Annotated in this window: 45 protein-coding genes, 5 tRNA genes and 2 pseudogenes (1 of these 52 running past the window's edge); 38 read left to right on the top strand and 14 right to left on the bottom strand. The window is 55.7% G+C overall.

Translation table 11 applies throughout. The features are described from left to right. The 3 genes in view from ACEVJL_RS13865 to ACEVJL_RS13855 are tightly spaced (at most 6 nt apart) and all read right to left on the bottom strand, a layout consistent with a single transcriptional unit that may run on beyond the window. Window positions 1-1,217, bottom strand: partial view of a glycine betaine ABC transporter substrate-binding protein gene (locus ACEVJL_RS13865; protein ID WP_374738180.1) — the 5' portion only. 322 nt of this gene lie to the left of the window's left edge; the window shows 1,217 of its 1,539 coding nt (coding positions 1-1,217); it begins with the start codon at window positions 1,215-1,217; its stop codon lies off the left edge, out of view. Next, window positions 1,214-1,843 carry an ABC transporter permease gene (locus tag ACEVJL_RS13860; protein ID WP_110440101.1) on the bottom strand — a complete coding sequence of 210 codons (630 nt, stop codon included), beginning with the start codon at window positions 1,841-1,843 and terminating at the stop codon, window positions 1,214-1,216. Before ACEVJL_RS13860 ends, ACEVJL_RS13865 begins: the two co-directional genes overlap by 4 nt. A gap of 6 nt (window positions 1,844-1,849) precedes the next feature. Next, on the bottom strand, window positions 1,850-2,962 hold the full coding sequence (locus ACEVJL_RS13855; protein WP_110440102.1) for a betaine/proline/choline family ABC transporter ATP-binding protein: 1,113 nt from the start codon (window positions 2,960-2,962) through the stop codon (window positions 1,850-1,852). 310 nt (window positions 2,963-3,272) lie between these two features. Between ACEVJL_RS13855 and ACEVJL_RS13850 the strand changes: the two genes are divergently transcribed. Next, window positions 3,273-4,532, top strand: a complete 1,260-nt coding sequence (locus ACEVJL_RS13850; protein WP_008981831.1) for a glycosyltransferase family 2 protein — start codon at window positions 3,273-3,275, stop codon at window positions 4,530-4,532. A 58-nt stretch (window positions 4,533-4,590) separates the two neighbouring features. Here ACEVJL_RS13850 and ACEVJL_RS13845 read toward each other — a convergent pair whose 3' ends face one another. After that, complete coding sequence (locus ACEVJL_RS13845) at window positions 4,591-5,946, bottom strand: oxygen-binding di-iron domain-containing protein (protein WP_374738179.1); 1,356 nt, start codon at window positions 5,944-5,946, stop codon at window positions 4,591-4,593. A gap of 153 nt (window positions 5,947-6,099) precedes the next feature. Here ACEVJL_RS13845 and ACEVJL_RS13840 point away from each other — a divergent pair, with 153 nt between their 5' ends. The 13 genes and pseudogenes from ACEVJL_RS13840 (at window position 6,100) to ACEVJL_RS13780 (ending at window position 23,963) form a co-directional block, all read left to right on the top strand. Next, the gene (locus ACEVJL_RS13840) at window positions 6,100-6,237 is read left to right on the top strand and encodes a hypothetical protein (protein WP_374738178.1); all 138 of its coding nucleotides are present in this window, start codon (window positions 6,100-6,102) and stop codon (window positions 6,235-6,237) included. Between the two features lie 120 nt (window positions 6,238-6,357). Further along, window positions 6,358-7,563, top strand: a complete 1,206-nt coding sequence (locus ACEVJL_RS13835; RefSeq protein ID WP_008981833.1) for an AGE family epimerase/isomerase — start codon at window positions 6,358-6,360, stop codon at window positions 7,561-7,563. An 89-nt stretch (window positions 7,564-7,652) separates the two neighbouring features. Continuing rightward, window positions 7,653-8,579, top strand: coding sequence for a dihydrodipicolinate synthase family protein (locus ACEVJL_RS13830; RefSeq protein ID WP_008981834.1), 927 nt, complete (start codon window positions 7,653-7,655; stop codon window positions 8,577-8,579). A gap of 124 nt (window positions 8,580-8,703) precedes the next feature. After that, on the top strand, window positions 8,704-10,215 hold the full coding sequence (locus ACEVJL_RS13825; RefSeq protein ID WP_008981835.1) for a sodium:solute symporter family protein: 1,512 nt from the start codon (window positions 8,704-8,706) through the stop codon (window positions 10,213-10,215). Window positions 10,216-10,286: 71 nt separating this feature from the next. Beyond that, the gene (locus ACEVJL_RS13820) at window positions 10,287-10,739 is read left to right on the top strand and encodes a NanQ anomerase/TabA/YiaL family protein (protein WP_235397658.1); all 453 of its coding nucleotides are present in this window, start codon (window positions 10,287-10,289) and stop codon (window positions 10,737-10,739) included. Between the two features lie 397 nt (window positions 10,740-11,136). Next, window positions 11,137-15,015, top strand: a complete 3,879-nt coding sequence (gene rpoB / locus ACEVJL_RS13815; protein WP_374738177.1) for a DNA-directed RNA polymerase subunit beta — start codon at window positions 11,137-11,139, stop codon at window positions 15,013-15,015. Window positions 15,016-15,036: 21 nt separating this feature from the next. Further along, window positions 15,037-18,711, top strand: coding sequence for a DNA-directed RNA polymerase subunit beta' (rpoC, locus tag ACEVJL_RS13810; RefSeq protein ID WP_374738176.1), 3,675 nt, complete (start codon window positions 15,037-15,039; stop codon window positions 18,709-18,711). A gap of 556 nt (window positions 18,712-19,267) precedes the next feature. Beyond that, a pseudogene (locus ACEVJL_RS13805) lies at window positions 19,268-19,765 on the top strand (O-acetyl-ADP-ribose deacetylase); the annotation flags it as partial. Between the two features lie 256 nt (window positions 19,766-20,021). Further along, on the top strand, window positions 20,022-20,579 hold the full coding sequence (locus ACEVJL_RS13800) for a TetR/AcrR family transcriptional regulator (RefSeq protein ID WP_110440105.1): 558 nt from the start codon (window positions 20,022-20,024) through the stop codon (window positions 20,577-20,579). A 66-nt stretch (window positions 20,580-20,645) separates the two neighbouring features. Next, entirely contained in the window at window positions 20,646-21,128 is a 483-nt protein-coding gene (locus ACEVJL_RS13795; RefSeq protein ID WP_374738175.1) for a hypothetical protein, read from the top strand. Continuing rightward, window positions 21,067-22,719, top strand: a complete 1,653-nt coding sequence (locus ACEVJL_RS13790) for an ABC transporter permease (RefSeq protein WP_374738174.1) — start codon at window positions 21,067-21,069, stop codon at window positions 22,717-22,719. Before ACEVJL_RS13795 ends, ACEVJL_RS13790 begins: the two co-directional genes overlap by 62 nt. Before the next feature lie 28 nt (window positions 22,720-22,747). After that, complete coding sequence (locus tag ACEVJL_RS13785) at window positions 22,748-23,302, top strand: hypothetical protein (RefSeq protein ID WP_374738173.1); 555 nt, start codon at window positions 22,748-22,750, stop codon at window positions 23,300-23,302. Between the two features lies 1 nt (window position 23,303). Beyond that, complete coding sequence (locus ACEVJL_RS13780; RefSeq protein WP_110440114.1) at window positions 23,304-23,963, top strand: ABC transporter ATP-binding protein; 660 nt, start codon at window positions 23,304-23,306, stop codon at window positions 23,961-23,963. A 130-nt stretch (window positions 23,964-24,093) separates the two neighbouring features. On the opposite strand, the gene ACEVJL_RS13775 is transcribed toward ACEVJL_RS13780, so the two are convergent. From ACEVJL_RS13775 to ACEVJL_RS13750, 6 genes are all read right to left on the bottom strand, one after another. Continuing rightward, window positions 24,094-26,706, bottom strand: coding sequence for a cation-translocating P-type ATPase (locus ACEVJL_RS13775; protein WP_374738172.1), 2,613 nt, complete (start codon window positions 26,704-26,706; stop codon window positions 24,094-24,096). A 300-nt stretch (window positions 26,707-27,006) separates the two neighbouring features. Continuing rightward, complete coding sequence (locus ACEVJL_RS13770) at window positions 27,007-27,759, bottom strand: anti-sigma-I factor RsgI family protein (protein WP_374738171.1); 753 nt, start codon at window positions 27,757-27,759, stop codon at window positions 27,007-27,009. Then, window positions 27,740-28,234, bottom strand: coding sequence for an RNA polymerase sigma factor (locus ACEVJL_RS13765; RefSeq protein ID WP_110440117.1), 495 nt, complete (start codon window positions 28,232-28,234; stop codon window positions 27,740-27,742). Before ACEVJL_RS13765 ends, ACEVJL_RS13770 begins: the two co-directional genes overlap by 20 nt. 20 nt (window positions 28,235-28,254) lie before the next feature. Beyond that, complete coding sequence (locus ACEVJL_RS13760) at window positions 28,255-28,533, bottom strand: hypothetical protein (protein WP_235398622.1); 279 nt, start codon at window positions 28,531-28,533, stop codon at window positions 28,255-28,257. A gap of 91 nt (window positions 28,534-28,624) precedes the next feature. Continuing rightward, window positions 28,625-30,724: an ATP-dependent helicase gene (locus ACEVJL_RS13755; protein ID WP_374738170.1), complete on the bottom strand. Its 2,100-nt coding sequence runs from the start codon at window positions 30,722-30,724 to the stop codon at window positions 28,625-28,627. Window positions 30,725-30,775: 51 nt separating this feature from the next. Further along, window positions 30,776-31,810 carry an alcohol dehydrogenase gene (locus ACEVJL_RS13750; RefSeq protein WP_325208007.1) on the bottom strand — a complete coding sequence of 345 codons (1,035 nt, stop codon included), beginning with the start codon at window positions 31,808-31,810 and terminating at the stop codon, window positions 30,776-30,778. 177 nt (window positions 31,811-31,987) lie between these two features. On the opposite strand from ACEVJL_RS13750, the gene ACEVJL_RS13745 reads away from it, so the two are divergent. Beyond that, entirely contained in the window at window positions 31,988-32,311 is a 324-nt protein-coding gene (locus ACEVJL_RS13745; protein WP_040649947.1) for a PadR family transcriptional regulator, read from the top strand. Further along, window positions 32,308-33,660: a DUF2812 domain-containing protein gene (locus tag ACEVJL_RS13740; protein WP_374738169.1), complete on the top strand. Its 1,353-nt coding sequence runs from the start codon at window positions 32,308-32,310 to the stop codon at window positions 33,658-33,660. The genes ACEVJL_RS13745 and ACEVJL_RS13740 overlap by 4 nt, the downstream gene beginning before the upstream one ends. Window positions 33,661-33,703: 43 nt before the next feature. On the opposite strand, the gene spoVAE is transcribed toward ACEVJL_RS13740, so the two are convergent. Then, on the bottom strand, window positions 33,704-34,060 hold the full coding sequence (gene spoVAE, locus ACEVJL_RS13735; RefSeq protein WP_151076138.1) for a stage V sporulation protein AE: 357 nt from the start codon (window positions 34,058-34,060) through the stop codon (window positions 33,704-33,706). A 13-nt stretch (window positions 34,061-34,073) separates the two neighbouring features. Further along, entirely contained in the window at window positions 34,074-35,102 is a 1,029-nt protein-coding gene (gene spoVAD / locus ACEVJL_RS13730) for a stage V sporulation protein AD (RefSeq protein WP_110440123.1), read from the bottom strand. A gap of 135 nt (window positions 35,103-35,237) precedes the next feature. On the opposite strand from spoVAD, the gene ACEVJL_RS13725 reads away from it, so the two are divergent. The 3 genes from ACEVJL_RS13725 (at window position 35,238) to guaB (ending at window position 38,167) form a co-directional block, all read left to right on the top strand. Beyond that, a complete protein-coding gene (locus ACEVJL_RS13725) occupies window positions 35,238-35,852 on the top strand; it encodes a hypothetical protein (RefSeq protein WP_110440124.1) in 615 nt (204 codons plus the stop codon). Next, window positions 35,849-36,592, top strand: coding sequence for an acyl-[acyl-carrier-protein] thioesterase (locus ACEVJL_RS13720; RefSeq protein WP_374738168.1), 744 nt, complete (start codon window positions 35,849-35,851; stop codon window positions 36,590-36,592). The genes ACEVJL_RS13725 and ACEVJL_RS13720 overlap by 4 nt, the downstream gene beginning before the upstream one ends. A gap of 99 nt (window positions 36,593-36,691) precedes the next feature. Continuing rightward, complete coding sequence (gene guaB / locus ACEVJL_RS13715) at window positions 36,692-38,167, top strand: IMP dehydrogenase (RefSeq protein ID WP_302668461.1); 1,476 nt, start codon at window positions 36,692-36,694, stop codon at window positions 38,165-38,167. A gap of 95 nt (window positions 38,168-38,262) precedes the next feature. Here guaB and pfkA read toward each other — a convergent pair whose 3' ends face one another. Further along, window positions 38,263-39,273, bottom strand: coding sequence for a 6-phosphofructokinase (gene pfkA / locus ACEVJL_RS13710; RefSeq protein WP_008981859.1), 1,011 nt, complete (start codon window positions 39,271-39,273; stop codon window positions 38,263-38,265). A 311-nt stretch (window positions 39,274-39,584) separates the two neighbouring features. On the opposite strand from pfkA, the gene ACEVJL_RS13705 reads away from it, so the two are divergent. The 18 genes and pseudogenes from ACEVJL_RS13705 to glsA all read left to right on the top strand — a co-directional run bounded on the left by ACEVJL_RS13705 (window position 39,585) and on the right by glsA (window position 54,314). Beyond that, a tRNA-Val gene (locus ACEVJL_RS13705) sits at window positions 39,585-39,660 on the top strand. 20 nt (window positions 39,661-39,680) lie between these two features. Beyond that, a tRNA-Asp gene (locus ACEVJL_RS13700) sits at window positions 39,681-39,757 on the top strand. A 3-nt stretch (window positions 39,758-39,760) separates the two neighbouring features. After that, window positions 39,761-39,836: transfer RNA gene (locus tag ACEVJL_RS13695), tRNA-Phe, on the top strand. Between the two features lie 43 nt (window positions 39,837-39,879). Then, a tRNA-Gly gene (locus ACEVJL_RS13690) sits at window positions 39,880-39,955 on the top strand. Between the two features lie 27 nt (window positions 39,956-39,982). Further along, window positions 39,983-40,057 (top strand) — tRNA-Cys (locus ACEVJL_RS13685). Window positions 40,058-40,396: 339 nt separating this feature from the next. Continuing rightward, window positions 40,397-41,065, top strand: coding sequence for a hypothetical protein (locus ACEVJL_RS13680; protein WP_374738167.1), 669 nt, complete (start codon window positions 40,397-40,399; stop codon window positions 41,063-41,065). Between the two features lie 22 nt (window positions 41,066-41,087). Further along, window positions 41,088-41,585 carry a hypothetical protein gene (locus ACEVJL_RS13675; protein WP_374738166.1) on the top strand — a complete coding sequence of 166 codons (498 nt, stop codon included), beginning with the start codon at window positions 41,088-41,090 and terminating at the stop codon, window positions 41,583-41,585. Between the two features lie 295 nt (window positions 41,586-41,880). Then, window positions 41,881-43,461 (top strand): recombinase family protein, encoded by a 1,581-nt coding sequence (locus ACEVJL_RS13670; protein WP_302667848.1) that lies wholly within the window; start codon window positions 41,881-41,883, stop codon window positions 43,459-43,461. After that, a complete protein-coding gene (locus ACEVJL_RS13665) occupies window positions 43,458-44,210 on the top strand; it encodes a recombinase family protein (protein ID WP_374738165.1) in 753 nt (250 codons plus the stop codon). The genes ACEVJL_RS13670 and ACEVJL_RS13665 overlap by 4 nt, the downstream gene beginning before the upstream one ends. Then, window positions 44,210-45,835 carry a recombinase family protein gene (locus tag ACEVJL_RS13660; RefSeq protein WP_374738164.1) on the top strand — a complete coding sequence of 542 codons (1,626 nt, stop codon included), beginning with the start codon at window positions 44,210-44,212 and terminating at the stop codon, window positions 45,833-45,835. The genes ACEVJL_RS13665 and ACEVJL_RS13660 overlap by 1 nt, the downstream gene beginning before the upstream one ends. A 23-nt stretch (window positions 45,836-45,858) precedes the next feature. Then, entirely contained in the window at window positions 45,859-46,605 is a 747-nt protein-coding gene (locus tag ACEVJL_RS13655; protein WP_302667845.1) for a metallophosphoesterase family protein, read from the top strand. An 84-nt stretch (window positions 46,606-46,689) separates the two neighbouring features. Further along, window positions 46,690-47,082 (top strand): annotated as a pseudogene (locus ACEVJL_RS13650) (DUF1016 N-terminal domain-containing protein); the annotation flags it as partial. Between the two features lie 88 nt (window positions 47,083-47,170). After that, the gene (locus tag ACEVJL_RS13645) at window positions 47,171-47,641 is read left to right on the top strand and encodes a low molecular weight protein-tyrosine-phosphatase (RefSeq protein ID WP_186879002.1); all 471 of its coding nucleotides are present in this window, start codon (window positions 47,171-47,173) and stop codon (window positions 47,639-47,641) included. Between the two features lie 245 nt (window positions 47,642-47,886). Next, window positions 47,887-48,585: a helix-turn-helix domain-containing protein gene (locus ACEVJL_RS13640; RefSeq protein ID WP_302667844.1), complete on the top strand. Its 699-nt coding sequence runs from the start codon at window positions 47,887-47,889 to the stop codon at window positions 48,583-48,585. 314 nt (window positions 48,586-48,899) lie between these two features. Then, window positions 48,900-50,333, top strand: a complete 1,434-nt coding sequence (gene pepD, locus ACEVJL_RS13635) for a beta-Ala-His dipeptidase (protein ID WP_374738163.1) — start codon at window positions 48,900-48,902, stop codon at window positions 50,331-50,333. A 76-nt stretch (window positions 50,334-50,409) separates the two neighbouring features. Further along, window positions 50,410-51,960 carry an AbgT family transporter gene (locus tag ACEVJL_RS13630; RefSeq protein ID WP_374738162.1) on the top strand — a complete coding sequence of 517 codons (1,551 nt, stop codon included), beginning with the start codon at window positions 50,410-50,412 and terminating at the stop codon, window positions 51,958-51,960. A gap of 48 nt (window positions 51,961-52,008) precedes the next feature. Continuing rightward, complete coding sequence (locus ACEVJL_RS13625; RefSeq protein WP_374738161.1) at window positions 52,009-53,280, top strand: MFS transporter; 1,272 nt, start codon at window positions 52,009-52,011, stop codon at window positions 53,278-53,280. Window positions 53,281-53,396: 116 nt separating this feature from the next. Further along, a complete protein-coding gene (glsA, locus tag ACEVJL_RS13620; RefSeq protein WP_302667493.1) occupies window positions 53,397-54,314 on the top strand; it encodes a glutaminase A in 918 nt (305 codons plus the stop codon). 159 nt (window positions 54,315-54,473) lie between these two features. Here glsA and ACEVJL_RS13615 read toward each other — a convergent pair whose 3' ends face one another. Further along, window positions 54,474-55,637 carry an IS3 family transposase gene (locus ACEVJL_RS13615; protein ID WP_302667492.1) on the bottom strand — a complete coding sequence of 388 codons (1,164 nt, stop codon included), beginning with the start codon at window positions 55,635-55,637 and terminating at the stop codon, window positions 54,474-54,476. Between the two features lie 138 nt (window positions 55,638-55,775). Between ACEVJL_RS13615 and ACEVJL_RS13610 the strand changes: the two genes are divergently transcribed. Beyond that, window positions 55,776-57,320 (top strand): hypothetical protein, encoded by a 1,545-nt coding sequence (locus tag ACEVJL_RS13610; RefSeq protein WP_302667491.1) that lies wholly within the window; start codon window positions 55,776-55,778, stop codon window positions 57,318-57,320. Window positions 57,321-57,671: the final 351 nt, after the last annotated feature.

Below are 57,671 nucleotides of genomic sequence, written 5' to 3'. Positions count from 1 at the left end.
TTGAGCATGATGTCCACCGGGGTGGCCTTGGCAAAGTTCAGGCCATAGAACTGAACGAAGGGATCATACTTCATACTGCCCGCACTGGTGAAGAAGTCAGACTCGGCGCCGAAGCGCAGCTCGCCGGCAACAGGAACCAGATCGCTGATTTTTGTGGGATGATAGGTGTCCATCACATCCTGGGTCACGCCGATGGCGTAGGTGTTGTTCACACCGATTTTTCCTATGAGGCGGGCATCATACTCCGTATTCATCTTCTCGTTGACAAAGTCATAGAGTGTCTGCCCATCGGGGATATCGGTGGTGTCCAGACCCATGATGGTGGTCAACAGGGTGCCGTCCCAGGTGTACATCAGGTCACAGCTGTGGTCCTGGCCTGTCATAGCATTGAAGTTGTTGACAGCCGTCATCTGATCCTTGATGGTGACGGTGAGGTCGTAGCGGTCCTCCACCAGCTGCTTGATCATGCTATTGACCAGCTGGACCTCGGAGAACTGCCCCTCGTAGAGGACCAGACCGTCCTCCTGCTGGGGAAGGAAGGTCCACACGGTAAGAGCCACACAGGCCACCGCAGTCACCGCAGCCACGGCCCGGGTGAACAGCTTGCCGGCAGGGGAGGGGGCGCGGTCGGAGCGGCGGTTCATGCGATGCTCCACCAGGGCCATGACAAGATCCAGAATGAGGGCCATAGCCATGAGCACACCGGTGCCACTGAGAATGGCCTTCATATCATTTTGCCGGATGCCGGTGTTGATGATGTTGCCCAGGCCTCCGCCGCCCACCATGGCGGCAAAGACCGCCGTGCCGATGGCGTTGACAGCGGCGATGCGCACGCCGGTAAAGATGATGGGGGCGGCCAGGGGAATCTCCACCCGCCGCAGCTGGTACATGCGGGTCATGCCCATGCCGGTGGCCGCCTCTTTCAGAGCGGAGGGTACCTGGTTGAGGCCCAACACCGTGTTGCGCACGATGGGGAGCAGGGAGTAGAGGGCCAGGCCCACAATGACGGTGGGCTTTCCGGCGCCCATAAATACCATGATGATACCCAGCAGAGCCAGGGCTGGGGTAGTTTGAATGAGGTCTACCACCCGGAGAATGATCTTGCCCGCCCGGGGATAAAAGTAGGAGAGGACGCCCAGGGGGACGCCGGCGATGAGGGCAAAGAGCAGGGCCACAATGACCATGGACAGGTGCTCAAAGATCACTTGGAAGGTCACAGGTCCCCACCCCCTTTCCGCATGCCACGGGGCACGGCCCGGCGCTGAAGGGCGTCCACCAGAGAGCCCAACACAAAGGCCAGGATGGCGGCGGGAACGGCGCCCAGAAGGATGAGGCCGTTGTCATTGGCGCTGACGCCTGCGTAGATAAAGGTGCCAAGGCCTCCTTGTCCGATCATGGCGGCCAGCACCGCCCAGCTGACGGTGTAGACGGTGGACATACGCAGTCCGCCGATGATGGTGGGCAGAGCCAGAGGCAGTTCCACCCGGACGAGACACTGGATGGGGCTCATACCGCAGCCCTTGGCTGCCTCAATATACTGCCCCTCCACTGAGGAGAGACCGGCGTACGTATTTTTGAGGATGGGAAAGGTTGCGTAGATGGACAGGGCGATGAGCACGGTGATAGGCTGCATGCCCAGAACCAGAAACAGCAGGCCCACAAATACGACGCCGGGGATGGTGTTGAAGATGGAGAGGATGGGTAAAATCAGCTTGGACAGGTTTTTCGGCAGGCGGGAAAGCAGAATGCCAAGCAGCACGCCCAGCACAAAGCCTACCGCTACCGAGACAAAGGTAAAACCCAGATGTTCCAGCAGAGCCTTTGGTAAGTCGTGGAATGTCACTCTGCCTCACCCCCAAAGCTGCTCTGCCATGGCGGAGGCCATGCTGGTTTTGGTGATGATGCCGGCCACTTGTTCTCCGTCTCCCAGCACCACGAGGTAGGGGGCGCCGCTGGAGATGAGCTGGTCAAAGCAGTCCTTGGCGTTATCCTGGGCGTGGACGGTGGGAGTGTTGCAGCGGATGAGGGGCTGAATGGTCTTGACCACGTGGCCGGTGAGACGGATGTCGGCGATGGAGACTGTGCCCTGATACTTGCCCTGATCGTCTACTACCAGCAGGGTGTCTACATTGTGGCGCTGCATCTTGCTGACGCACTCGTTGATGCCGCGGTTGGCGGAGACGGCATAAACGCCGGTGCGCATAAAGTCGGCGGCAGTGAGGTCGTTGGGGGAGTTGGTCTGGATGAACTTGCCCAAAAAGTCCTGGATCTGCCCGGTAGCCGGGTGGGCCAGCATCTCCTCGGGAGGAGCCATCTGTACGATCTTGCCGTGGTCCATAAAGACGATCACGTCGGCCAGATCCAGGGCTTCCTCCATGTCGTGGGTGACAAAGACGATGGTCTTGTGCAGCTTCTGCTGAAGGTTGCGTACCTCCTGCTGCAGGGAGCGGCGGGTCATGGGATCCAGGGCGGAGAAGGGCTCATCCATCAGGACGATGGGGGGAGAGGCAGCCAGTGCCCGGAGAATGCCGATGCGCTGCTGCTGACCGCCGGACATCTCGCTGGGGTATTTATGGGCGTACTGCTCATAGGGAAGATTGACCATCTCCAGCAGCTGCCGGGCGATGCGGTCGCACTCCTCTTTACTGTATTTCAGCAGAGTGGGAACCACGCAGATGTTTTGGGCCACCGTCATATTGGGGAACAGGCCGATCTGCTGGATGACATAGCCGATATGCCGGCGCAGATCCACCTTGTCCTTGGTGGCGATGTCTTCGCCATCCAGATAGATCTTTCCGCTGGTGGGCTCGATAAGGCGGTTGATCATTTTCAGCGTGGTGGTTTTGCCGCAGCCGGACGGGCCGATGAGCACGGTCATTTGACCGTCCGGGATCTGAAAGCACAGATCGTGCAGAATCTGCTGGGAACCGTAGGCCAGGGAGACATGTTCAAACTGAAGCAAATAGGTACCTCCTTTGCGCTAGCGCGGCAGAACCGGAACACGCAAAGGTGGTCATGCAGCGCTACAATGGGTGAAAAGGAACAACAAAAAGTGGATAAAAATAAAAAGTATTATGTAAATATTATAAAGGGAGCGGGGGAAAAAGGCAAACAAACATTCTGTTAATTTTTCTCCCCTCTGGAATAGAGGGGAGAAAGTAAGGGGAAAAGGGGCTTTTAAAGAGATCTTTTAAAAATCTTAATGATTTATATGGTGTGGGCTTAACATTTCACTGTTACACTGGGACCATCAAGCAAAGGAGGATTGGACCATGGAGTTTACCGCACGATTGATGCTGGCTTTTGCCAGTGTATTGGGTCTGGCAATGACCGTTTGGGGCGGTTATTATTTTGTGACAGCTCTGATGTCCTGGCGGCGCCCCATGGATTACGGCAGGCACCCGGCCCGGACCCGGTTTGCTGTTTTGATCGCTGCCCGCAATGAGGAGCTGGTCATCGGCTCTCTGGTCAACAGCCTGCTGACCCAGAACTATCCCCCGGAACTGTATGATGTATACGTGATCCCCAATAACTGTACCGATAACACCGCTCAGGCGGCTGCCAATTTCGGCGCCAAGGTATTGGAGTGCACCGTTCCCGTCAAGAGTAAGGGCGAGGTCATGCGCTTTGCCTATCAGCAGCTGGCTGGTCGTGGCTACGACGCTTTCTGCGTGTTCGACGCGGACAACGTGGCCCATCCTGATTTCTTGAAGGAAATGAACAATGCCTACTGCGCCGGAGCCCGGGCAGCTCAGGGCTACCGGGACAGCAAGAATCCTTACGACACCGCTTTTTCCGGCTGTTACTCCATTTACTACTGGATGATGAGCCGCTTCCACAACAACGGCAAGGCTGGACTGGGACTGTCCGCCATGCTGGGCGGCACCGGCTTTATGGTGTCCGCCGCTGCGCTGGAGAAGATGGGCGGCTGGCGTACCCAGACCATCAGTGAGGATCTGGAGATGTCCGTTCAGCTGGCTATGGCCGAGGTAAAGATCTGGTGGGTCCCTCTGGCAATCACCTATGACGAGCAGCCTTTGAGCTATGAGATCTCGGTGAAGCAGCGCCGCCGCTGGACCAGCGGCACCATTCAGATCGCCCATCAGTATCTGCCTGTGATCATGGAGCGCATGATGCGCAAGCCGGACAGCGTGGTGTTTGATATGGGTGCTACCATGCTGGTGCCTGCCTACCAGGTGGCCGCTCTGGGCAGCTCGGTGCTCTCCGCTCTGGCGGTTGGCTGTTCCCGGCCCTACTTCTCTTTGTCCCTGGCTCTGGGAGCCTTCGCCCTGAATCTGGTGATCAGCGCGCTGGGCGCTACGGCGGCGGCTGTGCTGGTGGTGACGGTGGAGAATAAGTGGGACCGCCGCCTGTGGAAGGGCGTTGCCTGCTACTGGCTGTTCCTGCTGAGCTGGCTGCCTATTACCGTGGGCTGCTACTTCAAGAAGACCACAGTCTGGGAGGAGATTCGCCACACCCGCAATGTGGCTCCTCAGCCCGGTGGAAAAAGCCGACAGGCGCTGATGCCCTGATTTCAGATAAAGAAAATACCCCCGTTTCGCTTCATGCGAAACGGGGGTATTTTGATGTTCAGGCTAAGGGTTCAAAATCACTGGCGGGACGGCGGCAGATGGGGCAGATGAAGTCGTCAGGCAGGGTGTCCGACTCGTAAACAAAGCCGCAGATCTTGCAGACAAAGCCCTTGGGCTTGTCCTGGGGAGCGGGAGATTCCTCGACCACTTCTTCGCCCTTCACGCTGGCGGCGAGGACCTTGGCCAGGGCCTCCAGCTCGGCGTCCTGGCCGGGAGCCAGGGTAGACTTCAGGGTGACAGGGGCCTCCAGAATCTCCATGCCCTTCATGCCGGAGAGAATTTCAGTCATCAGCTTGCCGCTGGCGGGAGCCCAGGAACCGTTCTGAATCAGGGCAACCTTGCGGCCCCGCAGGGCGTGGTGGGCGATGATGTCGTGGAGGAGGTTCTCCATGGAGACAAAGATGCCGTTATTATAGGTGGTGGAGGCAAAGACGATGTGGCTGTACTTGAAGGCGTCGGAGAGAACGTAGGAGTAGTGGGTCACCGACACGTCGTACATCTCCACAGGGATTCCCATCTCGGCCAGACGGCAGGCCAGAATGTTGGCGGCCGTCTCGGTGCCACCGTACACGGAGGCAAAGGTGATGAGCACGCCCTGGACCTCGGGCTCATAGGCGGCCCACTTGGCGTACTTATCCACGATGTAGCCCAGATCCTTGCGCCACACGGGACCGTGGAGGGGGCAGATCATCTGGATGTCCAGGCCGGCGGCCTTTTTCAGCAGGGCCTGAACCTGGGGACCGTACTTGCCCACGATGTTGGTGTAATACCGGCGGGCCTCATCCAGCCAGTCCCGGTCAAAGTTTACTTCATCGGCAAAGAGTACGCCGTTGAGGGCGCCGAAGGTGCCGAAAGCATCGGCGGAGAAGAGAATCTTATCGGTGGAGTCGTAGCTCACCATAACCTCGGGCCAGTGGACCATGGGGGCATTGACAAAAGTGAAGGTGTGCCGGCCGGTGGTGATGGAGTCGCCCTCGTTGACCAGATGGACCTCCTTGGGATCGGTGCAGTGGAACTGGCGGATCATGTTCAGGATCTTGCCGTTGCAGACGATGGTGGCCTCGGGATGGCGGAGCATCACATCGCCCAGAGTGGCGGCGTGGTCGGGCTCCATGTGGTGGACGAAGACATAGTCCAGTTTACGACCGCCCAGAGCATACTCCAGATTTTCAAAGAACTGGGTCTGGACGGCCCGGTCCACCGTGTCAAACAGCACGGTCTTCTCATCCAGCAGCAAGTAGGAGTTGAAGGACATCCCACGGGGAACCGGATGGGTGCTCTCGAACAGGGGGTGCTGGCGGTCGTTTCCGCCGATCCAAATCAGATCTTCGGTGACATGACGGATACAGTGCATATTGAAAACCCTTCTTTCTGGTAAAGTATCTTGAAACTGCCCTTTATCATATCACACACCTTAGAAAATTGGTAGCGGGTTTTTACCGCCGGAAACTGTGAGAGATGACGGAAGAAAGGGAAAAGGGGAGAGGCTCCGGAGGAGGGAAGTAGAATGAAAATTATTTTCAGAGCGAGGAGAAGCAGAAGTGAGCCAGAAAAGAATGGAATAAATACAGGTAAAAAACCACATGCTTCAAGAAAATTTCACATTCATTTGTCATTATACACAAAAATTGTGAAAAAATTTTAAACACTAATACGAATTGAAAATTATTTTCACGAGTGCTATGATGGTTACAACAAAAGGAAAACAAGTAAACAGAGCGGACAGATATCAAAGATATCTGACAAAGGAAAGGTTGGTCTTAACATGGATGTAAAGAAACTGGAACAGGCCAAGCAGTGGGTGGAAAAGGAGCTGGCCAGCAGCGCGGAGTTCTGGCTGAAGTACGGTATGGACAAGGAGCACGGCGGCGTGTACACCTGCATCGACCGCACCGGCCGGCTGTTCTCCACCGACAAGAGCGTGTGGATGCAGGGCCGCTGCGGCTGGACCTACGCCTACCTGTGTCATGTGTACGGCAAGCGGGATGAGTGGATGCAGGCCAGCAAGAGCTGCCTGGACTTCATGGAGAAGTACTGCATCAACCGCGAGGCCGGTGACCGGATGTACTTCACCGTCACCGCTGACGGCAAGCCTCTGCGTCAGCGCCGCTACTGCTTCTCCGAGGGCTTCTACGCTCTGGCCAACGCCGAGTATTACGGCTTGACCGGCGAGAAGGAGTACATTGAGCGTGCCCGCCGCGCCTACGAGCTCATCTGGAACCTGAACAACGGTCTCATCAAGGACCCCACCGGCATGGGCCCCAAGACCATTCCCGAGACCCGCACCGGCCGGGCTCTGGCCGACCCCATGATCTACCTGAACATTACCTCGGTCCTGCGCCGCTGCGACCCTGAGCAGCGCGAGCTGTACGATGCGCGGGCCAAGGAGTGCGTGGAGACCATCTTTAAGTATCACCACAAGCCCGAACTCAAGTGCACCCTGGAGACCGTGGGTCCCAACGGCGAGTTCATGGGCGACATCTCTGCCGGCCGCTTTGTGAACCCCGGCCACGACATCGAGTGCTCCTGGTTCCTGATGGAGCAGGCCAAGTACACCAACGACGACGAGCTGCGCCGCAAGGCCATGGAGGTCTTTGACATGGCCATCGCCAACGGCTGGGACAATGAGTACGGAGGAATCCTGTACTTCATCGACTGCAAGGGCTTCCCCCCCGAGGCTTATGAGCACGACATGAAGCTGTGGTGGCCCCACAACGAGGCCCTGATCGCCAGCCTGATGATGTATCGGGACAGCGGCGATGAGAAGTACCTGGATTGGTTCTTCAAGGTGCTGGATTACTGCAAGACCTACTTTGCTGACGACGAGTACGGTGAGTGGTACGGCTATCTCCGCCGGGATGGCAAGCCCACCATGCCTGCCTGCAAGGGCTGCACCTTCAAGGGTCCCTTCCATGTGCCCCGCTGCCTGATCATGGTGGATACCATGCTGGGCGAGATCCTGGCCCGCTGAACATGTTCCCTAACCGCGCAGTGTGCGCGGAGAAACCTCTCCGGGCCTGAAGCGAGGCCGGAGACACATATATAGAGGAGGAAAAAATCATGAGCAATCTGGACAAGTATAAGGGCATTATTCCTGCATTCTACGCCTGCTATGACGAGCAGGGCAACGTCAGCCCCGAGCGGGTGCGCGCTCTGACCCAGTACTATGTGGACAAGGGCGTCAAGGGCGTGTACGTCAACGGCTCCTCCGGCGAGTGCATCTACCAGGGCGTCGCTGAGCGTAAGATCATCATCGAGAACGTGATGGCCGTGGCCAAGGGCAAGCTGACCGTCATCAACCACGTGGCCTGCAACAACACCCGGGACAGCGTGGAGCTGGCCAAGCACTCTGAGGAAGTGGGCGTGGACGCCATCGCTTCTATCCCTCCCATCTACTTCCGCCTGCCTGAGTATTCCATCGCTGCTTACTGGAATGCCATCAGCGCTGCCGCTCCCAACACCGACTTTGTCATCTACAACATCCCCCAGCTGGCCGGTACCGCTCTGACCATGAGCCTGTTTGCTGAGATGATGAAGAACCCCAAGGTTGTGGCTGTGAAGAACTCCTCCATGCCCACCCAGGACATCCAGATGTTCAAGGCCGCCGGCAAGGCTGCCAAGGGCGAGTTCGTGGTGTTCAACGGTCCCGACGAGCAGTTTGTGGCCGGCCGCGCCATCGGCGCTGACGGCGGCATCGGCGGCACCTACGGCGTCATGCCCGAGCTGTTCCTGAAGCTCAACGAGCTGATCGTTGCCGGCGAGCGGGACAAGGCCACCGAGCTGCAGTATGACATCAACGAGATCATCTACAAGATGTGCTCCAGCCACGCCAACATGTACGCCGTGGCCAAGGAGATGCTCCGCATCAACGAGAACCTGGATCTGGGCGGCGTGCGTGAGCCTCTGGAGAACCTGCAGGAGGCCGACAAGGCTGTGGCCAAGGAGGCCGCCGCTATGGTCATGGCTGCCAAGGCTAAGTACTGCTGATCTATTGTATAACCGATCCCCCGCATAACAATCCTCCGCAAAGCCAATCGCGCCGGACAGGCGGAGTGTAGTGCCGCCTGTCCGGGAGAATTTAAGATAAGGGAGATAACAACACATGCCTAACATGCAAGGTTTTACTTACATTGACCTGGCAGTACTGATCGTCTATCTGCTGGCGGTTCTGTTTGCTGGTCTGCACTTTGCCAAGAAAGAGATGAAGGGCAAAGAGTACTTCAAGGGCGACGGAACTGTGCCTTGGTGGGTCACCTCCGTGTCCATCTTCGCTACCCTTCTCAGCCCCATTTCCTTCCTGTCCCTGGCCGGCAACTCCTACGCCGGCACCTGGATCATGTGGTTTGCCCAGCTGGGTATGCTGCTGGCCATTCCTCTGACCATCAAGTTCTTCCTGCCTATTTACAGCAAGCTGGACATTGATACCGCTTACCACTACCTGGAGCTGCGCTTCAACAGCAAGTTCCTGCGCGTGCTGGGCGCTGTTATGTTCATCATCTATCAGGTGGGCCGTATGTCCATCATCATGTACCTGCCCTGCATGGTGCTGTCCTCTCTGATGGGCATCAACGTGAACATCCTGATCATCATCATGGGCATCATCGCCATCATCTACTCCTACACCGGCGGCCTGAAGAGCGTGCTGTGGACCGACTTCATCCAGGGTTCCGTGCTGCTCATCGGCGTTACCTTCGGTCTCATCTTCCTGATTGCTCACCTGGATGGCGGTTTCGGTGCCATCATCAACGAGTTTACCAACAACCACAAGTTCCTGGCTGTGGATCAGCCCATCTTTGACGCCAACATCCTGAAGGACAGCGTGTTCCTGCTGATCGTGGGCGCCGGCTTCAACACCATGGGCTCCTACGTCTCCTCTCAGGACATCGTGCAGCGCTTCACCACCACCACCGACACCAAGAAGCTCAACAAGATGATGCTGGCTAACGGCTGCCTGTCCATCTTCATCGCTACCGTGTTCTACCTCATCGGCACCGGCCTGTATGCCTTCTATCAGACCCAGGGCAACCCCCTGCCCCCTGCTGCTCAGCAGGATCAGATCTTCGCTTCCTGGATTGCCTTTGAGCTGCCTGTTGGCGTCACCGGCCTGCTGCTGGCCGCCATCTATGCCGCTGCTCAGTCCACCCTGTCCACCGGCCTGAACTCCGTGGCTTCCAGCTGGACCCTGGACATTCAGGAGCGTCTGTCCAAGAAGAAGCTGAGCTTTGAGACCCAGACCAAGATCGGTCAGTACGTCTCTCTGCTGGTTGGTATCTTCTCCATCGTGGTGGCCATGGTTCTGGCCAACGGCGGCGTCAAGTCCGCTTACGAGTGGTTCAACGGCTTCATGGGCCTGGTTTTGGGCATCCTGATCGGCAGCTTCATCCTGGGCGCCTTCACCAAGGTGGCCAACACCTTCGGTACCACCCTGGCTTTCATCGCTGCTTCCGCTGTGATGGTCTTCATCAAGTACGGCCCCTATGCTGCTGATGTGTCCATCTGGTCCTACTCCATCATCTCCATCGCCGTGTCCCTGGTTGTGGGTATCCCCGCTTCCATGATCTGGCGTGCGGTGAAGGGTGACAAGAGCGTTCCCGCTCCCAACACCACCATCTACAAGAACTAACCTCTGTTTCCACAGAGCTCTGAGGCTCCCGGCCAGGCCGGGAGCCTTCAAAAAACAAGGAGGCCATATCCATGGTATTCGGCAACATCCGTGATCGCAAAGATTATGCCTGGCTGGAGGACGTGGTGGGCAAGTGCTTTGACTATGCCAACACCCACGATCTGCTCAGCTTTGAGAAGGGCAGCCACACCATCGACGGGGACGACCTGTTCGTCAACATCGTGGAGTACGAGACCACCAACGCCGCCGACCGCTTCTGGGAGGCCCACCGGCAGTATCTGGACCTGCACTTCATGCTCCGCGGCCCCGAGCAGATCGATGTGAACTTCATCGACAACATGGAGCAGAAGGAGTTTGTGGAGAAGGACGACTTCCTGCCTCTGGAGGGCGAGCCCAACAGCCATGTAGTGCTCAACGCAGGTAACTTCCTGCTGTGCTATCCCGCCGATGCTCACCGCACTGCGGTGAAGGTAGGGGAGCCCACCACCATTAAAAAGGCGATCTTTAAGATCAAAATTAAATAAGTCAGCAAGGACCATTCCTTTCTAAAAACAACCGCCGCAGGGCCGCAGATGTAAAAATCTGCGGCCCTGCGGCGTTATACAGGACAAGAAAAAATAAAAAAGCGGTTGACAAAAATCTGCCAACCATGGTACAATAAAATGCTTTTATATCCATGTCAAAAAGAACAAGGTCCCCCATGTTCTTGAGACAGTGTAGCATAGCCAATATAAAAAGGCAAGAGAAACCGATAGAAAACGAACAACGCGCCCGGGTGTGCGGAACCAAGTGAAATCCGGGAAATTGTGGATTCTCCACAAAGAAACGGATGGGATTCGCCGCAAACCCACCGGAAAACAGTAGATCTGCCCGTTTAGTGACGAAGAAAGCGAGTTGATTTTTAGAATGGTAAAGGAAAGCATGGAAGACGTGCGCGCCCGCGTGGAAGCCAGAGCCAAGGACGTGTACTACGGCCGGACCCTGCGCAAGAGCTTTGCCCGCTACCAGGAGATCCTGGAGATGCCCAACCTGCTGGAGGTGCAGAAGAAGTCCTACCAGTGGTTCTTGGACACTGGCCTGCGTGAGGTCTTCAAGGACGTAGCCGCCATCACCGACTACGCCGGCAACCTGGAGCTGAGCTTCATCGACTACTCCATGGACGAGAAGCCCAAGTACGACGTGGAGGAGTGTAAGGCCCGGGACGCCACCTACGCCGCTCCCATTAAGGTGAAGGTGCGTCTGCGCAACAAGGAGACCGAGGAGATCAAGGAGCAGGAGATCTTCATGGGAGATTTCCCCATCATGACCAACTCCGGCACCTTTGTGATCAATGGCGCCGAGCGTGTCATCGTCTCCCAGATCGTCCGCTCTCCCGGCATGTACTACACCCGTACTGCGGACAAGGCGGATAACCTGACCTTCGCCACCACCGTGATCCCCTACCGGGGCGCCTGGCTGGAGTATGAGACCGATCTCAGCGACATCTTCTATGTCCGCATCGATAAGAACCGCAAGCTGCCCATCACCTGCCTGATCCGTGCGGTTGGTCCCAAGACCGACGCCGAGATCCTGGAGATGTTCGGTGAGGACGAGCGGATCGTGGCCACCATGGAGAAGGACTCCTGCAAGACCTACGAGGAGGCCCTGCTGGAGATCTACCGCAAGCTGCGTCCCGGCGAGCCCCCCACGCTGGACTCCGCCGAGAGCCTGCTCAACGCCACCTTCTACGATCCCCGGCGTTATGACCTGTCCGCCGTGGGCCGTTACAAGTTCAATAAGAAGATGAACCTGGCCACCCGTATCTCCGGCCACACCCTGGCCATGCCCGTGGCCGACCCCCGCACCGGCGAGATCATCGCCGAGGCCGGTGAGTCCCTGTCCCGTGAGCGCGCCCGTGAGCTGGCCGCCAAGGGCGTCAACGAGGTGGTGCTGGACGACGACGGCAAGCAGGTGAAGGTCTTCTCCAACAACATGGTGGACATGAAGAACTTCGTGGACTTCGATCCCGAGGAGTGCGGCATCTCCGAGATGGTCTTCTTCCCCGTGCTGTGCCAGCTGATGGACCAGTTTAGCGGTGAGGAGCTCAAGGAGCAGATCGCCGCCCATGTGGACGACCTGGTGCCCAAGCACATCATCAAAGAGGACATCATGGCCTCCATCAACTACCTCAACGGCCTGGCCCACAACATCGGCACTCCCGATGACATCGACCACCTGGGCAACCGCCGTCTGCGCTGCGTGGGCGAGCTGATCCAGAACCAGTTCCGCATCGGCTTCAGCCGCATGGAGCGCGTCATCCGCGAGCGTATGACCACTCAGGATCTGGACGTGGTCACCCCCCAGAGCCTCATCAACATCCGTCCTGTCACCGCCGCCATCAAGGAGTTCTTCGGCAGCAGCCCCCTGAGCCAGTTCATGGACCAGACCAACCCTCTGGCCGAGCTGACCCATAAGCGCCGTCTGTCCGCCCTGGGCCCCGGCGGTCTGAGCCGTGACCGCGCCTCCTTCGACGTGCGTGACGTTCACTACAGCCACTACGGCCGTCTGTGCCCCATTGAGACCCCCGAAGGTCCCAACATCGGCCTGATCTCCTATCTGGCTTCCTATGCCCGCATCAACCGCTACGGCTTCATCGAGACCCCCTACCGCAAGGTGGATAAAGCCACCGGTCAGGTCACCGATGAGATCGAGTATATGACCGCCGATGTGGAGGACGAGTATGTTATCTGCCAGGCTACCGAGCCTGTGGACGAGAACAACCGCTTCGTCAACGAGCGTATCACCTGCCGCCGCCGCAACGAGATCATCTCTGTGCCCGCCGCTCAGGTGGATTACGTGGACGTGTCCCCCAAGATGATGGTGTCCATCGCGACTGCCATGATCCCCTTCCTGCAGAATGACGACGCCAACCGTGCCCTGATGGGTGCCAACATGCAGCGTCAGGCCGTGCCCCTGCTGCGTCCTGAGGCCCCTGTGGTGGCCACCGGCCAGGAGCACAAGAACTGCATCGATTCCGAGGTCGCCATCCTGGCCGAGGGACCCGGTACCGTCACCAAGGTGTCCGCCCGGTATATCACCGTCAAGTACGACAACGGCCAGACCAAGGAGTACCGTCTGACCAAGTACCTGCGTTCCAACCACGGTACCTGCATCAACCAGCGGCCCATCGTGAACATCGGCCAGCGGGTGGAGTTCCAGGACGTGCTGGCTGACGGCCCCTCCACCGACCGGGGCGAGATCGCTCTGGGCCGGAACATCCTCATGGGCTTCATGACCTGGGAAGGTTACAACTACGAGGACGCCATCCTGCTCAACGAGCGCATGGTGAAGGAGGACGTGTTCACCTCCATCCACATCGAGGAGTATGAGCTGGAGGCCCGTGACACCAAGCTGGGTCCCGAGACCATCACCCGCGACATCCCCAACGTGGGCGAGGACGCCCTGCGTGACCTGGACGAGCACGGCATCATCCGTGTGGGCGCCGAGGTCCACGCCGGCGACTACCTGGTTGGTAAGGTCGCCCCCAAGGGCGAGGCCGAGGCCACCGCGGAGGAGAAGCTGCTGCGGGCCATCTTCGGTGAGAAGGCCCGTGAGGTCCGTGACACCTCCCTGAAGGTGCCCCACGGCGAGAGCGGCACCATCGTGGACGTAAAAATCTTTACCCGTGAGAACGGCGACGAGCTGTCTCCCGGTGTCAATCAGGTGGTTCGTGTCTATATTGCCCAGAAGCGTAAGATCTCTGTGGGCGATAAGATGGCCGGCCGCCATGGTAACAAGGGTGTTGTTTCCCGCATCCTGCCCCAGGAGGATATGCCCTTCCTGCCCGACGGCACCCCCCTGGATATCGTACTGAACCCCCTGGGCGTGCCTTCCCGTATGAACATCGGTCAGGTGCTGGAGGTCCACTTGGGCTACGCCGCCAAGACCCTGGGCTGGAAGGTGGCTACCCCCATCTTCAACGGCGCCAGCGAGGCCGACATCCAGGAGTGTCTGAAGATGGCCGGTCTGGCCCGCGAGGTGGGCAAGAACGAGCCTCTGATCGGCAAGCAGCTGTATCTGGCCGACGAGGACGGCGAGCTGCAGACCCTGTCCGCTGAGGAGATGGCTGACACCGCCCAGATCAATCAGTGGCAGCAGGAGGGCCGCCTGCGTTTGGTAGACGGCAAGAACTGGCTGTACGACGGCCGTACCGGTGAGCGGTTTGATAACCCCGTCACCGTGGGCTATGTGTACTTCCTGAAGCTGCACCACCTGGTCGACGATAAGATCCACGCCCGTGCCACCGGCCCCTACTCTCTGGTTACCCAGCAGCCCCTGGGCGGCAAGGCCCAGTTCGGCGGCCAGCGCTTCGGCGAGATGGAGGTGTGGGCCCTGGAGGCTTACGGCGCTGCCTACACCCTGCAGGAGATCCTCACCGTCAAGTCCGACGACGTCACCGGCCGTGTCAAGACCTACGAGGCCATTGTCAAGGGCCACAACGTGCCCAAGCCCGGTGTGCCTGAGTCCTTCAAGGTGCTCATCAAGGAGCTGCAGTCCCTGTGTCTGGACATGAAGGTGCTGGACGCCCAGGGCAACGAGATCGAGCTCAAGGACGAGGACGAGGATACCTATCAGCCCGGTGCCCGGGACGATTACTACAAGGACGACGAAGACTTCGGCTATCAGAAGGACGCCGACTTCGCCGCCGCCGGCGGCTTCACCTTCAAGGGTCAGAGCGATGACGACGACCTGACGGTGGAGCTGGACGAGGAGGACGGCCAGGATGAAGAAGAGTCGTACTCCGGCGAGGACTATGAATAAGTAAGGGAGGAAGTCTGAAGAATGAGTTACGCTGAGTTTGACGCCATCCAGATTGGCATCGCCTCCCCTGAGAAGATCCGCGAGTGGTCTTACGGCGAGGTCAAGCGCCCTGAGACCATCAACTACCGCACTCTGAAGCCCGAGAAGGACGGCCTGTTCTGTGAAAAGATCTTTGGCCCCACCAAGGACTGGGAGTGTAACTGCGGCAAGTACAAGAAGATCCGTTACAAGGGCAAGATCTGTGACCGCTGCGGCGTAGAGATCACCCGCTCCAAGGTCCGCCGTGAGCGTATGGGTCACATCGAGCTGGCCGCCCCTGTTTCCCACATCTGGTACTTCAAGGGTATCCCCTCCCGGATGGGCCTGCTGCTGGACATCAGCCCCCGCATCCTGGAGAAGGTACTGTACTTCGCCAGCTATATTGTGATTGATCCCGGTTTCACCCCCCTGTCCCGCAACCAGATCCTCTCCGAGAAGGAGTATCGGGACATGCGGGAGAAGTACGAGGATGACTTTGACGCCGGCATGGGCGCCGAGGCCGTGAAGAAGCTGCTGCAGCAGATCGATCTGGAGCAGCTCTCCGACCAGCTTCGCAAGGAGCTCAAGGACGCCTCCGGCCAGAAGAAGGCCCGCATCGTCAAGCGTCTGGAAGTGGTAGACGCCTTCCGCATCTCCGGCAACAAGCCTGAGTGGATGATCATTGACGTGCTGCCCGTCATTCCCCCCGAGATCCGGCCCATGGTTCCCCTGGACGGCGGCCGCTACGCCTCCTCTGACCTCAACGACCTCTACCGCCGGGTCATCAACCGCAACAACCGTCTCAAGCGCCTGATCCAGCTCAACGCTCCTGACATCATCGTGCGCAACGAGAAGCGTATGCTCCAGGAGGCGGTAGACGCCCTCATCGACAACGGCCGCCGCGGCCGTGCCGTCACCGGCGCCAACAACCGTGCTCTGAAGTCCCTGAGCGACATGCTGAAGGGTAAGCAGGGCCGCTTCCGTCAGAACCTGCTGGGTAAGCGTGTTGACTACTCCGGCCGTTCCGTTATCGTGGTCGGCCCCTCCCTGAAGATCTACCAGTGCGGTCTGCCTAAGGAGATGGCCATCGAGCTGTTCCGCCCCTTCGTCATGAAGAAGCTGGTGGACGACGGCCTGGCCAACAACATCAAGGCCGCCAAGAAGATGGTGGAGAAGGGCGAGGCCGCTGTGTGGGACGCCCTGGAGTTCGTCATCAAGGATCACCCTGTCATGCTCAACCGCGCGCCTACCCTGCACCGTCTGGGTATCCAGGCCTTCGAGCCTGTCCTGGTGGAGGGCCGCGCCATCAAGCTGCACCCCCTGGTGTGTACCGCCTTTAACGCCGACTTCGACGGCGACCAGATGGCTGTCCACGTACCCCTGTCTGCCGAGGCTCAGACCGAGGCCCGGGTGCTCATGCTCTCTGCCAACAACCTGCTGCGTCCCCAGGACGGCGGCCCTGTTACCATCCCCTCTCAGGATATGATCCTGGGTGCTTACTACCTCACCTATGCTCGTGAAGAGGGTGGCCTGGGCCACTGCTTTGCCGACAAGGACGAGGCCATGCTGGCCTACGACTCCGGCATCGTCACCCTCCATACTCCCATCAAGGTGCGTATGTACCGTGAGATCAACGGTGTCATGGAGCACAAGCTGGTGGAGACCACCGTGGGCCGTCTGATCTATAACGAGGCCATTCCTCAGGATCTGGGCTTTGTGGACCGCACCAACCCCGAGACCATGTTCGATCCCGAGATCAACTTCGTGGTGGGCAAGAAGCAGCTGGGCAAGATCATCGACAAGTGCATTACCAAGCACGGCTTCACCGTTTCCGCCGGTGTGCTGGACGCCATCAAGGACCTGGGCTACCACTACTCCACCCGCGGATCTCTGACCGTCGCCATCGCCGATATGACTGTACCTCAGAAGAAGTACGAACTGATCGGCGACACCGAGAAGGAGATCATCAAGATCGACCGGCAGTACCGCCGCGGTCTGATCACCAACGAGGAGCGCTACCGCCTGTCTGTTCAGGCCTGGGAAAAGACCACCGCCGACGTGACCACCGCCCTGCAGGAGTCCATGGACCGCTACAATCCTATCTTCATGATGGCTGATTCCGGTGCCCGTGGTAGTATGGCTCAGATCCGTCAGCTGGCCGGTATGCGTGGCCTGATGGCCGATACCTCCGGCCGTACCATCGAGATCCCCATCAAGGCCAACTTCCGTGAAGGCCTTTCCGTACTGGAGTACTTCATCTCCTCCCGAGGCGCCCGAAAGGGCATGGCCGATACCGCTCTGCGTACCGCCGACTCTGGTTACCTGACCCGTCGTCTGGTTGACGTCTCCCAGGAGGTCATCATCCGCGAGGACGACTGTGGTACCGACGATGGTATCATGGTCAGTGAGATCGAAGAGCACGGCCAGGTCATTGAGACCTTCGCTGAGCGTATCCATGGCCGCTATGCCACGGCCGATATCGTCGATCCTGAGACCGGCGAGCTGCTCTTCACCAAGGACACCATGCTCCGCAAGGAGAATGCCGAGGTCCTGGAGGCCCACAGCATCCACGCCGTCAAGATCCGCTCCGTGCTCACCTGCCGCGCCCGCAGCGGTGTGTGCGCCAAGTGCTACGGCATCAACCTGGCCATCGGCGAGCCTGTGGGCGCCGGCGAGGCCGTTGGTATCATCGCTGCTCAGTCCATCGGTGAGCCCGGTACCCAGTTGACCATGCGTACCTTCCACACCGGCGGCGTAGCCGGCGGCGATATCACCCAGGGTCTTCCTCGAGTCGAAGAACTCTTCGAGGCCCGCAAGCCCAAGAAGATGGCCCAGCTGGCCGAGATTGGCGGCCGCGTGACCATCGAGGAGACCAAGCGCAACGTCATGTGCAACCTGACCATCACCGCCAACGACGGCGAGGTGGTGACCTACGCTCTGCCTTACTCCGCCGGTATCAAGGTCAAGGACGGCGACACCGTGGAGAAGGGCTTCCAGCTCACCGAGGGTGCTCTGTCTCCCCACGAGGTGCTGCGCGTCCGCGGCCTGTCCGACTGTCATAACTATCTGATCCGCGAGGTTCAGAAGGTGTACCGTCAGCAGGGCGTTGACACCAACGATAAGCACATCGAGGTTATTGTCCGTCAGATGATGCGGAAGGTCCGTGTGGAGGACGCCGGCGATTCCGATCTGCTGTCCGGCTCCACCATCGACATCATCGAGTTCCTGGATGCCGAGCAGGCGGTCAAGGACCGTATCGCTGCCGGCGAGAAGAACGAGATGGGCGAGGAGCTGCGTCTGCCCACCTGCACCCGTCTGCTTATGGGTATCACCAAGGCCTCTCTGGCCACCGAGTCCTTCCTGTCCGCCGCCTCCTTCCAGGAGACCACCAAGGTGCTCACCGAGGCTGCCATCAAGGGTAAGGTGGACCACCTGCTGGGCCTGAAGGAGAACGTGATCATCGGTAAGCTGATCCCTGCCGGTTCCGGTCTGACTCAGTACCGCAAGTTTGATACCTTCGACGACGAGGGCAACCTCACCGCTCAGGACGGCGGCATTGTGGCCGACGCTCTGGAGGCTCCCGAGAGCGAGGACGCCGGGGAGGAGCTGCTCTTCGAGGAGGGCGCTATGGAACTGGAGTCTGAGTCCGTGGAAGAGGACCAAGCGCCTGAGCTGTAAGTTTAAATAAAGCCCTGTTTTATCGGGACGCCGCAGAACGCGGCGTCCCGATTTTTATGCATCACATATCCTACAAGATATGAAAAACACGGATCCATGCAATATCGGAATACATAGGGAAAATATGATTCATCGCTAAGAAAATGTTAAAAATATGATATAAATTGATTAAAATAGTTGGATTTATACCATTATTGAAAATAACTGAAAATGTGCACAAAACAGCCTGTATTTTCCATGGCAGAGATTGTAATATCGTACATTGACTGTTTTCAGCTCTCCGACTATGCTAGTGACATAAGGAGAAAGGAGTTGAGCAAAATGGTCCTGAATGATGTGCTCAGCGTTGCTGGGATGCTGGTTGTCGTGGTTGGTATGCTGTGGGCTTTCCAGTCTGAGAACCTGGGCGTCAAGCACCACGCTTAATGACGTAACGATATAAGAACAAAAGGCCGGAGAGCTTCCTGGGGAAGTTCTCCGGCCTTTTCTTGCGCTGGTTGTCTTTTGAGAGAGAATGGGATACAATGATCCTAACATCATAACAGGAGGTGGGGATATGTCCCTGGAAATGCAGAAGGCGGATATTACCAAGTTGAAGGTGGATGCCATCGTCAATGCCGCCAACCGTTCTCTGCTGGGGGGAGGCGGCGTGGACGGCGCCATTCACCGGGCCGCCGGGGCGGAACTGCTGGCGGAGTGCCGGACCTTGGGCGGTTGTGAGACGGGAGAGGCCAAAGTCACCCAGGCCTACCAGCTGCCCTGCCGGTATGTGATCCACACCGTGGGGCCCATCTGGCATGGCGGGCAGCGGGGTGAGCGGGAGAAGCTGGTTTCCTGCTACCGTACCAGCCTGAAGCTGGCCTGGGAGAAAGGGTGCGCCTCGGTGGCCTTCCCACTGATCTCTGCTGGGGTGTATGGATATCCCAAAGAGCAGGCCCTGGAAGTGGCAGTAGAGACCATTCAGGCCTTTTTGCAGGAGCACGACATGCAGGTGATCCTGGTGCTCTTTGACCGTGTGGTGGTCCAAATTGCCCAGGAGAAGTATTTGGATCTTTGGGAGAAATAAAAGCAGAACCCAAGCACTGTTCATGAGAAGAGAATGATTAGGTTTATTCAGAGACCTTTGTGTGATAACGGCCTTTGGGTGCAGAGCATAACCGTAAGCCTCAATTTGGCTTGCGGTTATTTTCTGGTTGATTTGAAATGACACAGAGATATAAAAGAAAGCCTGTTTGGCAGGCAAGAGATTTTGTTTGACAAATTGAGGTGCCATATATTATAATGAACAACGTTCAAGTTGAGGTGATGGAATGAACACGGTTGTCACATCCAAGGAGGAAATTTTAAAAACCAGCCGGGAACTGATTCAGCAGCATGGCTGGTCGGCGGTTAATATCCGCTCTGTTGCGGCAGCCTGCGGCGTGTCAGTGGGATCAATCTATAACTATTATGACTCGAAAGCAGCGTTGGTTGGAGCCACAGTGGAAAGTGTCTGGTGCGAGATTTTTCACCGCCCGGAGGATGGCACGGTGTTTCAGGACACGCAGGCTTGTATTACCTGGATGTACGGACGTATGGAATACGGCTGTAAACAGTATCCTGGTTTCTTTACCCTTCATTCTTTAGGCTTTATGCGGGAGGATAAAACAGACGGAAAACGGCGAATGCAACAAACCTGGCAGCATATCTTAGAGGGACTCTGTTCGGTCTTAAAGAGGGATGCCAATATTCGCCCCGATGCTTTTTCCGAAGAGTTTACCCCGGAGAAATTTGCAGATGTGCTCTTTTCCCTGATGCTGTCTGCTTTGCTGCGCCAGGACTATGACCCGAGTGCGGTGTTGGAAATCGTCCGCAGGACCCTTTATTAAATTCCCACTGAGGTGTGGGAATTTTTTATCCTGGAAACTGAACAATGTTCAAAAAGGAGGTAGTCTATGAAAGTAAAACGAAATACTCTGCTGCTTCTGGCATGCCTGGTGTGGAGCGCGGCAGGTTTTAACATTCTTCGTATTGGCTTGCTCGCCTATCCCTCGTATCGGTCTGTGCTGAATTTCCTGTTGTCCGCTTTGGTTTTTGCTGTATTTCAGAAATTTATTTTTGGAAAGTTGGTCAAAAAGCACACGGCCAGAATCCATGCCTATCTGGAAGAGCGGCACTTTTTTCTAAAATTCTTCGATCGGAAAGCATTTGCTATCATGGCAGTGATGATGACCGGGGGGATTAGTCTGCGGGCGAGCGGATTGGCACCGGAGCAGTTTATCGCGGTCTTTTATACCGGGCTGGGGGCGTCTCTGCTGCTAGCCGGATTGTTGTTTGGCCGTAACTATTGCCTATCAAATGCAGAATCAGAACCGCTTGAAGCTGGAGAACATTCATTCCACAACCCTGCGTTACCAGGAAGCATACGAAAGAAATGAATCGTTCCAAATGGTTGGAGCAGTCCAGGAGTATGCCGATGCGTTTGGTGTGATTTTGGATGAAGAGAATCAATCAGTCTTTGATAGTTCGTTTGGCGTATTACCGGGGGAGTGGGTCGACCGGGCCATCGAGCTGACCCGCGGGCGGGAAGAAGGACAAATCGTATTGGATGGGAAGCAGTATCTGTTTTCAAAAGTTCCCGCTTATGTGAAGGTAGATTCTGCATCCGAAGATACTGACATTGAGCAGTTCAGCCAGATTGCTTTTTTGGATATTACGGCGTCAAGGCAAAGCCTGCGGGAACTATTGGCAGCCTTTGTAGGTGTGGGACTCCTCACGCTGCTGGCTATGCTGGGGATCAGTACCCTGTTTGCCAAACGGGCGGTCGCTCCCATAAGTGAAATCTTTCATATTGTCACCATCAATATGATCGAAAATAAATTTCGCCTCCTGCTTACTACCCTGGGCATCATCGTCGGCACTATCACCATCATTCTGGTCATCGCCATCGGGAAAGGCGGCGAGCAGGAGGCGGCAAAGCAATTTTCTAACCTCTCCGCCGACACCATCTATGTGAATCTGGATTACACAGCGTTGGGAACTGGAAAAGACATTACCACGGTGGAAAAACTGACACCGGAGCTGATGGAAACCATCATGGAAGAAAGCACTACTTTGCAAGGCATGTACCTGCGGGCCAGCGGCTTTCAGGAAGTGACGTATAATTCCAAAAAGCAATCCGCCAATCTGGTGGGCGTCACCCCAGGCTATGCGGAAATCTCCAATATTTCGTTTGAGCAGGGTACTGACTTCGGAGAAATAGATTTCGAGGATGGCGAGCGTGTCGCTGTCATCGGCAGCAAAATCGCAGAAAAACTGTTTGGAACCGAGGAAGCAGTGGGTAGTTACATAAAAATTGGGGATGCCCGGTATCAAATCATAGGCCTTTTGAAACGCAGCGAGGATGGTTTGCAGGGCGTGGATATGGACAGTAGTATTTTTATCCCCTATTCTGCGATGGAGAGGGACGAACTGCTGGACCCCTATGCCACAACACAGGCGGTTGGGAAGGCGTTCAGCATCCGTGAAATCGAAAAAGCAAAAAAAGAAATCATGAGCACCTTGAACTACTACATGACTGAGGCAAGCGTCTATACCGTATCCGACGCAGGCACACGAATCGAAGCTGCCACCGCATCGGCTACCACCATGAAGCTGCTTTTGGTATCGGTGGCCGTGATCGTTTTTGTGGTAGGTGGAATCGGGATCATGAATGTTATGTTTGTAACGGTGAAAGAGCGCACCAAGGAAATCGGTATTTTGAAAGCACTGGGGGCCAAAGGAAAAGACATTTTGTTTCAGTTTCTGCTGGAATCCTTTTGCATCGGTGTGTTTTCCGGTGTAGTAGGCGTGGCGTTGAGTTTCCCCGTCATCACTTTGATGGGCTTTACCGAGATTCCTGTCTATCCTTCTTGGGATGGAAAAGTTGTGGCGTGCCTGTTTGCGGTTGCCACCAGTACATTGTTCGGGTTCTACCCGGCGTACAAGGCTTCTTTGCTGATGCCGGTCCAGGCGTTGGCAGAAGAATGATAAAAAATGATGTGAAGGAGATAGAATAATGAAAAAGCGGATTGTAACTGTACTTGCCCTGACCCTGACCTTTGCTCTGGCTGCCTGTTCCGGAGGACAGACGAAGACGCCCGAAAGTTCCGTTCCCGAGCAAACAGAAACCTCTTCGGGGGACACCGCAGCGATCCAGAGCTATATGGGGCAGGTGTCGGATAAGGTGGGCAATGATATTACCGTAAGCCTGGGTGAGATCGTTCTGGACAGCGGAGATGGCTCCGGGGAATCCTACTATGTAGATGAAAACGGAGAGCCCCGGCCGTCAGACGGAAACGATGTTGGCGCAGGCGATGGCGCAATGATTATGGTCCCGGCTCCGGACGATGCTGCCGGAGACGGAACGGAGGGCAGTGCTGGAGCGGCTCCCGCAGAGCAGCTTCCCATCGAATTTACCGGAGAAGTGCGGGAGTTTATTATCCCTGCCGGAGCAAAAATCACCAATGCAATGGGAAAAGAGGTCAGCTTTGACAATGTGACCAAGGGCAGCCTGGTGCAGCTGATCGTAAATGAAACCACCGGCGTGGTGCAGCAGCTGATGGTGATGTAACATGATCTGCCTGGAGGATGTCAACAAATCCTATCGGATGGGTGAAAATTCCCTGCATGTGCTGAAAGATGTATCACTGCAAGTAGAACGGGGGGAGTTTGTATCCATCCTTGGTGCATCGGGCAGCGGGAAGTCCACGCTGATGAACATTATCGGCTGCATGGATACCCTGGACACAGGGCGCTATACCATTGACGGGATCTCTGTGGAGCAAAGTGAACCGGATGTGCTGGCCGCCATTCGAAATGAAAAGATCGGGTTCATTTTTCAGAAGTATCATCTGATCCCAAAGTATTCGGTGCTGCAAAATGTAATGATGCCGCTGCTGATCCGGGGAACAGACCGCAAAAGCGCCCAAGAAAAGGCGGAGGAGATTCTGGAGATGGTGGGCCTGGAACAGCGGAAAATCCACAAGCCCAACGAGCTTTCCGGCGGCCAGCAGCAGCGGGTTGCCATTGCAAGGGCACTGATTACCCATCCGGCTGTTTTGCTGGCCGACGAGCCGACCGGTGCATTGGATTCCAGAACCGGGCAGGAAATCCTTGCATTGTTTCGTGATCTGAACCGGCAGGGCAATACCATCATCCAGATCACTCATGACAGCAATGTGGCGAAAGCTGGAAGCAGAATATTGACTTTAAAAGATGGAGTTCTGCTTTGATAATGTCTATCTTCACGAGTGCTTGGGTGCAATGCATTCCACAGGAACAAAAAAGGCAGGTAGTGCAATTGCACTGCCTGCCTTTTTTAAGATACTTCCGTGAAAACAACGGAAGCTTTTAGATTGGAATTCAGCGGCCCTGGAAGATGCGGGTGAGCTGGATGAGCAGGGTAGGAGCAAAAGCCAGACCCAGCACACACAGAAGGTCAAAGCCGTTGAGGGGAGAAACCAAGAACAGGCTCTCCATGGCGGGGACAAACAGCACCAGAGCCAGCAGCAGGATACCTACGCCGAAAGCCATGAGAGAGTACACGTTGCTGCCCAGACCAAGCTTGATGATGGACTCCTTGCCGCGGCAGTTAAAGCCGTGGAACAGGCGGGCCAGGGTGAGGGTGGCAAAGGCCATGGTGCTGGCCAGAGCGGGGCCGGACTGGTTCAGACCGATATAGAAAGCGACCATAGAGGCGATGCCGATCATCAGGCCCTGACCAAACACCCGGGTGAGCATAGGCTTATCCATCATGGAAGCATTGGGGTCGCGGGGAGGCTGGTCCATCAGACCGGGACGCGCGGGCTCCATGCCCAGCGCGATGGCGGGCAGACTGTCGGTGAGCAGGTTGATAAACAGCAGGTGTACCGGCTGGAAGGGGACGCTCAGCCCGGCAATGGAGGCGTAGATGACGGCCAGAATGGCGCCCATGTTGCCCGAGAGCAGGAACTGAATGGCGTTGCGGATGTTGGCATAGACGCTGCGGCCGTTGAGTACCGCCTTGACGATGGTAGCGAAGTTGTCATCGGCCAGAATCATGGCGGCGGCATCCTTACTGACCTCGGTGCCAGTAATGCCCATGGCCACACCCACATCAGCCTTCTTCAGGGCGGGGGCATCGTTGACGCCGTCACCGGTCATGGCGGCGATGCAGCCCCGGCGCTGCCAGGCGGTGACGATGCGGATCTTATGCTCGGGAGAGACTCGGGCGTAGACAGCAATGTGGGGGAGCTTCTGATCCAACTCCTCGTCGCTCATGGAGTCCAGCTCCACGCCGTCCAGGGACATATCGCCCTCACCGAAGATGCCGATCTGCTTGGCAATGGCGGTGGCGGTGACCTTGTGGTCGCCGGTGATCATGACGGTACGAATACCAGCCTTTTTGGCGTCGGCCACAGCCTGGATGCTCTCAGGCCGGGGCGGGTCGATCATGGAGATGAGGCCCACGAAGGTGTAGTCGGTCTCGTCTTCCAGGGTGAGCAGACGGGCCTCCTTCATGGGACGCAGGGCGAAGGCCAGCACCCGCAGACCGTTTTCCGACTGCTGGCGGTTGACCTGCTGGATCTGGGCGCGGAGCTCGGGAGTCATGGGGACAGGGCCGTTGGCGGTGAGTAGCTGAGTGGAGCGCTCCAGCAGCACGTCCATGGCGCCCTTGGTGTACAGGGTGGGGCCGTCATCGGTGTTGTGCAGGGTGCTCATCAGCTTGCGGTCGGAGTCAAAGGCCAGCTCGGCCAGACGGGGGTGCTGGGTGCGGTAGGCACGCTCCTCTACGCCGAAGCGTCCGCCCAGCTGAACCAGGGCAACCTCGGTGGGATCGCCCACGGAGGCGCCGGTCTCGTGGTCCATGGTGGCGTCGCTGTCCAGCAGAGCAATTTTCAGCAGGGTGCGCTGGGCATCGTTGGCCAGCTCCAGGTCGGTGCCGCGGGTGAGGACGCCGTCGGCCCAGATGTTCTGGACCGTCATGCGGTTCTGGGTGAGGGTGCCGGTCTTATCGGAGCAGATGACCTGGACGGAGCCCAGGCTCTCCACCGCCTTCAGCTCCTTGATAATGGCGTTCTGACGGGCCATCTTCTGGGTGCCCATGGCCAGCACGATAGTGACGATGGAGCTGAGAGCCTCAGGGATGGCGGCAACGGCCAGAGCCACGGCAAACATGAGGGAGTCCAGGATGGTCATGTGGCTGCGGAAGACAGACAGGAGGAAGACGCCGGCGCAGATGATCATGATGACCATGGCCAGCTTGCTGGAGAAGTCGTCCAGGTTCTTCTGCAGAGGAGTCTTGCGCTGCTGAGTCTGATTCATCAGGGTGGCGATGCGGCCCAGCTGGGTGTCCATGCCGGTGGCGGTAACTACCATGACAGCACGGCCGTAGGTGACCAGAGAGCCGGAGAAGACCATGTTCTTCTGGTCGCCCAGGGCGACCTTCTCGCCCTCAATGGCTTCATTGGTCTTTTCCACCGCTTCGCTCTCACCGGTGAGGGAGCTCTCATTTACCTTAAGAGACCAGCAGTTCAGCAGACGGCCATCGGCCACCACAAGGTCGCCGGCCTCCAGCTCGATGATATCGCCGGGGACGACCTGATCGCTGGGAATCTCCAGGCGTTGGCCGTCACGCAGCACTTTGGCGGAGGGGGCGCTCATCGCTTTCAGGCTTTCCAGGGACTTTTCAGCCTTAAAATACTGTACGGTGCCCAGAATGGCGTTCATAATGAGCACGGCGAAAATAACCAGGGTACTTTCCATGTTGCCGGAGAACATGGAGATGAGGGCGGCTGCAATCAGAATAGCCACCAGCAGGTCTTTGAACTGCTCGGCAAAGACAGCCAGCACGCTCTTTTTCTTGCCCTCGGCCAGCTGGTTGTGGCCGTACTGAGCCAGGCGCTGGGCGGCCTGGGCACTGGTGAGACCGTCTGAGGTGACCTGGAGGTGCTCCAAGGTCTGCTTGGGTGTCTTTTGGAAGAAGTTTTGATCCATAACACGTCGCCTTTCTTTCTCTGTTGTGAGGAATAGTTTGTGCCGGAAGAAACAAAAAAGACCTTCCGGCAGTATGGAAATACTGCCGAAAAGTCTTGTTACCACCAAAATATGGGGGCCCACCCTGCCAGATTATCCGAAGACAATCGAGATGTTGACAAGGCGGCTTGCAACTACTCCCTTTTCACGCGAGAAGTACTATATCACAGGGAAATAAAAAAGGCAAGGGAAAATTCGCAGATTTTTAGGGAGAAGGAAATCGGAAGTTGAGACATATGCCAAATTGGGGCGAAAGAGGGATTACCTGGCTCCGTGATGGCCTTCACTTCCATGGTGACCGCCGGAATAGCCCTGACCACTGCCGGTATTCTGTCCACAGTCAGAGGAACTGCTGGCGTCCTGGCCGGATGACAGGTCGGACAGCCATTGACGCAGCTGGTGCATGGAGCATTCGCTTACCTGTTCTGTCGTGATGGAGGGATCCAGGGCCTGAAGCTGGAGCAGCATCTGATATTTGCTCAGAGACAGCCCCTCCTTCTGGGCCGCAGTGACCTGGGACCAGTCGGCGCTGGAACAGCTCCCGTGTCCTGCGCAGGACTGAGTATCTTCCATCAGGTCCTGGCAGTGCTGCTGGTTTTGTCCCGCCACGGTAACTGCCAGCTCCGTGCCGCTGTCCAGGGCCTGGGATACCTCCTGGCTGCCCAGAATGGCCTCCAGAGCATCGGTGTAGCTGAGATAGGTGAGCTCCAGCTTGTCGGCCAGTTCCTGGTCCTGGGCACTGTCTCCCTGGACCTGGAGCACCCGGTCAAATCGGTTCAGCGTCAGCTCCAAGGAAGGACCTGCCTCCACGCTGACGGCGGACACCGGAGTGAACCAGGCCAATGCACCGCCTGCCCCCAGAAAAACGACCAGTAGACAGGCGGCCGCCGCCAGCAGGCTGCGATAGCGGGGACGGGCGGGAGTGCGCCGTGTATGGAGATAGGCACGTGTGCGCTCCTTCAGCTCCGGACTGGCCTGGACGGCCTGAAAGGCATCATGGATCGGTCGGTTCAATGCGTTCACCTCCCAGCGTGCTGCGCAGCTGTTCCCTGGCCCGGGTCAGTAGAGTGTAGACGGTATTGGTGTTCTTGTGCAGGATCGCACCAATCTCTTTGGCGGTGTAGCCTTCATAGTAGTGCAGATACACCACGTCCCGGTATTTTGCGGGCAGAGAGAGGACGGCCTCCAGTACCTCCCGATGCTCCTGAGACAGCTGGTCAGGCTGGTCGGCCAGTTCATCCAGAGAGACGGTGCGGCTGCGGAAAAACCGTTTCAGCAGATCCCGGCAGGCGTTGAGCGTGACCCGGATGAACCAGGCCTTCTCGTGCTCGGGGCTTTCAAACACAGCGGAGCTGAGGATATATTTCAGAAACACGGTCTGAAAGATATCCTCCGTGTCGGCCGGATTTTTCAGATGCACCATGCAGAGCCGCCGTACCAGATCGGCATAGCGGTCGATGGCGCGGTTGGCCTCCTCTTCGCTGCGCATGTCCTCACCCTTTTACTTCGTTAATTCCAGCGGCCTCCCCTGTGGTGGCCGCCGCCGTGGTGGCCCTGGCCGCAGTTCTGGCCCAAATTGTCGCACACACCGTCGCCGTCGGTATCCCCATAGGCGCAGTTGCTGCCGTGGTAGTCGCAGATCCCGTCGCCATCCGCGTCCTGGTAACAGGTTTCGGAGTTCTGGCAGATCCCGGTACCATGTCCAAAGTGGCTTGCGGCCAAAGTCCCGGTGACAAGCAGGCCCAGCACCAGGGCGCTGACCAGCAAAATGGTAATCATCTTTTTCATACAAAAACCTCCCCGATCAAACTGGGGCTCTCTTTGCCCCTCATAAGCAATACGACTGAGGAGGGCGGATCCATTCACCGGAGAAAAATTTTTATTCCTCCGGATCCGCCAGCTGGAACTGCCCCAAACGCAAGGCGGCGGACAGGGAGAAGCGCCGCTCGACGCCGTCGGCAAAGCGTACCGAGATAATGTCGCCGGAGCGGGAGACGACCTGACCCGGACCGAAGCTTCGGTGGAACAGGGCAGCGCCGGGGACGCAGCGGCGGGAGGTCTGTTCTATGGCTACCAGGTCCGGTACCGCCCGGGGGGAGAGGGGAGCGGCCTTTTTGGCCTCCTCCTTGGATTTAGGGAAGAGGGAGGAGGCAAAACGGCTGGTGAGCTCACTGCGGCGGAAACGCATGACCCAAAGCTCTTCCTTGGCCCGAGTCATGCCCACATAGAAGAGTCGCCGTTCCTCCTCGTAGGCGTCCAGTTCCTGGGAGGAGGCATCGGGACCGGGGAGCGTTTTGGGCAGCAGACCGTCGGCCACATCCATTAAAATGACCCGTTTGTACTCCAGCCCCTTGCTGGAGTGAATAGTGGAGAGGATAAAAGGACAGTCATGTTGAGACGATCCAGCCCGTACCAGCTCCCGCAGTACCTCCAGCCGCTCCAACAGGCCGCCGGGAGTGGGCTCATTGGCCCCCAGAGCCTCCAGAATTTGCGTTTTGCTCTGATCCATGCCCCGCTGCTCCAGATAGTCCCCGTATCCCATAAAGTGGACGATGCGGTACACACCCCGGTCAGCCCGCTGGGTGAGCAGGTTGGCCATATGGGTCTGGAGGGCCTTGCACTGGCGGCGGGTCCAGGGGGATGTACCGGGGAGCGAAGCAACCAGTTCCAGAATGGGAGAGGTATCCGGACCGCACTGGGCCGCCGCCTGTTCGGCCACCGCCCGGCTGATCCCAGCCCCCAGCTTGTAGTAGACCCGCAGGAAGGCATCTCCATCCCAGGGGTCCTGAGCCAGAGTAAGGATATCCACAATATCCCGCACCACCCGGTGGGTGAAAAAGCCGCTGTCCACCTGGCGGCAGCGGTAGGGAATACCCTGGCGTTCCAGCAGATCGATGAGGGGCAGGGCGCTATCGTTGTCCCGGTAGAGGATCGCAGTCTCCTCTTTGCAGTCCTGGGCTACCTGGGCCAGATAGCGGTATTGGGCGTTGCGGTCCTGGACCCAGATCTCTTTCAGGGCCGGCCCCTCTCCACGCACCGCCTTCATGTGTTTGGGACGGCGGTTTTTGTTTTGCTCGATGAATTTCTGGGCAGCGGCCACAATGGGACGAGTGGAGCGGTAGTTCTGCTCCAGATAGAGTACCTTTGCACCGGGATAGATGGATTCAAACTGGGTGAGAGCCTGAGGGTAGGCGGCCCGAAAGCCGTAGATGCTCTGGTCCTCGTCGCCCACCAGAAAGAGGTTGCCGTTTTGTCCCGCCAGCAGTCGGAGAATGGCATGCTGGATTTTGGAGGTGTCCTGGGCCTCGTCCACACAGAGGTAGGGGTAGCGGCGGCGGAACTGCTCCAAAAGCTGAGGAAACTGCTTTAAAATCCGGTGGGCATAGATCATCTGGTCGTCGTAGTCCATGAGCTGGTGGGTGCGCAGCAGGCGGCAGTACTCCTGGTAGATGGGAGGAAACTCCACCCCCTCCACCTCTACCTGTTCCAGATCTTCACCGGAAATCATGCTGTTTTTCACATAGGTGATGGCGGTCTGTACCGCCTTGACGGTGCTCTCCGAGGCAAATTCCCCGCTCTGCCGCCGGCAGATCTCCCCGATAATGGCCGCCTGGCGTCCGGTGTCCTCCAACAGCTGAAAGGCCTGGCGGCCCTGGGTGCGCTCATAGGCCCGAATGATTCGGTTGCACACTCCGTTGATGGTGCGAAACTCCAGCCGGTCGGCCAGAGGTTGGCCGAAGAAGGCGGCGAAGCGCCGGGACATGTCCCGGGCGGCGGAGACGGTGTAGGTCATGGTGAGGATGTTCTCCGGTGGGACGCCCTGGGCAATCAGATAGCCGATGCGGGAGACCAGCACCGTGGTCTTGCCGCTGCCCGGTACCGCCAACAGCAGCACCGGTCCGGAGAGGGCCTGAACGGCCTCTTCCTGCTGGGGATTAAGATTTAAGTGGTATTGGGTTTTGAACTGAGCGAAGGTCATGAGGTTCTCCTGAAAACCGGGAGGGCAGCGCCCTCCCGGGAAATAAAAAAGTTATGGGGCAATGGCCACTTTGATCACATTGTCCCGGCGGTGTTCAAACAGATCGTAGGCCGCGGCAATGTCTTTGAGTGGGTAGGTGTGGGTGATGAGGGGCGTGGTGTCCAGCTTGCCCTGGGCAATGAGGGAGAGAATCTCTCCACAGCGGCAGCCGTCCACTCCGCCGGTCTGGAAGGTGAGGTTTTTTCCGTACATGTCCGGGAGCGGGAGCACCTGGGGCGCGTCGTACAGGGCCACCACGGTGACAATGGCGTTGGGACGGGCGCAGGACCAGGCCAGAGTGAAGGTGTCTTCGCTTCCGGCCACTTCCAGTGCCCGGTCAGCACCTCCGTGGGCACTGTGGGCACGAACAAAATCGGCGGCCTGCTCCGGCTCCACGGTCAGCACCTGGGGGTAGTGCTTTTCCACAAAAGAGCGGCGCTGGGGGTTCTTCTCACAGACGATGACCTGCCGGGGATGTTTCAGCAGCACACACTGGAGGGTGCACAGGCCGGTGGGACCGGCCCCGATGACCAGCACCGTATCTTCGTGGCCGATCTGGGCAATGTCAGCGGCCCAGTAGCCGGTGGCCAGGATGTCCCCTACAAAGAGGGCTTGTTCATCCGTGACCCCGTCGGGAATTTTATCCAGCCCTTGGTCGGCATAGGGGACCCGGACATACTCCGCCTGGCCTCCATCGATGCGGCAGCCCAGAGCCCAGCCGCCGTTGGGGTCGGTGCAGTTGTTGACCCAGCCGTGCTGGCAGAAGAAGCACTCGCCGCAGAAGGTCTCCACATTGACGGTTACCCGGTCGCCGGGGCGCACGGTGGTGACGGCGGAGCCCACCTGCTCTACCACGCCCACCATCTCGTGGCCTACCGTGATGCCGGGCACCGCCCGGGGCACCGAGCCGTGCTTGATGTGCAGGTCGCTGGTGCAGATGCTGGACAGGGTGACCCGGACGATGGCGTCCCGGTCATCCTGCAAGGTGGGCTTGGGCTTCTCCATCAGGGCAAAGGTACCTTGTTTTATGTAGGTATAGGCCAGCATGGCGGGATTCCTCCTTGCAGAATGGAGGCGGCCTTCTGGCCGCCGTCGTATTTAAGATCAGTATACCACACAAGGGAAAAACTTGCACCTTCTTTGGCTTTTCTCTTGACAATATCGATATTCGATTATATACTGAACGTGAAAATAACGATATTCGATATAAGAGGGGTGAGGGTGGTGCCACGGGCAAAATTTCAGACGTTGACGGAGCAGATGTACTACATTCTCCTGTGCCTGAGCCGGGAAAACTGTGGTATGGATGTGATGGACCAGATCCCCGCCATGACCGGAGGGCGTGTCCGGGTGGGACCGGGTACCCTCTACAACCTGTTGGAGCAGTTTGTGGAGGCGGAGATGATCCGGGAGACCCGCTGTGAGGGCCGCCGCCGCAGCTATATTTTAACGGAGAAGGGGCGGGCGAGACTAGACGAGGAATACCGCCGCATCTGCCAGCAGCAGAAGGACTATGAGGCCATGTTCCGAGAGGAGGGTGCACCATGAAGAGAACTCGAAGAGATTGGATCCCGTTTTCGTTCTATGACCACACGGGAATGGAGAAGCATCTGGAGAAGATGGCACAAAAAGGGTGGATGCTGGAGGAGCTGACCAGTTTCGGTTGGAAATACCGGGAAATCCAGCCCCAGGAGCTGCACTTTTCGGTTCCCTTCGACACCCGGGCCTCGGAATTTGAACCGGAGCCCACGGAGGAGCAGTATACCTTCCAGGAGTTCTGCCAGCGTTCGGGGTGGAAGCTGGCCGCGGCCTCGGGGCAGATGCAGGTCTTTTACAACGAGGAGGAGGACCCACTGCCCATCCAGACCGACCCGGAGATGGAGGTGCGGATGGTGGACAAACGGGCCCGGCGAATGGCGCCATTCTATGTGATCTTCTTGGTGTTGGGATTCCTGATTGGGGGAGGCTGGTGCTACTCTCTCGTCTATACTCCCATCAAAGCACTGACCACGCCCAGTGGAGTTTTGCTTGGACTTTCCTGGCTGTGCCTGTTTGTTTACAGTGCCGCAGATCTGATCGTCTATTATACTTGGCGGCGGCGTGCGCTAGCTGCCGCCCAGCGGGGAGAGTTTTTGCCTACCCGAGGATGTCACAAGCTAATGTATGTGGTGCTGGTAGTGATTGCTCTGGGGCTGGTATACTGGTTTGCTACGGAGCGCAGACCCGGAATGCGCTTTTTGACAGGAGGGATGCTGCTGGCCTATGTGGTGATATTCCTGGCGGTAAATGGAACGAAACAAGTAATGAAACGGAAAAAGGCACCGGCCACTCTGAATCGAACAATTACAATTTGTGTGGATATTTTGCTGGCGGTGGCACTGGTAGGAATGATAAATAAGATTTTTATACAGGGTATCTACAACGGGGACTTTTCCATAGAGAAGCAGATCGAGGCACCCTTGGCTGCCAGCGATCTGACCGGAGTGGACGAAGAGAAATACCTCACCACCGTTAGTGTGGAGATGACCCCATTCCTGGACCGGCGGGAGGTGTGGAGCCGTACCGGCTTTGACCAGGCGGAAGAGCTGCCTGGGATGGAGTACGTTCTGGTAAATGTCCATGTGCCCTGGATCTACGACGCCTGTTTTCGGGAACTGTGCCGGGATTCGGTGGTGGATGTAGCCTTTCCTATACAGAAAGAGTATACCTGCGTTCAGTATGAGACAATCGATCCCACACCCTGGGGAGCGGATGAGGTCTACCAGTTTAGTCTGGAAGGAGAACTCCAGCAAACATATATTTTGTGCTGGCAGGATAAGCTGGTCCAGTTGAAGGCGGACTGGGACCTGACGGCGGAACAGATGGCCGTGGCCGGGGAGAAGCTGGTAAACGCATAAGTAAGAAAAATCGGTGGAGTTTTGAAAAACTCCACCGATTTTTTTAGTGTTTGGGCCGGGCTTTGAACAGCAGGGCGGCCAGAAAGCCGAAGAAGATGGCGGCGGCCACACCGCCTGCCGTGGCCGCGGCTCCCCCGATAAAAGCCCCCAGCAGGCCGTGCTGCTGTACCGCCTCCCGCGCTCCTTTTGCCAGGGTATAGCCAAACCCGGTGAGGGGAACGGTGGCACCTGCTCCCGCCCAATCTACCAAGTACTGATAGAGGCCGGAGCCCCCTAAAATCACTCCGGCGGTGACATAGCAGACCAGAATTTTGGCTGGGGTCAGTTTCGTGCGGTCAATGAGGATCTGACCCAGAGCGCACAGCAGCCCACCGCACAAAAAGGCATTGAAGTATTCCATGGAAGGTCACCTCTCAATTGGTGTTTGGACGCTGGGCCGACAGGGCCACGGCGTGGCAGATCCCCGGTACCGACTCCCCCTGAAGGGAGGAGGTAGGGGAGTGGAGAGCTCCGGTGGGGCAGAAGAGAATGTTCTGCCACTTGCCGCTGCGCAGCCCCTCTACCAGATAGCCGGTGAGCACGCTGGCGCAGCAGCCGCAGCCCGACCCTCCGGCGTGGACGTCCTGGCGCACCCGGTCGAAAATAAGCAGGCCGCAGTCGGTGTGGCGGTCGGACAGGTCGATTCCGTCCCGCTGGAACAGTTCCAGCAGCAGCGTGCGGCCCAGCTCCCCCAGGTCGCCGGTAACGATGAGATCATAGAAGTCTGGGGAGCGGCCGGTGTCCCGCAGATGGGCGGAAATCGTCGAGTAGGCGGCGGGCGTCATGGCGGCTCCCATGTTATTGGTGTCGGTGACCCCCTTGTCCACAATCTGACCTGGCGTCACATGGGTAATATAGGGCCCAGGACCCTCCTGGTCCAAAATCACCGCTCCAGCCCCGGTCACGGTCCACTGGGCGGTTGGAGTGCGCTGGCTGCCGTACTCCAGAGGGGTCCGGTACTGCCGCTCTGCCGTACAGAAGTGGGAGGAGGCCATGACCCCCGCCCGACGGCCAAAGTCTCCATCCAAGGCCATAGAGGCCAAAATCAGTCCTTCGCCCATGGTGGAGCAGGCCCCGTACAGGCCAAAGAAGGGGATATGCTGCTCCCGGGCGGCAAAGGAGGAGCCGATACACTGGTTCAGCAGGTCTCCGGCAAACAGCCAGTCCAGAGTGGAGGCACCCTGTCCCAGCTTGTCCAGCGCCAGGGTGAGCGCCTTTTTCTGCATGGCGCTCTCCGACTTTTCCCAGGTGGACTCCCCAAAGGTATCGTCGCTGTCAATGAGATCAAAGGTCTTTCCCAGAGGGCCCTGCCCCTCCAGCTGTCCCACTACATTGGCGCAGGTCAGAAAGGAGGGGGGATGGGAGAGAGCCACGGTCTGCTGTCCCAGCTTTTTCTTGCTCATAGATGCCACCTCGCAACAAGGATGGTGCTAGGATTTCCAGAATGGGAAAAGTTATGCTCTGCCCCTGGAAAAAGAAAACAAGGTGGAGTATAATACAATAATTAACCATTTGAAGATAAACGGAGGAACTCCAGTATGAGTCAGGAAAAGACCCGCTTTTTATCCTATATTTGTCCCCGCTGCCGCCAGTCGGTGATTGTGGAAAAGGACGTGTTCGCGCTGGCCGCCTCGCCTACCCGCATCCAGTGTCCCTGCGGCCACTCTGAGCTGGACGTGGAGTTTCTGCCTCAGCGGGTGCGGCTGAAGGTGCCCTGTCTGTACTGTGGCCGGGAGCATCTGGTGTCCTGTTCGTCCACGGCCTTCCTGCGGGAGAAAGCGCTGGCCTTCTCCTGTGCCCAGTCGGGGCTGGACTGCTGCTATGTGGGCGAGGAAGGGCCGGTGTACGCCGCCACGGCCCGCCTGGAGCAGGCGCTGGACAAGCTGGAGGACGAAGGGGGAGAGCGCGGCGTATTCCTGGATGAGATGGTCATGGAGGAGGTCCTCTCCGAGATCCGGGATATCGCCGCCCGGGACGGCATCTCCTGCACCTGCGGCAGTCACAGCTGGACCTTCCAGGTCAATTACAGCTCGGTGGACCTCATCTGCAAGGAGTGCGGAGCCCAGATGCGCATCCCTGCCGGTACTGCCGACGATATTGACGATATCTGCTGCAAAACGCGGCTGCTGATCCGTGGAAAGGAGAACCAATGAGCCAGTTTTATGAGATGACCCTGCCCATCGACTCCCGGGATGTGGATGGAAGGGGATACTGCAAGGCAGGACCTCTGCTGGGACACCTGCAGGAGGCGGCTACCCAGGCCGCAGAACACGGCGGGTTTACCCGGGAAATCATTGTGAAGCGCTACGGTGCGTTCTGGATGCTTACCCGGGTGTGGTACCGTCTGGAGCGGCCCCTGCACTGGGGAGAAAATCTCACCATCCGTACCTGGCACCGGGGAGGCCGGGCGGCTACCATGTACCGGGACTATGACCTGCTGGCGGACGGCGAGCCGGTAGGGGAGTGCGTATCCATCTGGGTGCTGGTACGGGCCAGCGACCGGAAGATTTTGCGGCTGGAGAGTGTGGAGGAGCTGCAGAACACCGGCGGAGGAGAACTGTGCAAGACAAAGAAGCTGACCAAGCTGCGTCTGCCCCAGGAGATGGAGCCGGTCTGCCATCGCCGGATGCAGTACAGCGACACCGATATCAACGGCCATGTGAACAACTGCCGCTACGCCGACTTTGTCTGTGACGCCATGGAGATGCAGAATCTGGAGGAGGACAAGTTCCTCTCTCAGCTGCAGATCGGCTACCTGGCGGAGTGCCGTCCGGGGGATGAGCTGGAAATGCGGTTGGGGCAGGAGGGAGATATGCACTTTGTCCAGGGTATGGACGAGGAGGGCAAATCCCGCTTTGAGGCCTCGGTGATTTTTGGTGAAGTGCTTCCTTGACAAGGAATTCAAGGACAGGTACAATAAATCTATTACAGGTGTTTTTTGAGCCGATTTGCCCCTTTTTGGGGCGAACGAAAGGAAAAGGAGTTGTAGCTTATGGTCAATCAGGATGCTGCGCAGAAGTTCCTGAAGCAGGGCCTCACCTTTGATGATGTTCTGCTCATTCCTGCGGCCAGCGATGTGCTGCCCGCCGACGTGGACCTTCACACCCAACTGACGAAAAAGATCCGTCTGAATATTCCCCTCATCAGCGCCGCCATGGATACCGTTACCGAGTACCGCATGGCCATTGCCATCGCCCGTGAGGGTGGTATCGGTATCATCCATAAGAATATGTCCATCAGCCAGCAGGCTGAGCAGGTGGATATGGTCAAGCGCTCTGAGAACGGCGTTATCACCAATCCCTTCTGGCTGGCTCCCGGCCACACTCTGGCTGAGGCCGACGAGCTGATGGCCAAGTACCGCATCTCCGGTGTGCCCATCTGCGACAACGGCAAGCTCATCGGCATCATCACCAACCGTGATATGAAGTTTGAGACCGATATGAGCCAGCTCATCGACAACGTGATGACCAAGGAGAACCTGGTCACCGCCCCCGAAGGAACTACTCTGGCCGAGGCCAAGGAGATCCTGCGCAAGCACAAGATCGAGAAGCTGCCCATCGTGGACAAGGACTTCCACCTGAAGGGCCTCATTACCATCAAGGACATTGAGAAGGCCGAGGTGTATCCCAACTCTGCCCGTGACGAGAAGGGCCGCCTGCTGGTAGGCGCTGCTATCGGCGCCACCCACGATGTGCTGGACCGTGTGGCCGCTCTGGTTGAGGCCGGCGTAGACGTGCTGGGCCTGGATTCCGCCCATGGCCACACCCAGAACGTGCTGGAGACCGTCAAGCGCATCAAGGCTCTGTATCCTGATGTTCAGCTCATCGCCGGCAACGTGGCCACTGCCGAAGGCACCCGGGCTCTCATTGAGGCGGGCGCTGACTGCGTGAAGGTGGGTATCGGCCCCGGTTCTATTTGTACCACCCGTGTGGTGGCCGGTATCGGTGTGCCCCAGATCACTGCCATCTATGACGCTGCCCGCGTGGCCGCCGAGTACGGCGTGCCTGTCATCGCCGACGGCGGCGTGAAGTTCTCCGGTGATATCGTCAAGGCCATTGCCGCCGGCGGCAATGTGGTCATGATCGGCTCTCTGCTGGCGGGCTGTGAGGAGTCTCCCGGCGACACTGAGATCTATCAGGGCCGTCAGTTCAAGACTTACCGCGGCATGGGCTCCCTGGCTGCCATGAACCACGGCTCCAAGGACCGCTACTTCCAGGAGAACAACAAGAAGCTGGTTCCCGAAGGTGTTGAGGGCCGTGTGCCTTATAAGGGACTGACCAGCGAGACCATCTATCAGCTGATGGGCGGCCTGAAGGCCGGCATGGGTTACTGCGGCTGCCATACCATTGACGAGTTGCAGTCCAATGCCCAGTTCATCCAGATCACCGCTGCCGGTCTGCGGGAGTCTCACCCCCACGATATCTACATCACCAAAGAGGCCCCCAACTACACCATCAGCCCCGACTGATTCCTTTCATGAACGAAAAACTCCGCGCTCATTACGAGCGCGGAGTTTTTTTGTATCAATTGAGATGTGGTTTTAAAATGGAAAAAACGGAAAGATCAAAGCAGTGTGCCGCCGTTGTTAGTCAGAGCCTCCAGCACCTGATAGCGGTCCATCTGGAACTGCTTGGTCATGGCCAGAGCTTCCTCCATATCCAGGTCCACGATGTGGCCGTCCCGGGTGGCAATAATGCGGTTGCCCCGGTTGCTCAGCAGGGTCAGCACGGCCTCGTAGCCCATGCGGCTGGCAGTCTCACGGTCACGGGCGGTGGGGGAGCCGCCGCGCTGAATGTGGCCCAGCACGGTGACACGGGGATCGATACCCACCTCGTCGTGGATACGCTTGCCGATCTCAAAGGCGCTGCCTGCGCCCTCAGCCACTACCACCATGTAGTGGGTGGAACCAGCCAGACGGGCACGGCGGATCTTCTCCACCACGTCCTCCTGGAAGTCGACTTCACGCTCGGGGATCAGCACGGCCGTAGCGCCCACAGCAATGCCCACATACAGGGCCAGATAGCCGGCGTGACGGCCCATGACCTCAACCACGGAGCAGCGCTCATGGGACTGCATGGTGTCGCGCAGTTTATCGATACACTCAATGGCGGTGTTGCAGGCGGTGTCAAAGCCGATGGTGTAGTGGGAGCAGCCGATATCGTTATCGATGGTGGCAGGGATGCCCACCACGCTGATGTGGCTGCCCGCCTCAGCAGCCTGGCGGGAGAGAGCCAGTGCGCCGCGGAAGGTGCCGTCGCCGCCGATGGCCACAATACCGTCCAGACCCAGCAGCTTGCAGGTATTCAGAGCCTTAGCACGGCCCTCAGGATTCATGAATTCCATGCTGCGGGCGGTGTAGAGCATGGTGCCGCCCTTATTGATGATATGGCTGACGCTGGAGCCATCAAGCTGGACAAAATCGCTGTTAATAAGACCGTTCCAGCCTCTGCGGATACCCACACACTGGATCCCGTGGCTTACTGCGGTACGGACGACCGCACGGACGGCTGCATTCATGCCAGGAGCGTCGCCGCCGCTGGTCAGAACACCAATACGCTTCACCTTATTCTCCATTTGGAGCTCCTCCTTCGTCTGGCCGTGGCCAACATGTTCTCAGCATTGCTGCTAATTGTTTCGTAGTGTAAAAGTTGGCGGATATCAAGGCGCTTAAAATCGTCTTAATTATGTCACTGTACACGGCTTTGTGTCAAGAATATCCCGGCGCTTTCTTTCATTATTTCATAGAGTAGAAACAGATAGTCTATCCATTTTCAGGATAAAACAGGGGCTCGAAAAAAACTTTTAAAAAATTTCAATTTACCTGTTGACAATGGGCCGAAAATCTAGTATACTAGCGAAGCCGTCGCAAGTGAGGCGCACAACTCGGGAGCATAGCTCAGCTGGTAGAGCACATGCCTTACAAGCATGGGGTCACAGGTTCGAGCCCTGTTGTTCCCACCACTTCCCCCCCATGACTACCTGGCTCGGTAGTTCAGTTGGTTAGAACGCCGGCCTGTCACGCCGGAGGTCGAGGGTTCAAGTCCCTTCCGAGTCGCCACTTGCCTCTGTAGCTCAGTTGGTAGAGCAGGGGACTGAAAATCCCCGTGTCGCTGGTTCGATTCCGGCCGGAGGCACCAAGTGAACAAAGCCCTGGAGAGGGTTCCCCTCTCCAGGCAACATGCGAGTGTAGCTCATCTGGTAGAGCGCCACCTTGCCAAGGTGGAGGTAGCGAGTTCGAGCCTCGTCACTCGCTCCAATTTTTTGGAGCGGTTCCGCTCCAGATGGTGCCATAGCCAAGTGGTAAGGCAGAGCTCTGCAAAAGCTCCACTCCCCAGTTCAAATCTGGGTGGCACCTCCAGAATATCAAAACGCTATAGATGCCGTAGGCTGAACGCCTACGGCATCAAGCGTTTCCGGGCTTTTTTTGCTCGAAAATTTACCGATTATTCCATAGATGCCAAACGGCTGATTTCAGTAATCGCCCAGATTTGAACCCCTTTGTTCCGGGGTTCGGTGCAGGCTTCTATGCTTGGCGCCCTTTTTGAAGCAACTGGTTTCAAAAAGGGCGCTGATTTTACAATAAAATAATATACAACATTGAGGGCGCCGTTTTGTTGGTCTTGATACCATCAGAGCGGCGCCCTTTTTGCGTTCTCCCAAAATTCAAAAAGGGCGCCAGCCCAAGGAGGTAAGGAACATGAAAAGAGATCGGTATTTTAAGGAACTAGCCCTCGTCCTGGGGCGGGCTGGTTTTACTCTCCTGCCCCAGGAAAATGATTCTCTGCCGGTGGAGTATCAAGGCCAGCGATTATGCCGGGTCAATGATCAGGGGAATGTTTTCTACCGTCAGGAGGATGTGAACTTGCCTGAGCGAGAACAGGCATGTGCCAAGGTTACAGATATGGCCGGAACAGTTCTGGAATATATGAGCCATTTGGAACACGCCCCAGTTCTCCAGGCGATAGGATTGTCGGAGCCGTATCAGTCCCTCGCTGAATTCAACGGTACTGTGTTGGCTGGTCGGCAGACCGAAAAGGGCGCTAAGTTTGTGACCTGGGACTGGGACTTCAACCACACTGGTCTGAACCATGGCCACTATTATGAAGGGAACTATGCGGGAGCCAAACGGGACTTTGCAATCCGCGCTGGCTTGATACCGGATGAACGCCAGTTTACAGCCGAGCAGCTCATAGAAATCTATCAACAGAGCGCTTACATCCGTTTTAGCTGCACTCTCCCAGAGAATCAGGAACGGATCATAGACGAGATTCAACAGCGGATACAGGAACTGGTTCCAGACTGTGAGGAGCGGATTACTCACAGTATGGAAACCAACACAGGTTCTTGTTTCGAACAAACTATGTAACAACATTGATTGGGGTGAAAATATGAGAATGGTAGCAATTTTAAAAAACAATGACCATCCTGAATACGGAGAGGTTTCCATGCCTCTTCCCATCAAGGCCAGTGAATATGGCCATTGCATGGAACTGCTTTCTTCCTTGGGCATTGGCGATGCTCTGAACAAAGACTGCCAGGTTGAAGAACTTACAAGGGCATACCCGACCCTCCGGTGTCTGGAAGGCTGCAAGGTCAACATTGATGAGCTGGACTACCTGGCAAAGCGTCTGGATGGATTTGATGCTGTCGAGATTTCCCAATTTCAGGCTATGGCAGATAAGCTGAAGCTCACGGATATGAAAGACCTGATTACGCTAACAAGAAAATCGAGGACTTGGACAACCGCCGCAAAACGCTGTCCAAGGCGATTGCAGACCTGTCCGTTGAAACGCTGTCCTCCCAGCAGATTGAATTGCTGTCCGGTTATCTGGACGATTGGGAGAACATCAGCTTTGAGGACAAAAGGAAAGCCGCTGACGGCCTGATTTCATCAATCAGCGCAACCAGCGACTATGTAAAAATAGAGTGGAAAATATGACCTATTTTCCACTCCGTCAAATCACTTGTTTCTTTATACCGCTTGTAGCCCCTTGTAAACCGTTGCTTGCGTCGGTTGTGCGAACAAGGCAAACTCACAGACAAAGAGGCCAAACGAATTCTCTCCAGAATTGCTGTCCAAACAGGTGCAGACCTTATTATTTCTCTCTGAATGGTTGATGTTTTCATAGATATTTCTCTAAAAGTGTGGTAGTGTTTGTGTCGCGCAGGAGGTGAAGCAGCATGGCAAAAAACCGGCAAACCGAGGGAAGTATGGCACTGCAGGAAAAGAGGTGCCGGGTCATTACCATTGAGGCAACCCAAAGCCCCCAAAATATCAAATTACGGGTGGCAGCCTACGCCCGCGTTAGTTCCGCTTCTGATGATCAGCTTAACTCCTTCGCTGCTCAGAATCGGTACTACATCAGCTTGATCTCTAGTAAAGAAAACTGGAGCCTGGTGGACATATATGCCGACGAGGGCATAACCGGGACTTCAACAGAAAAACGAGAGGACTTCCAGCGGCTCCTGGCAGACTGCCGCAGAGGTTTGATTGACAAAGTGTTGGTAAAGTCCATCTCCCGCTTTGCCCGCAACACCAAGGAATGCCTGGAGGCCATCCGGGAGCTGAAAGCACTGGGAATCGGGATTTGTTTCGAAAAAGAAAACATCGACACCTCAACTATGTCCGGTGAAATGATGACAGCATTGTTCGCCTCCTTTGCCCAGGCGGAGAGCGAAAGCACATCACAAAATATGCGCCTTGGCATTAAGATGCGGATGATGAATGGAGAATTTAATACCTGCTTGGCGCCGTATGGCTATCGCTTGGAACATCACAAATTGAAAATTATACCGGAGGAGGCTGTTGTAGTACGAAGGATATTTATCGATTATCTCAATGGAAAGACCTCCCGAACTATCGCGCAAGAATTAAATGCGGAATATCCGCAGCGCAGACCCTGGAGACGTGAGCGGATTGAATATATGTTAAAAAATGAGCGCTACGCAGGAAATGCACTGTTGCAGAAGCGGTATAGGACAAATTTCTTCCCTCCAGAGCAAAAGCGGAATAGGGGAGAGAAGGAAATGTACTTTGTACCAAACAGCAATGATTCCATTGTAGATATAGAACTATTTGATCGAGTTCAAAAGCTCCGAGCTAAGCGAGAGGTGATACGTGCAGCAAATCCGCGCTGCTTGTCCGGCAAACTGCGTTGTGGGGTGTGTGGAAACACATTTCGCTGGAAAAAGCAGAATCAAAAGATGTATTGGTCCTGCAGAACCCATGAAGAAGATGCGGGAGCCTGTGCGATAACGCAGATTCCCGAAGTGGAAATTCAGAACGCGTTCTTCCGCCTCTATTATAAACTTAAACATCATGGAGCCCCTATTTTCACCTCAATGCTTACCGCGCTCCAAGCCGTTCGCAACCGCCGGATGCTCTGGAGTATGGATATTATTGAACTCAACAAACAAATATCTGAACTTGCCAGTCAGAATCAGATGTTGGCCAAGCTGAAACAGCAGGGCCTCATTGATTCTGACATTTTTATATTCCAGAGCAATGAGTTGACCGAACAGTTCCGCACTGCAAAGCGGAAAAAGGAGAGCCTCCTGGCCGTTGATGGCGACAATACCATCGTCCAAACGCGCGAGCTGATGGAAATCCTGGATGATGGCCCGGACTTCCTTGACAGCTTTGATGCGGAGCTGTTCGGTGAGCTTGTTGAAAAGATTATTGTGGAAAGCAACGAGCAAATCCGATTCCGCCTGAAAAATGGGCTGGAGTTAACAGAAACCATGGAAAGGACGGTGCGATGATGGGAAACCGAAAGCAGCCCTTTGGATATAGAGTTATTATGGGGGAAATTGTGATCCATCCCCAGGAGACAGAACTGGTGGAGCATATCTTCCGGAAATATCTTGCCGGGGCTACCTTCAGTACCTTGGTCGAGGAGCTGCGAGAACAATCCATCCCATATAGCGAAGGGAAAGTCTGGAATAAAAATATGGTGGCCCGGATTCTGGAGGATGAACGGTATACTGGAAAGCATGATTACCCACCAGTGATTGACCAGGAGATCTTAACAAGGGCACTTGCAAAGCGACGCGCAAAGCATGTTCTGTCTCAAAAAACACAGGCTCAGAAAATTCTTCGCCGACTCAGTGGGCAAGCTGCTACGAAATCAATGGAAGTTCAGGTGCTGAATCTGCTGAATCGTCTGGTTACATCACCAGATCGAGTTAAGCTGCCGGAAACAATGCCCTCCAATCAATCTGAGGTACATAAATTGCAGCACGAACTAGAGCAGGTGATGGAGGAACAGCCAATTGAGGAAGAGAAAGCCCAAAAGCTGATTTTATCTATGGCCGCCGCTCAGTACACAGCAATCACTTCCTGTGAATATGAAACCATTCGCCTGCGCAGGGTGCTTTCCAGACATGCGATCATGGCAGAGCTGGATGCGGAATTGCTGCAAAGTATTGTGGCGGCAATTCACTGTTATGCGGATGGTACACTGGATGTTTACTTAAAAAATGACCAAATCATAGGAAGGGGAGATATGTAATGAGGGAAAGCGCCGCCAAGGTCATCATCATCCCTGCAAAGCCGGAGGCCGCAGCCCAGCAGACTGTCAAACGGCAGCTTCGCGTGGCGGCATACTGCCTTGTCTCCACAGATGACGAGGAACAGCTCACCAGCTATGAGGCCCAGCAAAACTACTATACAGATAAGATCATGACCAACCGAGATTGGACTATGGCCGGAATCTTTGCAGATGAGGGCATCACAGGCACCTCAGCACGAAAAAGACCTGAGTTTCTAAGGATGATTCGGATGTGCAAGCAGAAGAAGATCGACATTGTCCTGACGAAATCCATCTCCCGATTTGCCAGAAATACGGTGGACTGCCTGAACTATATCCGAGCGTTGCGGGCGCTGGGAATCGCGGTCATCTTCGAAAAGGAAAATATCAATACGCTGGAGGCAGACAGCGAGATTCTCATTACCATGCTTGGGGCCTTTGCTCAGTCCGAGAGTGAAAGCATCAGCGCCAATGTCCGCTGGGGAAAGCGGCAGGCCATGCGGGAAGGAAAAGCCAACATCCAATATGACCGGCTGTACGCTTATAAAAAGGGGGATGATGGGAACCCAAGAATAATTCCAGAACAGGCAGAGGTAGTTCGATCCATCTATAACCAATACCTGACCGGAGCCAGTCTGCGGATGATTAAGGAGCGATTGGAATCGGAACAGATTCTGAATGTAGCTGGAAATCCTCAATGGACGATCACGGCCATTCGAGGTATCCTGACCAACGAAAAATACTGCGGAGATGTTCTTCTGCAAAAGACCTACATCAGCGACTGTATCAGCCGGAAAGTCATCCGCAATACCGGTCAGCTGCCCATGTATCTTCTGCAAAATCATCATGACGGCATTGTGGAACGAAAAACCTTTGATGCGGTGCAGACAGAGATGGCACGGCGCAACGCCGGGAAAAGCCCCTCCAAGAAGAAAGCCCCCACAGGGCTGACATCCTACGCCAGCAAGTACGCCTTATCGGAGCGTTTGGTCTGCGGTGAATGTGGAACGCTGTACCGCAGATGCACCTGGTCTAAAGGTGGAAAAAAGCGTGTGGTATGGCGCTGTGTCAGCCGTCTGGACTATGGGACAAAATACTGCCACGACTCACCTACATTGGATGAGGAACCCCTCCAGCAGACGATTCTTGCTGCCATTAACTCCGTTATGAGTAAGAAAGACACCCTCATTCGTCAAATCACATCCGCTATGGAGCTGGAAATTGCTCCGGTTCCAGGAGAGAGCATGAGCCTTGCGGACATTGAGCATCGCCTGGGTGAATTGAATGACCAAACCCGTAAGCTGGTGGCAGAAGCAGCTCAAAGCGAAGATTCCACGGCTTATACCTCTCAGTTAAGAGCAATTATGAATGAGGCCGCCGAATTAAAAGAAAAACGGGCATTCATTCAGGAACGACGCCAAAACGATGCTTTGGCTGCCCGGCGAGTTGATGCAGCGACTGTGGCCCTGGGACAGGCAACTGCCTACATCAGTCAGTGGGATGAAACAATCATTCGTCAGCTTGTAGATACGGTTAAAGTTCATTCAGCAGAAAAAATTACGGTGTTCCTCCGCGGCGGCATTCAGGTGGAGCAAGATATGATATAATAAGCGAAAGAAGGTGAATCAATATGATCTATGTTACCGGCGATACCCACGGCAACTTTCAGCGGTTTACTCCAGAACACTTCCCAGAGCAGGCTCAAATGACCAGGGATGATTTTATGATCATCTGCGGCGACTTCGGCGGTGTATGGGAAGGCGGCAAAAAGGATGCCCGCAGCCTAGACCGGCTGGAAAACCTGCCGTTTACCACATTGTTTGTCAGCGGGAACCACGAAAACTTCGACCTGCTCAGGAAATACCCCATAGAGGAATGGAACGGCGGAAAAGTCCAGCGCATTCGGCCTCATGTAATCCATCTGATGCGAGGGCAGGTCTTTGATCTGCAGGGATATTCCTTCTTCACAATGGGCGGAGCCAGGAGCCACGATATTGACGATGGTATTCTGAATCCCAAAGCACCGGATTTTGAAGAACAGTATTGGGCCCTCCGAAGAATGGGTGCCCGCTTCCGGGTGAACCACCACTCCTGGTGGAAACAGGAGCTTCCCAGCAAGTCGGAGTATGAGGAGGCACGGCGCAATCTGGAACGCATTCATTATAAAGTAGACTATGTGGTCACTCACTGTGCCCCAAGCAGCATCGTAGACATACTAGGAGATGGTGGTTATGTTCACGACCACTTGACGGACTTTCTGGAGGAAGTCAAAGAAAAGGCCAAGTTCCACTACTGGCTGTTCGGACATTACCACGACAATAGAATTATCGACGACCGCTTCGTGCTGCTCTGGGAACAGATGGTACAAGTGGTGTAACAGGACAAAGAGAAGGACAGGAGATACCCCTGCGTTTCTCTTTGTCCTGTTTTTAAATAAGATAGGTGTTGGAAAGGAGCAACCATGAACATCCGTAAGAACATCGATTACTCTGACATGTTTACCGCTATAGATGTGGCTGTTGACGCAGGACTGTCCCAGATGAAGCTGTACTGCGAACTTGGACGCCTGGTTTGTGAGCGTCCGGAAAAAGGTGCGGCAGTCGCTGCAGCTGAGCACCTACACAGCCGTTTTCCGGACGTTTCCGGCTTCTCCCCTCGTAACCTGCGCCGGATGCGGGAGTTTTATCGGATGTATACAGGAAATGCCGAGTTACTGGCGCTGGCCATGAAGATTGCCTGGACGCAGAATGTGGTTATTCTGGAAGCGGACCTGGAAATAGAGGAGCGGCGATGGTACCTGCGTGCTGCCGGCCAGTTTGGCTGGTCAAAGGCAGAACTTCAAAGAAAGATCAAGTCTAACGCTCATCTGGAAATCCAACTCGACGAGTTTGAGGTTCAGTGCTATACTGAGTTCAATAGTAATGATTTGGAGCGTACAGAGTATGATCAAGATACTTTTCCTCTGTCACGGCAATATTTGCAGAAGCCCGATGGCCGAGTTTATTATGAAAGATTTGGTGAAGAAGGTAGGTTTAGAACAGAAAATCATTATCGAATCGGCAGCTACCAGCACCGAAGAGATTGGAAATCCTGTCTATCCACCGGCCCGCCGCAAGCTGGCCGAGCATGGGATCGACTGCTCTGGCAAGAGGGCACGCCAGCTTCAGAACAGCGACTATGAGAAATATGATCTGCTGATCGGGATGGATCGCGCCAATCTACGGGATATGTATCGGATCTGCGGCGGCGATTTTGCTGACAAAATGCATCTGCTAATGGACTTCACCGACCACCCCGGCGAAGTGGCTGATCCATGGTACACTGATGATTTCGATACAACTTGGCGGGATGTGGAGGAAGGATGCCGAGGGGTGCTTTCCCAAATTATTCACAAGGTATTGATATGCGGATAAGCTGATTATCAAGAAAAATTAGTGAGACAAAATACATTGAAATATAATTTGCACATAGAAATTAGTTGTAAGATGTGGATATATTCAGATTTCCAGAATAGAATAGGAATCAGTATTCTGATGTGTTATGCTTTTCTACATTGACTTTTGAAGAGATTATGTTATTATTTTGACAACCTTTAACCGTTTCTAATGGAAACAAGAGCCGCACCACACCAGAATCTGAGCAGAGCAGGTGAATCACAATGGACGGATCTAATTTTTATGCAGAGGTTGGCGGCAACATTAAGACCTATCGTAAGCTTCAGCACATGACCCAGCAGGAGTTGGCCGGCAAGATTAACAAAAGCATGGCGTGTATCTCTAAATATGAGAAGGGCGACATTTCCATGGATCTTTACACGCTCTATGAGATTGCGGAAGTGCTGAATATCCCGCCCGCCCTGCTCCTCCCTCAAGATACCGGAGCCAGCCGGTCCGTCTCCCAACCAGATATCGATTTTCCGCCCTTTCTCCAGCACTCTCCGCTGTATCTTTACACTTGGTACACCAAGCGGCCGGAGTTAGCCACCAGTGTGCTGATGATCCAGCGAGAAACCCGAAAGGTGACGGCCTACTACGGCGTCTCCGATCTGTCCCGCTATCAGGACAGTGACTACATCATGCTGGGCTCTGTGGTCAGCTCCGAGTCCAATGTGCAGCTCTACTTCGCCAACCCTCTGCTCAAGGGAGACTTTATGCTGGTGTGCTTCCGCACCGCCGATCTCATCACCGGCCACTGCCAGGGCTTTTTCGGGGCCCTCAATGACCACTACCGCTTCTGCGCCTCCAAATGCTACATCAGTGACACCCCCGTGCGGGATCTGGCCGCCCTGGAAAAGCAGTTGACGGTAGACAAGGACGCCCTGAGCTTTTTACGGAAAAACAACGTGCTGTGCCTTTAAGCAAGAAAACAAAAAATGCCATTCCCGTCCGGGGCAGAAATGCGCTGCGTTCTGCCCCGGGCGGGGATTTTTGTTCTGCAAGTTTTTTGTTGCGTGCTTTCACAAAAAGAGAAAAATGAATTGAATTGCAGCACTTCCCAACCTGCATTTGAAAAAAGTGGGGAAAGCGGGGAGAAAAATCAACTGGGAAGAAAGTTATGATAAAAAAATCAAGTTTGAATAAAAATTGGCTTTCTTTTTCTTTTTTTTAAAAGGAAGTATAATAATGCAGTCCATTAAATTATGAGAGGCATCGGAAAGGATGTGGCCTGACTATGGATTCCGTTTTGAATCCCAATGTACCTTATTACAAATATTTTGAGGAGATGACCCGCATTCCCCACGGATCCTTCCACGAGCAGCCCTACAGCGACTATCTGGTTGCATGGGCCAAAGAACACGGACTGCATCATCTGCAGGACGAGATGGGCAATGTGGTCATCTATAAGCCGGCCTCTGCCGGACACGAGGATCGGCCTGCCGTGCTGCTCCAGGCCCACATCGACATGGTGTGCGCCTGCGACCCGGGACAGGACCACGATTTCCGCAAAGACCCCCTGGAGCTGTACGTCGAGGACGGCTGGCTGCGGGCCAAGGGCACCACTCTGGGCGCCGACGATGGCGTGGGCGTAGCCTACATGCTGTCCATTCTGGACGACGATACCCTGCCCCATCCCCCCCTGGAGTGCGTGTTCACTGTGCAGGAAGAGGTGGGCTGCAGCGGCGCGGCCAACCTGAAGGCGGAGTACTTTACCGCCAAGCGGATGATCGGCCTGGACGACGTGGGCGGCGGCACCAGCTATGTGACTACCGCCGGCAGCCAGATCATCGAGTTCAGCCGCCAGGTCACCTGGGAGAAGGGACAGCAGAAGGGCTACCGCCTTTCTGTCTCCGGCCTGAAGAGCGGCCACAGCGGCGTGGATATCGACAAGGAGCGGGGCAACGCCATCAAGATCGCGGGCAAGGTCCTGTTTGCGCTGCTCAAGCAGGGGGACGTGCGGCTTTGTGACGCGGACATGGGCAGCGCGGACAACGTCATCCCCAGCCACGGCACCGTCATCTTTACCTCCGCCCTGAGCCGGGAGCAGGTGAGCGCCACGGTAGACCAGTACCGGGAGATCTTCCTGCAGCAGCTGCAGTGGAGCGACCCCGACCTGAAGCTGGAGCTGAGCGAGTGCACTGTGGACCAGGTCATGAGCGCCCAGGACAGCGCCGACCTCATCGGCTTTGTCCGCTTCCTGCCCAACGGCTACTTCCACCACAGCATGCGCTTTGAGGGGCTCACCACCGTCTCCAGCAACCTGGGCACCTGGAAGGTGGAGGGGGACTCCATCCGCTTCCGCTGCTGCGCCCGCAGCTCCATGGAGTCCTTCATTGACATGATGGAGGAGGAGCAGGAGATGGTGTGTGAGGCCTACCACATCCAGCGCCGGGAGACCGCCCGGGTGGCTGGCTTTGACTACATCGAAAACTCCCCCATCCGCGCCGCGGTGGACCAGGCCCTCTTCACCACCACCGGCCGGCACATCCAGGAGCTCTTTGTCCACGGCGGCATTGAGGCCGGCTATCTCACCCGGCTGATCCCCGGCCTGGACGTGGTGACCATCGGCCCCCTGGTGCTGGACGAGCACACCACCTCGGAGCGGCTGAGCCTGCAGTCCTTTGACGAGATCTGGAAGACCCTGATCCGAGCTCTGTCGGAGCTGTAACAGCCCGGCGCAGGCCGGGCCCTCTGGATTTTTCCCGGCCCGCGCCGGAAAACCAAAGAGAAAGGGAGAACAAGCTGTGAGTAATGCCATCCAAGAGACCTCTCCGGGCATCCTGGGCAAGATTGAGCGTGTGTGTGACAAGCTGCCCCCGCCCGGCGTCATCTTCTTTATCCTGTTTGTGGCCACGGCGGTGCTCAGCGCCCTGCTGTCCGGCCTGGGCGTGAGCCTCATCAACCCCGCCTCCGGCGAGACGGTGTCGGTACAGAACTTCTTTACCGCCGACGGCATCAACTGGTTTCTGGAGACCATGGTGGAGAACTTCTCCTCCTTCTACCCCCTGGGCATGGTGCTCATTCTCACCATGGCGGTGGGCCTGTGCGACGAGGCCGGGCTGTTCAGCGCCGCCATCCGCAGCGCTCTGCGCAATACCCCCCAGGTGATCGTGCCCCTGGTGGTGGCCTTCGTGGGCTGCAACGGCAACATCGCCTCCGACTGCTGCAACATCGTGCTGATGCCCCTGGCCGCGGCGGTGTATTACAGCGTGGGCAAGCACCCGGTGGTGGGCATGCTGGTGGCCTATGCGGGCTGTGAGGCGGGCTTTGCCTGCAACCTGATGCTCTCCGCCTCCGACTCCATTGCCTCCGGCCTGACCAACACCGCCATCCAGTCTTTCCTGCCTGACTCCGATTTCCTGGTGGATATGAGCTGCAACTACTACTTCACCTTTACCTCCACCTTCCTGGTGGCCCTGACCATCTCTTTTGTGGCGGAGAAGATTGTGGCCAAGCAGTTCGGCCCCTACCACCGCCCCGCCGACTTGCCCGTCATTGAAAAGCAGGAGCTGGGCGGCATCGAGCGCAAGGGCATCCGCAACGCCGTCATCGCCCTGGTGGTGTACGCCGCCCTGGTGGTGGCCGGCTACTTCCTGGTCCCCCTGGCCAAGGTCAACGAGGACGGCAGCCTGTCCTTTATCGGCTCCCCCCTGCTGGACGGCATCATTGCGGTGATGTTTGTGGCCTTCTTTGTCATGGGCGTGGCCTACGGCTTTACGGTAAAAAAGTTCCGCTCCCTTACCGACATTGAAAAGGCCATCAACAAACAGATGTCCCTCATGGGTGCCTACCTCACCTTCTGCTTTTTCTGCGGCCAGTTCAACGCCCTGTTCAGCTGGACCAACATTGGCACCGTCATCGCCATCGGCGGCGCCGACTTCATCCAGAACATCGGCCTGACCGGCATCCCCCTCATCCTCATTTTCATCGTCATCGTGGCCCTGACCAACTTCTTCATGCCCTCCGCCTCGGCCAAGTGGGCCATTCTGGGGCCGGTGTTTGTGCCCATGCTGATGATGCTCAACTACCACCCCGCCATGATTCAGCTCATTTACCGTCTGGCAGACTCCCCCTTCAACATCATTACCCCCATGAACCCCTACGTGTGGATGCTGCTGAGCATTGCCAACCGGGATTACGACCCCAACCTGAAGATCGGCAAGGTGTTTGCCGGCCTTATCCCCATAAGCCTCATTCTGGCTGTGGTCTGGATTATTTTCTTCTTTATCTGGACCACCCTGGGCATCCCCCTGGGGCCCGGCGCCTCCTACACCCTGCCCGCTGGCTTGCTGTAACCCCTTCCCCGGCGACCATTTTTATCAAGAGAGGAAGAGACCATTTTTATGACCAACCAACCGAAATTTTCCGGCTATTTTCAGGCCTTCCTTGCCGCGCTGATGACATTCACCTGCGGCATGAGCTACGGTGCCTACAGCCTGCTCATCGTCCCCCTGTCCGAGCGGCTGGGCTGCTCCCTGACGGCGGCGGGCGTCCCTGCCACGGTGGAGACCTTTGCCTCCTTCCTGGTGGGCCTGTTCGGCGGCGGCATCCTGATTGAAAAATTTACCGCCCGCCGGTGCGTGCTCATCGGCTCCCTGGTGGCCTGTGTGTTTGTGGCCGGCTACCTGTACCTGCCCTCCCTGGTCCTGGTGTGTATCTTTGAGGCCATCGTGGGCGCCTCCATGGCCTTTGGCTACAGCAGCGGCATGAGCGCCTTTATCCGCCAGTGGTTCATTGACAAGCGGGAATCCATCCTGGGCGTGGCCATCGCCTGCATCGGCTTTGGCGGCGCCGCCGGCACCTGGCTGTTCGGCGTGCTGGACTCCCGGTACGGCTTTGGCGTGACCAGCATTGCCTTTGCCTGCCTGGGTGTGCTGTGCATCCTCATCTACGTCTTCGCCCTGCGTACCCCCGAGCAGCTGGGCCAAAAGCCCCTGGGCTGGGAGAAGGCGGAGGCCCTGGCCTCGGAGGAGGGCAAGGGTAGCAGCACCGACTTCGGCGTGGACTTCAAGACGGCCCTGCGCTCCCCCTCCCTGTACCTCATCATGCTCTCCTGCCTGCTGTGGGCCCTGAGCATGGTGGTCTCCCCCTACCTTGCCACCATTCTCATGACCAACGGGGTGAGCGATCTGGACGCGGCCAACTACTCCACGGTCAATAACATCGCCATCGCGGTGATGTCCATTGTGGTGGGTGCCCTCACCTCCAAGCTGGGCCCCAAGAGTTACGTGATCTCCGCCTTCGGCGCGGGCATCGTGGGCCTGGCCGCCATGCTGGCCTGGCTGCAGGCGTCCCGGACCATGGTGACCCTGCTGCTGGCGGTGGTGCTGCTGGGCGCGGGCTACGTGGTGGGCACCACCTACGGCCCCATCGTCACCACCAAGGTGTTCGGCAACAAGTGCTATGACCGGGTGATCCCCCTGGTCTTCGGCATGCGGTGCGTGGGCCTTGGCGTGGGCGTGCTGCTGCTGCCCTCCCTGGCCGAGCAGCAGGGGGACTGGACTATGCCCCTGGTGCTGGCCATCGGCATGATGGTGGTGGCCATTGTCATGGGTCTGCTGGCCATGCAGCTGGCTCCCATGCGCAAGCTGCACGGGGAAGAGCCCAACACCTGAGCGGGGCAGACCACCCTGGAAAACCATTGCCGCGCATCCCATGGATGCGCGGCAATTTTAAACTCCGGACAGGGCCCGGCTCAGGGCTGCACCGGGAAAGAAGAAATGAGGTTTATATGGAAGCGTTGTTAGAAGAACTTTTGGAGCAGTGCCGCCCCTACACCCGCCAGGGAAAGGTGGCCACCTACATCCCCGAACTGGCCAAGGCCAATCTGGACGACCTGGGCATCTACGTGCTGCGCAGCGACGGGCAGCACTTTCACGCCGGAGACTGGAACAAGCCCTTTGCCATCCAGAGTGTCATCAAGCCCATCCTGCTGCTGCTGGCCCTGATGGACAACGGGGAGGAGTATGTCCGCTCCCGGGTGGGGGTGGAGGCCACCGGCAAGCCCTTTGACGCCATCAATGTGACCGACCAGACCCTGCTCAGCGAACACCTGAACCCCATGGTGAACATGGGGGCCATTGCCATCTGCGGGCTCATTCATGGGGCCAGCTATGAGGAGAAGTTCCAGCGTCTGCTGGAGCTGACCCGGAAGCTGGCGGGAAACCCGGACATCCAGCTGGATCAGGACGTGTACCTGTCGGAAAAGCACACCGGCTACAAAAACCGGGCCCTGGCCTTTCTGCTGAAAACCTACGGAATGCTGGAGGACGACGTGGAGGAGGTGCTGGACTTCTACTTCAAGGCCTGCTCCATCTCGGTGACCAGCCAGGATCTGGCGGTGATCGGGTCGGTGCTGTCCAGCCACGGCACCCTGCCCAACTCCGAGGAGCGGGTCTTTGACCGGGAGTACGGCAACTACGTCAACGCCATCCTCATGACCTGCGGTATGTACGACGGGTCGGGGGCCTTCGCGGTGAACGTGGGCGTCCCCGCCAAAAGCGGCGTGGGAGGCGGCATCATGGCGGTGGTGCCCACCCGGATGGGCATTGGCATCTTCTCCCCCGGCCTGGACGAGAAGGGAAACAGTCTGGCGGGGATCCAGCTGCTGGAGCGTTTATCTAATCGGCTTTACCTAAGTATTTTTTAGAGTTTGGTAATTCAAAATTATGAATGAAGTCCGTTTTTCGAACATTTTTATTGAAAAACGGACTTTTTATTTTTGGAAAGCCTTGTTGTATCAAGGCTTTTTCTTTTTTATATTTCGGGCGGCGCACTTCAAGAATCTCCAAATGGAAAAGTATTATTTTCATTCCATGACGCTATTTGAACACCCGTTTTCGATAAAATTGGCATAGTACTTCTCTTCAAAAGCCTGCGGCGTCTGGTATTTGAGTGTTTGGTGCGGACGAACTTTATAATAAAATCGAATATATTGCTCAACGCTTTTGAAAAAGCTTTGCTCTGAGGTATACTCTCTGCGGTATGCCCCTTCTTTTTTAAATGTTGCAAAAAAGGCTTCAGCAATTGCGTTGTCATGTGGGCGGCCGGTGGCAGAAAAAGACTGTTTGACTCCATTGTTTTGAAGAAGCAACGTAAAAGCAGCAGATATGTACTGCTTTCCTCGATCACTATGAAATGTCAGATTTTTCGGCTTGCCGCGTTCCTGATAAGCATTTCGAAATGTGGCGGTAACCAAGTTGGTACTGGCGTTACGAGATACTCTGTAACCTACGATCCTGCGGGCATAGAGGTCCAAAATGATACAGAGATATACCCAATAGTTGTTAACCCTAAAGTATGTAATGTCACTGACCCATATCTGGTTTGGACGCTCCGCAGTAAATTCTCTTTCGAGTAAATTACGCTTTGCATATTGCTGCCGCTTTTTATACTGTTTTTTTGCATCGGAACGAATACTTCTGAGCTCTAATTCCTGCATGATCGCAGAGATTCGTTTGGCACTGACCTTTATCCCATTCTGCGCTAAAATGGTTCTGATCTTCTCGGCACCAAAGCGCTGCTGGCTGTCATCAAAAATCTGCTGTACCCTTAACATCAGCTCCGCTTGCTCTTCCTCCCGTTTACTTCGATCTGCACGACGAAATATGTGATTATAAAAAGTGCCCCGGGCAACACCCAGGGCTTCGCATAGTTCATGTACGCTGAACTGCTGGTTTTCATGGTATATCTTTTCCAGCACTTCAAGTTTCCTGCGGAGCGGCACTTTGGCAAGAAATCCGGAAAGGCGAATGATCTCCACTTCATGCTCCATCTTCTCAAGCTTTCTCGAAAGCGCATCAATCTCTTTGGGCGTGTAGGTATGCTGTGGCGTCTGAATGGAATAGAATAGTTTGCGCCAATGGTAAATTGTGCTCTGTGCAATATGAAACTCATGGCTGAGTTCCTTAATGGATTCTCCTTTTTCGTAACGCTGAATAATTTTGCGCTTGAAATCCACAGGATATTTCAATAGGCATAGCATCTCCTCCAATTAATAACACAGTAAACTTAGCACAAGAATACATCATTAATCCGCACCGAACATTTGAAGTCCTTGGAAATAATTGATATAATAAAATAATGAAACTGAGCAAACGGAGGAAATCTATTGGATACACTTCAAGCAATATTTAATAATCGTGAAATTGCCATTGGCTTTTGGGTAATGGTTTCCGGTATTGCTCTTCTTTTCGTAAAATCCGCAAGAAAGCCACTTAAAGAGATAATCATTCTTCTGCTAAGCAGAAAATTTATTGCCTTTTATTTAGTATTTGCCGGATTCTTGTTCCTGGTCCTCGCTTTTCTGAAGTGGGTTGGCTTTTGGAACATCAATTTACTCAAAGATACAGTATTCTGGGTTCTCTTTGTAGAGTTTCCGATTTTCGTGAAAACAATTGAAAAAGCAAAAGATAGCCGTTTCTTCGGCAGCTTGATAAAAGAGAATATAGCGTTATCTGTTATCATTGAATTCTTTGTGGGTTTCTGGACCTTTAGTTTATGGGTAGAAATCATTCTCATACCGATAACAATATTCTTCTCTTTGGTATATGCTTTGTCTGAACGGGAGAAAAAGCATCAGCCTGTTAAAAAATTTTTCGATCGCTTAACTGTTCTATGGGGACTTATAATTTTAATAACCGCTATACAGCGTTTTTTCCAGGATCCAGAGGGCTTTATTAACGTAGAAACACTAAAATCCTTTTTGCTCCCCATCGTATTACTTTTGTTAAACCTTCCTGTTGTTTATGGCTTGGCATTATATAACACTTACGAGCAAATCTTCATTCGTCTTAAAGGGGGAGACTCTGAAAAGGCAAAAATGAAACTTCAGGTGCTATGTTTTTCCGGAATAAACCTTGCAAAAGCTTCAGCATTACGGAACAGCGTACCTGTAACAATCTTACATAGCTTAACTGCGAAAGATTTAAAAAATAATCTGAACAATCTAACGCAGCAGTTATCATTACAGATTGGAGATAACTACATGAAACGTTCTCACTATTACATTAGCACCTGTATAATAGGACTACTTGCAAGCCTTTTGGGTCTTATTTTAGCAAATTCTGATGTATCCTTTAAAGATCTTATTTCTTTTAACTTTACTTTTGATATCCAAAGAATTAAAGAAATTGCAACTTACATTTTTTCTACGCTGCTTGTGTTTAGTGCTTCGCTACTTGTTTTCTCAATTGGCTTCAGAAAAAAGCAACTCGAAGATATCTCGCAGATAAAAAAATACGCATTATATGAGCTGTTATCTTCGGTAAAAAGGCAAGAATCTCAGTTAATAGAGTATCCTCCTATAGACGATCCTTCCATTCTCTATGTTTCTTATGTTCTCAATGCTTTTGAAGTCAAGGAATCTTGTAACAAAGTCTTGGCAGCATACTCAAATCTCTTGACAACACAGGAACGAGATGCTGTAAAACAATTGCAGCTTTATACCAATTCATTTTTTAGTGATCTTGGAATTCACGAAGATAACATTAAACAATACAATGTAGTAAGTTTTAGCGAATTCTATAACGAAAAAGTGAGAACCGCTCCACAGAATGAAAAAATCAACAACTTTACTTATACGGTACAGAGAGATCTTAATAAATATTCTGAACAGATAAAGCTTTTCCGCAATGAGTTCAAACAGTGTTATTGATTGCGGCATGATATTTCATGCTATGTTACCGTGGCATCTATAGTGTTGCGATGTTCCAGAATATCAAAACGCTATAGATGCCGTAGGCTGAACGCCTACGGCATCAAGCGTTTCCGGGCTTTTTTTGCTCGAAAATTCACCGATGATTCCATAGATGCCAAAGGGCTGATTTTAGGAATCGCCCAGATTTGAACCCCTTTGTTCCGGGGTTCGGTGCAGGCTTCTATGCTTGGTGTCATCGCCGGAGTAAAATAGACCTATACGCCGGGCAAAAATTGACCCACGCCTAAAGACCGGCTATCTTAAAAGTGTGTGCAATACTTTTAAGGGAGATGGCCGAATGATTAGGAG

The sequence above is a fragment of the Flintibacter porci genome (assembly GCF_041925195.1).
Lineage (GTDB): Bacteria > Bacillota > Clostridia > Oscillospirales > Oscillospiraceae > Lawsonibacter > Lawsonibacter porci.
This window is presented reverse-complemented; position numbering and strand designations above follow the sequence as displayed.

Excerpts from the sequence above, each read along its gene's own strand:
- ACEVJL_RS13765 (WP_110440117.1), bottom strand. The coding sequence starts at position 28,234 with ATGCGCAGCGAAGAGGAGGCCAACCGCGCCATCGACCGCTATGCCGAT.
- ACEVJL_RS13625 (WP_374738161.1), top strand. The coding sequence starts at position 52,009 with ATGACCAACCAACCGAAATTTTCCGGCTATTTTCAGGCCTTCCTTGCC.
- ACEVJL_RS13775 (WP_374738172.1), bottom strand. The coding sequence starts at position 26,706 with ATGGATCAAAACTTCTTCCAAAAGACACCCAAGCAGACCTTGGAGCAC.
- ACEVJL_RS13755 (WP_374738170.1), bottom strand. The coding sequence starts at position 30,724 with ATGACCTTCGCTCAGTTCAAAACCCAATACCACTTAAATCTTAATCCC.
- ACEVJL_RS13640 (WP_302667844.1), top strand. The coding sequence starts at position 47,887 with ATGGACGGATCTAATTTTTATGCAGAGGTTGGCGGCAACATTAAGACC.
- rpoB (WP_374738177.1), top strand. The coding sequence starts at position 11,137 with ATGGAAGACGTGCGCGCCCGCGTGGAAGCCAGAGCCAAGGACGTGTAC.
- ACEVJL_RS13830 (WP_008981834.1), top strand. The coding sequence starts at position 7,653 with ATGAGCAATCTGGACAAGTATAAGGGCATTATTCCTGCATTCTACGCC.
- ACEVJL_RS13835 (WP_008981833.1), top strand. The coding sequence starts at position 6,358 with ATGGATGTAAAGAAACTGGAACAGGCCAAGCAGTGGGTGGAAAAGGAG.
- ACEVJL_RS13760 (WP_235398622.1), bottom strand. The coding sequence starts at position 28,533 with ATGAAAAAGATGATTACCATTTTGCTGGTCAGCGCCCTGGTGCTGGGC.
- ACEVJL_RS13725 (WP_110440124.1), top strand. The coding sequence starts at position 35,238 with ATGAGTCAGGAAAAGACCCGCTTTTTATCCTATATTTGTCCCCGCTGC.
- ACEVJL_RS13670 (WP_302667848.1), top strand. The coding sequence starts at position 41,881 with ATGGCAAAAAACCGGCAAACCGAGGGAAGTATGGCACTGCAGGAAAAG.
- ACEVJL_RS13780 (WP_110440114.1), top strand. The coding sequence starts at position 23,304 with ATGATCTGCCTGGAGGATGTCAACAAATCCTATCGGATGGGTGAAAAT.
- pepD (WP_374738163.1), top strand. The coding sequence starts at position 48,900 with ATGGATTCCGTTTTGAATCCCAATGTACCTTATTACAAATATTTTGAG.
- spoVAE (WP_151076138.1), bottom strand. The coding sequence starts at position 34,060 with ATGGAATACTTCAATGCCTTTTTGTGCGGTGGGCTGCTGTGCGCTCTG.
- ACEVJL_RS13740 (WP_374738169.1), top strand. The coding sequence starts at position 32,308 with ATGAAGAGAACTCGAAGAGATTGGATCCCGTTTTCGTTCTATGACCAC.
- ACEVJL_RS13825 (WP_008981835.1), top strand. The coding sequence starts at position 8,704 with ATGCAAGGTTTTACTTACATTGACCTGGCAGTACTGATCGTCTATCTG.
- ACEVJL_RS13660 (WP_374738164.1), top strand. The coding sequence starts at position 44,210 with ATGAGGGAAAGCGCCGCCAAGGTCATCATCATCCCTGCAAAGCCGGAG.
- ACEVJL_RS13720 (WP_374738168.1), top strand. The coding sequence starts at position 35,849 with ATGAGCCAGTTTTATGAGATGACCCTGCCCATCGACTCCCGGGATGTG.
- pfkA (WP_008981859.1), bottom strand. The coding sequence starts at position 39,273 with ATGGAGAATAAGGTGAAGCGTATTGGTGTTCTGACCAGCGGCGGCGAC.
- ACEVJL_RS13795 (WP_374738175.1), top strand. The coding sequence starts at position 20,646 with ATGAAAGTAAAACGAAATACTCTGCTGCTTCTGGCATGCCTGGTGTGG.
- glsA (WP_302667493.1), top strand. The coding sequence starts at position 53,397 with ATGGAAGCGTTGTTAGAAGAACTTTTGGAGCAGTGCCGCCCCTACACC.
- ACEVJL_RS13665 (WP_374738165.1), top strand. The coding sequence starts at position 43,458 with ATGATGGGAAACCGAAAGCAGCCCTTTGGATATAGAGTTATTATGGGG.
- ACEVJL_RS13820 (WP_235397658.1), top strand. The coding sequence starts at position 10,287 with ATGGTATTCGGCAACATCCGTGATCGCAAAGATTATGCCTGGCTGGAG.
- ACEVJL_RS13645 (WP_186879002.1), top strand. The coding sequence starts at position 47,171 with ATGATCAAGATACTTTTCCTCTGTCACGGCAATATTTGCAGAAGCCCG.
- guaB (WP_302668461.1), top strand. The coding sequence starts at position 36,692 with ATGGTCAATCAGGATGCTGCGCAGAAGTTCCTGAAGCAGGGCCTCACC.
- ACEVJL_RS13845 (WP_374738179.1), bottom strand. The coding sequence starts at position 5,946 with ATGCACTGTATCCGTCATGTCACCGAAGATCTGATTTGGATCGGCGGA.
- spoVAD (WP_110440123.1), bottom strand. The coding sequence starts at position 35,102 with ATGAGCAAGAAAAAGCTGGGACAGCAGACCGTGGCTCTCTCCCATCCC.
- ACEVJL_RS13750 (WP_325208007.1), bottom strand. The coding sequence starts at position 31,810 with ATGCTGGCCTATACCTACATAAAACAAGGTACCTTTGCCCTGATGGAG.
- ACEVJL_RS13850 (WP_008981831.1), top strand. The coding sequence starts at position 3,273 with ATGGAGTTTACCGCACGATTGATGCTGGCTTTTGCCAGTGTATTGGGT.
- ACEVJL_RS13655 (WP_302667845.1), top strand. The coding sequence starts at position 45,859 with ATGATCTATGTTACCGGCGATACCCACGGCAACTTTCAGCGGTTTACT.
- ACEVJL_RS13785 (WP_374738173.1), top strand. The coding sequence starts at position 22,748 with ATGAAAAAGCGGATTGTAACTGTACTTGCCCTGACCCTGACCTTTGCT.
- rpoC (WP_374738176.1), top strand. The coding sequence starts at position 15,037 with ATGAGTTACGCTGAGTTTGACGCCATCCAGATTGGCATCGCCTCCCCT.
- ACEVJL_RS13840 (WP_374738178.1), top strand. The coding sequence starts at position 6,100 with ATGAAAATTATTTTCAGAGCGAGGAGAAGCAGAAGTGAGCCAGAAAAG.
- ACEVJL_RS13800 (WP_110440105.1), top strand. The coding sequence starts at position 20,022 with ATGAACACGGTTGTCACATCCAAGGAGGAAATTTTAAAAACCAGCCGG.
- ACEVJL_RS13675 (WP_374738166.1), top strand. The coding sequence starts at position 41,088 with ATGAGAATGGTAGCAATTTTAAAAAACAATGACCATCCTGAATACGGA.
- ACEVJL_RS13680 (WP_374738167.1), top strand. The coding sequence starts at position 40,397 with ATGAAAAGAGATCGGTATTTTAAGGAACTAGCCCTCGTCCTGGGGCGG.